The organism is Kitasatospora sp. NPDC001175, assembly GCF_053598215.1.
Map to the genome: position 1 here is coordinate 57,407 of NZ_JBSFJU010000021.1, position 56,240 is coordinate 113,646.

At 71.5% G+C, this 56,240-nt stretch carries 53 protein-coding genes and 2 pseudogenes (2 of these 55 running past the window's edge); 29 read left to right on the plus strand and 26 right to left on the minus strand.

All coding sequences use genetic code 11. The annotated features are described in order from the left end of the window. From ACWDAK_RS17535 to ACWDAK_RS17550, 4 genes and pseudogenes are all read right to left on the minus strand, one after another. Positions 1-146, minus strand: a pseudogene (locus ACWDAK_RS17535) (helix-turn-helix transcriptional regulator); its annotated part reaches 121 nt to the left of the window's first position; the annotation flags it as partial. 118 nt (positions 147-264) lie between these two features. Next, a complete protein-coding gene (locus ACWDAK_RS17540) occupies positions 265-741 on the minus strand; it encodes a hypothetical protein (RefSeq protein WP_344639985.1) in 477 nt (158 codons plus the stop codon). A gap of 173 nt (positions 742-914) precedes the next feature. Further along, positions 915-1,274: a VOC family protein gene (locus tag ACWDAK_RS17545; protein WP_344639984.1), complete on the minus strand. Its 360-nt coding sequence runs from the start codon at positions 1,272-1,274 to the stop codon at positions 915-917. 889 nt (positions 1,275-2,163) lie between these two features. Beyond that, on the minus strand, positions 2,164-2,595 hold the full coding sequence (locus ACWDAK_RS17550) for an RDD family protein (protein ID WP_344639983.1): 432 nt from the start codon (positions 2,593-2,595) through the stop codon (positions 2,164-2,166). Between the two features lie 584 nt (positions 2,596-3,179). Between ACWDAK_RS17550 and ACWDAK_RS17555 the strand changes: the two genes are divergently transcribed. The 3 genes from ACWDAK_RS17555 to ACWDAK_RS17565 all read left to right on the plus strand — a co-directional run bounded on the left by ACWDAK_RS17555 (position 3,180) and on the right by ACWDAK_RS17565 (position 6,000). Further along, positions 3,180-3,440, plus strand: a complete 261-nt coding sequence (locus ACWDAK_RS17555) for a hypothetical protein (protein WP_344639982.1) — start codon at positions 3,180-3,182, stop codon at positions 3,438-3,440. Continuing rightward, a complete protein-coding gene (locus ACWDAK_RS17560) occupies positions 3,437-4,936 on the plus strand; it encodes a WXG100 family type VII secretion target (RefSeq protein ID WP_427393878.1) in 1,500 nt (499 codons plus the stop codon). Before ACWDAK_RS17555 ends, ACWDAK_RS17560 begins: the two co-directional genes overlap by 4 nt. A gap of 428 nt (positions 4,937-5,364) precedes the next feature. Next, positions 5,365-6,000, plus strand: a complete 636-nt coding sequence (locus ACWDAK_RS17565; protein WP_344639980.1) for a DUF4360 domain-containing protein — start codon at positions 5,365-5,367, stop codon at positions 5,998-6,000. Between the two features lie 379 nt (positions 6,001-6,379). On the opposite strand, the gene ACWDAK_RS17570 is transcribed toward ACWDAK_RS17565, so the two are convergent. Continuing rightward, positions 6,380-7,135 (minus strand): DUF4118 domain-containing protein, encoded by a 756-nt coding sequence (locus ACWDAK_RS17570; RefSeq protein ID WP_427393877.1) that lies wholly within the window; start codon positions 7,133-7,135, stop codon positions 6,380-6,382. Positions 7,136-7,479: 344 nt separating this feature from the next. Between ACWDAK_RS17570 and ACWDAK_RS17575 the strand changes: the two genes are divergently transcribed. Genes ACWDAK_RS17575 through kdpC form a run of 4 tightly spaced genes read left to right on the plus strand, consistent with a single transcriptional unit; the run spans position 7,480 to position 11,980 of the window. Further along, positions 7,480-7,569, plus strand: coding sequence for a potassium-transporting ATPase subunit F (locus ACWDAK_RS17575; RefSeq protein WP_344639978.1), 90 nt, complete (start codon positions 7,480-7,482; stop codon positions 7,567-7,569). Position 7,570: 1 nt separating this feature from the next. After that, positions 7,571-9,232: a potassium-transporting ATPase subunit KdpA gene (gene kdpA, locus ACWDAK_RS17580; RefSeq protein ID WP_344639977.1), complete on the plus strand. Its 1,662-nt coding sequence runs from the start codon at positions 7,571-7,573 to the stop codon at positions 9,230-9,232. After that, complete coding sequence (gene kdpB, locus ACWDAK_RS17585) at positions 9,232-11,325, plus strand: potassium-transporting ATPase subunit KdpB (protein WP_427393876.1); 2,094 nt, start codon at positions 9,232-9,234, stop codon at positions 11,323-11,325. Before kdpA ends, kdpB begins: the two co-directional genes overlap by 1 nt. A 19-nt stretch (positions 11,326-11,344) precedes the next feature. Then, the gene (kdpC, locus tag ACWDAK_RS17590) at positions 11,345-11,980 is read left to right on the plus strand and encodes a potassium-transporting ATPase subunit KdpC (RefSeq protein WP_427393875.1); all 636 of its coding nucleotides are present in this window, start codon (positions 11,345-11,347) and stop codon (positions 11,978-11,980) included. A gap of 27 nt (positions 11,981-12,007) precedes the next feature. Here the strand turns inward: kdpC and ACWDAK_RS17595 are convergent, their stop codons facing one another. Then, positions 12,008-12,397: an SCO5389 family protein gene (locus tag ACWDAK_RS17595; RefSeq protein ID WP_427393874.1), complete on the minus strand. Its 390-nt coding sequence runs from the start codon at positions 12,395-12,397 to the stop codon at positions 12,008-12,010. A 293-nt stretch (positions 12,398-12,690) separates the two neighbouring features. Here ACWDAK_RS17595 and ACWDAK_RS17600 point away from each other — a divergent pair, with 293 nt between their 5' ends. The 3 genes from ACWDAK_RS17600 (at position 12,691) to ACWDAK_RS17610 (ending at position 17,108) form a co-directional block, all read left to right on the plus strand. Then, positions 12,691-15,012, plus strand: coding sequence for a HelD family protein (locus ACWDAK_RS17600; RefSeq protein WP_427393873.1), 2,322 nt, complete (start codon positions 12,691-12,693; stop codon positions 15,010-15,012). An 11-nt stretch (positions 15,013-15,023) separates the two neighbouring features. Then, positions 15,024-16,454 carry an adenylosuccinate lyase gene (purB, locus tag ACWDAK_RS17605; protein ID WP_427393872.1) on the plus strand — a complete coding sequence of 477 codons (1,431 nt, stop codon included), beginning with the start codon at positions 15,024-15,026 and terminating at the stop codon, positions 16,452-16,454. Between the two features lie 114 nt (positions 16,455-16,568). Further along, a complete protein-coding gene (locus tag ACWDAK_RS17610) occupies positions 16,569-17,108 on the plus strand; it encodes a hypothetical protein (protein ID WP_344639971.1) in 540 nt (179 codons plus the stop codon). A 70-nt stretch (positions 17,109-17,178) separates the two neighbouring features. Here the strand turns inward: ACWDAK_RS17610 and ACWDAK_RS17615 are convergent, their stop codons facing one another. From ACWDAK_RS17615 to ACWDAK_RS17625, 3 genes are all read right to left on the minus strand, one after another. Next, a complete protein-coding gene (locus ACWDAK_RS17615) occupies positions 17,179-18,666 on the minus strand; it encodes an MFS transporter (protein ID WP_344639970.1) in 1,488 nt (495 codons plus the stop codon). Positions 18,667-18,753: 87 nt separating this feature from the next. Further along, a complete protein-coding gene (locus ACWDAK_RS17620) occupies positions 18,754-19,218 on the minus strand; it encodes a helix-turn-helix domain-containing protein (RefSeq protein WP_344639969.1) in 465 nt (154 codons plus the stop codon). Positions 19,219-19,414: 196 nt separating this feature from the next. Further along, a complete protein-coding gene (locus tag ACWDAK_RS17625; RefSeq protein ID WP_427393871.1) occupies positions 19,415-20,209 on the minus strand; it encodes a tyrosine-protein phosphatase in 795 nt (264 codons plus the stop codon). 429 nt (positions 20,210-20,638) lie between these two features. Here ACWDAK_RS17625 and ACWDAK_RS17630 point away from each other — a divergent pair, with 429 nt between their 5' ends. Next, entirely contained in the window at positions 20,639-21,205 is a 567-nt protein-coding gene (locus ACWDAK_RS17630; protein WP_344639967.1) for a DJ-1/PfpI family protein, read from the plus strand. A gap of 250 nt (positions 21,206-21,455) precedes the next feature. After that, the gene (locus ACWDAK_RS17635; RefSeq protein ID WP_344639966.1) at positions 21,456-22,121 is read left to right on the plus strand and encodes an SDR family oxidoreductase; all 666 of its coding nucleotides are present in this window, start codon (positions 21,456-21,458) and stop codon (positions 22,119-22,121) included. Positions 22,122-22,136: 15 nt separating this feature from the next. Here the strand turns inward: ACWDAK_RS17635 and ACWDAK_RS17640 are convergent, their stop codons facing one another. From ACWDAK_RS17640 to ACWDAK_RS17650, 3 genes are all read right to left on the minus strand, one after another. Continuing rightward, on the minus strand, positions 22,137-23,591 hold the full coding sequence (locus ACWDAK_RS17640; RefSeq protein ID WP_344639965.1) for an MFS transporter: 1,455 nt from the start codon (positions 23,589-23,591) through the stop codon (positions 22,137-22,139). Between the two features lie 165 nt (positions 23,592-23,756). Continuing rightward, positions 23,757-24,272, minus strand: coding sequence for a DinB family protein (locus ACWDAK_RS17645; RefSeq protein WP_344639964.1), 516 nt, complete (start codon positions 24,270-24,272; stop codon positions 23,757-23,759). Between the two features lie 71 nt (positions 24,273-24,343). Continuing rightward, a complete protein-coding gene (locus ACWDAK_RS17650; RefSeq protein ID WP_425557821.1) occupies positions 24,344-25,543 on the minus strand; it encodes an AI-2E family transporter in 1,200 nt (399 codons plus the stop codon). 1,316 nt (positions 25,544-26,859) lie between these two features. On the opposite strand from ACWDAK_RS17650, the gene qcrB reads away from it, so the two are divergent. Continuing rightward, the gene (gene qcrB, locus ACWDAK_RS17655; protein ID WP_427393870.1) at positions 26,860-28,545 is read left to right on the plus strand and encodes a cytochrome bc1 complex cytochrome b subunit; all 1,686 of its coding nucleotides are present in this window, start codon (positions 26,860-26,862) and stop codon (positions 28,543-28,545) included. Positions 28,546-28,612: 67 nt separating this feature from the next. Here qcrB and ACWDAK_RS17660 read toward each other — a convergent pair whose 3' ends face one another. Further along, on the minus strand, positions 28,613-29,182 hold the full coding sequence (locus ACWDAK_RS17660) for a ferritin-like domain-containing protein (RefSeq protein ID WP_344639962.1): 570 nt from the start codon (positions 29,180-29,182) through the stop codon (positions 28,613-28,615). Positions 29,183-29,426: 244 nt separating this feature from the next. Between ACWDAK_RS17660 and ACWDAK_RS17665 the strand changes: the two genes are divergently transcribed. Then, the gene (locus tag ACWDAK_RS17665) at positions 29,427-29,993 is read left to right on the plus strand and encodes a type 1 glutamine amidotransferase domain-containing protein (protein WP_427393869.1); all 567 of its coding nucleotides are present in this window, start codon (positions 29,427-29,429) and stop codon (positions 29,991-29,993) included. 66 nt (positions 29,994-30,059) lie between these two features. Here ACWDAK_RS17665 and ACWDAK_RS17670 read toward each other — a convergent pair whose 3' ends face one another. Beyond that, positions 30,060-30,497, minus strand: a complete 438-nt coding sequence (locus ACWDAK_RS17670; protein ID WP_427393868.1) for a MarR family winged helix-turn-helix transcriptional regulator — start codon at positions 30,495-30,497, stop codon at positions 30,060-30,062. Positions 30,498-30,555: 58 nt separating this feature from the next. Between ACWDAK_RS17670 and ACWDAK_RS17675 the strand changes: the two genes are divergently transcribed. Further along, positions 30,556-30,960, plus strand: coding sequence for a VOC family protein (locus ACWDAK_RS17675; protein WP_344639959.1), 405 nt, complete (start codon positions 30,556-30,558; stop codon positions 30,958-30,960). A gap of 38 nt (positions 30,961-30,998) precedes the next feature. Further along, a pseudogene (locus ACWDAK_RS17680) lies at positions 30,999-31,289 on the plus strand (aminoglycoside phosphotransferase family protein); the annotation flags it as partial. A gap of 159 nt (positions 31,290-31,448) precedes the next feature. On the opposite strand, the gene ACWDAK_RS17685 reads toward ACWDAK_RS17680, so the two are convergent. After that, positions 31,449-32,348, minus strand: a complete 900-nt coding sequence (locus ACWDAK_RS17685) for an alpha/beta fold hydrolase (protein ID WP_427393867.1) — start codon at positions 32,346-32,348, stop codon at positions 31,449-31,451. Between the two features lie 185 nt (positions 32,349-32,533). Here ACWDAK_RS17685 and ACWDAK_RS17690 point away from each other — a divergent pair, with 185 nt between their 5' ends. Continuing rightward, complete coding sequence (locus ACWDAK_RS17690; RefSeq protein ID WP_344639956.1) at positions 32,534-33,262, plus strand: 4'-phosphopantetheinyl transferase family protein; 729 nt, start codon at positions 32,534-32,536, stop codon at positions 33,260-33,262. Between the two features lie 72 nt (positions 33,263-33,334). Further along, entirely contained in the window at positions 33,335-33,847 is a 513-nt protein-coding gene (locus ACWDAK_RS17695; RefSeq protein ID WP_344640022.1) for a GNAT family N-acetyltransferase, read from the plus strand. A gap of 82 nt (positions 33,848-33,929) precedes the next feature. On the opposite strand, the gene ACWDAK_RS17700 is transcribed toward ACWDAK_RS17695, so the two are convergent. Both ACWDAK_RS17700 and ACWDAK_RS17705 read right to left on the minus strand, forming a co-directional pair. After that, on the minus strand, positions 33,930-34,109 hold the full coding sequence (locus tag ACWDAK_RS17700; RefSeq protein WP_449806479.1) for a helix-turn-helix domain-containing protein: 180 nt from the start codon (positions 34,107-34,109) through the stop codon (positions 33,930-33,932). A 12-nt stretch (positions 34,110-34,121) separates the two neighbouring features. Beyond that, positions 34,122-35,288 carry a DUF418 domain-containing protein gene (locus ACWDAK_RS17705; protein ID WP_344639955.1) on the minus strand — a complete coding sequence of 389 codons (1,167 nt, stop codon included), beginning with the start codon at positions 35,286-35,288 and terminating at the stop codon, positions 34,122-34,124. A 221-nt stretch (positions 35,289-35,509) separates the two neighbouring features. On the opposite strand from ACWDAK_RS17705, the gene ACWDAK_RS17710 reads away from it, so the two are divergent. Then, positions 35,510-37,531 carry an oxidoreductase gene (locus ACWDAK_RS17710; RefSeq protein ID WP_427393866.1) on the plus strand — a complete coding sequence of 674 codons (2,022 nt, stop codon included), beginning with the start codon at positions 35,510-35,512 and terminating at the stop codon, positions 37,529-37,531. 223 nt (positions 37,532-37,754) lie between these two features. Further along, positions 37,755-38,336, plus strand: a complete 582-nt coding sequence (locus ACWDAK_RS17715; protein ID WP_344639953.1) for a PadR family transcriptional regulator — start codon at positions 37,755-37,757, stop codon at positions 38,334-38,336. A gap of 19 nt (positions 38,337-38,355) precedes the next feature. On the opposite strand, the gene ACWDAK_RS17720 is transcribed toward ACWDAK_RS17715, so the two are convergent. After that, complete coding sequence (locus ACWDAK_RS17720) at positions 38,356-39,534, minus strand: alpha/beta hydrolase (RefSeq protein WP_427393865.1); 1,179 nt, start codon at positions 39,532-39,534, stop codon at positions 38,356-38,358. A 159-nt stretch (positions 39,535-39,693) separates the two neighbouring features. On the opposite strand from ACWDAK_RS17720, the gene ACWDAK_RS17725 reads away from it, so the two are divergent. After that, positions 39,694-40,917, plus strand: coding sequence for an RNA-guided endonuclease InsQ/TnpB family protein (locus ACWDAK_RS17725; RefSeq protein WP_344639951.1), 1,224 nt, complete (start codon positions 39,694-39,696; stop codon positions 40,915-40,917). Positions 40,918-41,136: 219 nt separating this feature from the next. On the opposite strand, the gene ACWDAK_RS17730 is transcribed toward ACWDAK_RS17725, so the two are convergent. Continuing rightward, positions 41,137-41,424 carry a hypothetical protein gene (locus tag ACWDAK_RS17730; protein WP_449806478.1) on the minus strand — a complete coding sequence of 96 codons (288 nt, stop codon included), beginning with the start codon at positions 41,422-41,424 and terminating at the stop codon, positions 41,137-41,139. A 621-nt stretch (positions 41,425-42,045) separates the two neighbouring features. On the opposite strand from ACWDAK_RS17730, the gene ACWDAK_RS17735 reads away from it, so the two are divergent. Then, positions 42,046-42,177 carry a hypothetical protein gene (locus tag ACWDAK_RS17735; protein ID WP_344639949.1) on the plus strand — a complete coding sequence of 44 codons (132 nt, stop codon included), beginning with the start codon at positions 42,046-42,048 and terminating at the stop codon, positions 42,175-42,177. Between the two features lie 148 nt (positions 42,178-42,325). Further along, positions 42,326-42,760, plus strand: coding sequence for a hypothetical protein (locus ACWDAK_RS17740; RefSeq protein ID WP_427393863.1), 435 nt, complete (start codon positions 42,326-42,328; stop codon positions 42,758-42,760). A 100-nt stretch (positions 42,761-42,860) separates the two neighbouring features. Here ACWDAK_RS17740 and ACWDAK_RS17745 read toward each other — a convergent pair whose 3' ends face one another. Continuing rightward, a complete protein-coding gene (locus tag ACWDAK_RS17745) occupies positions 42,861-43,133 on the minus strand; it encodes a hypothetical protein (protein ID WP_344639947.1) in 273 nt (90 codons plus the stop codon). A gap of 56 nt (positions 43,134-43,189) precedes the next feature. On the opposite strand from ACWDAK_RS17745, the gene ACWDAK_RS17750 reads away from it, so the two are divergent. After that, positions 43,190-43,366 carry a hypothetical protein gene (locus ACWDAK_RS17750; protein WP_344639946.1) on the plus strand — a complete coding sequence of 59 codons (177 nt, stop codon included), beginning with the start codon at positions 43,190-43,192 and terminating at the stop codon, positions 43,364-43,366. 221 nt (positions 43,367-43,587) lie between these two features. On the opposite strand, the gene ACWDAK_RS17755 is transcribed toward ACWDAK_RS17750, so the two are convergent. Further along, positions 43,588-43,737, minus strand: coding sequence for a hypothetical protein (locus ACWDAK_RS17755; protein WP_449806480.1), 150 nt, complete (start codon positions 43,735-43,737; stop codon positions 43,588-43,590). Positions 43,738-43,920: 183 nt separating this feature from the next. Continuing rightward, the gene (locus tag ACWDAK_RS17760; RefSeq protein ID WP_427393904.1) at positions 43,921-45,306 is read right to left on the minus strand and encodes a condensation domain-containing protein; all 1,386 of its coding nucleotides are present in this window, start codon (positions 45,304-45,306) and stop codon (positions 43,921-43,923) included. A 240-nt stretch (positions 45,307-45,546) separates the two neighbouring features. Between ACWDAK_RS17760 and ACWDAK_RS17765 the strand changes: the two genes are divergently transcribed. The 4 genes from ACWDAK_RS17765 (at position 45,547) to efeU (ending at position 49,707) form a co-directional block, all read left to right on the plus strand. Beyond that, positions 45,547-45,834, plus strand: a complete 288-nt coding sequence (locus ACWDAK_RS17765; protein ID WP_427393862.1) for a hypothetical protein — start codon at positions 45,547-45,549, stop codon at positions 45,832-45,834. A 532-nt stretch (positions 45,835-46,366) separates the two neighbouring features. Then, positions 46,367-47,506 carry an iron uptake system protein EfeO gene (efeO, locus tag ACWDAK_RS17770; protein ID WP_344641068.1) on the plus strand — a complete coding sequence of 380 codons (1,140 nt, stop codon included), beginning with the start codon at positions 46,367-46,369 and terminating at the stop codon, positions 47,504-47,506. Positions 47,507-47,559: 53 nt separating this feature from the next. Beyond that, positions 47,560-48,828 carry an iron uptake transporter deferrochelatase/peroxidase subunit gene (efeB, locus tag ACWDAK_RS17775; protein ID WP_427393861.1) on the plus strand — a complete coding sequence of 423 codons (1,269 nt, stop codon included), beginning with the start codon at positions 47,560-47,562 and terminating at the stop codon, positions 48,826-48,828. Positions 48,829-48,861: 33 nt separating this feature from the next. Continuing rightward, complete coding sequence (gene efeU, locus ACWDAK_RS17780) at positions 48,862-49,707, plus strand: iron uptake transporter permease EfeU (RefSeq protein ID WP_344641070.1); 846 nt, start codon at positions 48,862-48,864, stop codon at positions 49,705-49,707. A gap of 97 nt (positions 49,708-49,804) precedes the next feature. Here efeU and ACWDAK_RS17785 read toward each other — a convergent pair whose 3' ends face one another. Next, complete coding sequence (locus ACWDAK_RS17785; protein ID WP_344641071.1) at positions 49,805-50,356, minus strand: GNAT family N-acetyltransferase; 552 nt, start codon at positions 50,354-50,356, stop codon at positions 49,805-49,807. Between the two features lie 140 nt (positions 50,357-50,496). Between ACWDAK_RS17785 and ACWDAK_RS17790 the strand changes: the two genes are divergently transcribed. Continuing rightward, positions 50,497-51,006 (plus strand): F0F1 ATP synthase subunit B family protein, encoded by a 510-nt coding sequence (locus tag ACWDAK_RS17790; protein WP_344641072.1) that lies wholly within the window; start codon positions 50,497-50,499, stop codon positions 51,004-51,006. Positions 51,007-51,258: 252 nt separating this feature from the next. On the opposite strand, the gene ACWDAK_RS17795 is transcribed toward ACWDAK_RS17790, so the two are convergent. The 3 genes from ACWDAK_RS17795 to ACWDAK_RS17805 form a co-directional block, all read right to left on the minus strand. Further along, positions 51,259-51,495, minus strand: coding sequence for a DUF6296 family protein (locus ACWDAK_RS17795; RefSeq protein ID WP_344641073.1), 237 nt, complete (start codon positions 51,493-51,495; stop codon positions 51,259-51,261). 62 nt (positions 51,496-51,557) lie between these two features. Beyond that, positions 51,558-52,439: a DUF7158 domain-containing protein gene (locus tag ACWDAK_RS17800; protein ID WP_344641074.1), complete on the minus strand. Its 882-nt coding sequence runs from the start codon at positions 52,437-52,439 to the stop codon at positions 51,558-51,560. Continuing rightward, positions 52,436-56,240, minus strand: partial view of a glycoside hydrolase family 38 N-terminal domain-containing protein gene (locus tag ACWDAK_RS17805; protein WP_427393860.1) — the 3' portion only. The gene runs 404 nt beyond the window's last position; only the last 3,805 of its 4,209 coding nucleotides appear in the window; its start codon lies off the right edge, out of view; its stop codon occupies positions 52,436-52,438. The genes ACWDAK_RS17800 and ACWDAK_RS17805 overlap by 4 nt, the downstream gene beginning before the upstream one ends.

The window sequence follows — 56,240 nt, forward strand, 5'->3', positions numbered from 1 at the left end:
GCCAGCATCCGCAGCGCGTGGTAGAGCCGTGACTGGGTCCGCCACTGAGGGAAGGTCATGCCGAGCTCGGAGCGGAACAGGCGGCTGAGGGTGCGGGTGTCCGCCGGGTCGTCATGGAGGATCTCGCAGACGGCCGCCAGCCGGGGCAGACCGCCGTTCGGGTCCCGCCCGGCCACGACGGCTGACGACCGGCAGGGCGTACCGCGCGACGGGTTCGTGGGCCGGGCGGCGTCGTCGGGAGTGTGCGGTCCGGCGGCCGGTGTCTCAACGGAGGACCAACTGGGCGGCGCCGTGCTGGACCAGGCCGTCCGCCCGGGCCTCGCGAAGGTTGGCGGTGAACGCCTCCGCGAGGTCGACGGGCCCGAGGTCCCGCGCATCCTCGGGCCAGGTACCGGGCGGGACGAGGATGACCAGCACACCGGCCCGCCCCACGGCGGCCGATACCCACTCGGGCGAGACCGGGGCGGGCGGCGCCGGCTCCCACACCCGGTGACCGCCGACCAGGCTGAGCTCGGTCAGCAGGCCGTCACGGACGTGGATCTCAGCGGTGGTCAGTGGCGGCTCACCGACGGCCATGGTGAAGCCGCTGGCCATCGCGTCCTCCAGCAACTGCGGGTACTGCGCCGGACCGATCTCCACGATCGCCTCGGCGGACGGCGGCGTTCCCGGCGTGGACTCGCGGACGACGAACGCCCACAGCACCGGCGTCGGTCCCCTTCGTTCGCCCCCTGGACTGGTCATGCTCTGTGCAACGATCCGTCACCCCAGTTGTACCGGTGCGGAGCCAGCCATCACCCGATCACCGGAGACCGGGCGGTTCAGACGCTCTCCTGACAATCGGTAGAACGCCTCCGGCCGCCTGCGGACATCGCTCCAGCGGCTGCCGCGACCCCTGAACGGGGCCGCCCGCCCGCTCAGCCTGCCTGCCCGGTCTCGACGCAGAACTCGTTGCCCTCAGGGTCGGCGAGGACGACCCAGCCGGTGCCGTCCGGCCTGCGGCGGTCGTCCACCAGCGATGCGCCGAGGGCGAGCAGGCGCTCCACCTCCTCGTCGCGCGTGCGGTCCTGCGGCTGGAGGTCGAGGTGGACGCGGTTCTTGACGGTCTTCGCCTCGGGCACGGTGATGAAGAGCAGCCCCGCGCCCTCGATCAGTGCCATCGGGTCGCCCGGCTTGTCGTCGCCGTGCAGGGGCTGGTCGAGGACCTCGGACCAGAACTCGGCGAGGCGGTAGGCATCGAGGCTGTCAATCGTCATGTGGCGTATCCCGGAGGTCATGCCGCGGATTCTGGCCTGCGCCGGCCGGCCGGGGCAACGGGGATTTACCGGAGCCTGCCGTGCTACCAGGCCCGCGCTGAAGTATCCCCGCCGAGGGGCCCGTTCATGGCCTGCTGCCCTGCTTGCGGCCCGGGGGTGATCCGCCGCCCGCCGCAGGCCAGGTCTCCGGATGAGCCAGTCTGCTGAGCAGGGCGAGCGCCTCCGCACGGGCCACCGGCGCGAGGAGCTCTCGGTTGACTACCTATCAGCGGACACCCGGTTGGATACCGGGTGGGGCGGAGTGCGGGTGCCGCTGGGCAGTCCGGCGTTGCACCAGACCGCGGCTCCCCACCTGCGGCCGGGAGAGTCGCTGCTCGGCGTGTTCTGCGTTTCGCTGGACCCGCTGCCGCCGCTCCACTTCGACTGGCAGCTGACCATCGTGGATCGCGCTCAACGTCGAGAACAAGGAGACAGAGGAGCGGCTGCCGGCGCTGCTGGGCTGACAGAGCGGGAACGGTTCGAGGGGGCACCGTGCCAAGTACAGTGCCCCCTCGGGCTGTTGTCACGCCGAGGCAGGATCGGACGAAGGCCTGCGCGATGCGGGAGTGGTCGATCCAGTACGGGCCGGAATCACTGTCCAGGGCCTTTCCCGGGAGTCGTCGGCCGACCACTGCAGCTGCCCTTCAGTGCACATGGTCCTTCACGGACCGAACCGCCTGGGAAGAGATGCGACAGCACACTGCTCGCACCCGGTGCGGGGCTCCGTTGATCACTTGCCGGAAATCCGGCCACCTGGCCAACGCCCGCCACTGGCCCACAGGAGTGGCATCAGCCGAACCAATCCTCGCCCGTCAGATCACCGCGACCAGTCATGCCGAGCTGATGAGTCAGATGGTTGGAGAACCGTGGCCTAACCCAGCCACTCCCGCAGGTCCTTGCGACGGACGATCCGGATGCCGCCAGCCTCGCCGGGGCAGATGAAGGGGTCGGCCCAGTCGCGGGAGCTCGGTGAGACGTCCTCGTTCGTCCACATGTTGAGGATGAAGATCACCCAGCCCACTAGGCCCCCTTGGAGCCAGCGCACGGTCAACCGCCAGAGGGTCGGTCGGCGGTCGGTGAGGAGGTCGATCATCCGGTTGGCCAACAGGAACTTCCCGATGCTGCAGTTGGTCAGCCTGCTCAGCAGGACCTGGTTGGCAAAGGAGGTGAACGGGATGGCCAGGACGGCGATCCCCAGCTTGGCACCGGAGCTCAGGTGGGCGTGGAACGCCGCCCGGGCCAGCAGGAAGCCGACGACGATCGCGAACACGAAGTCGAGGAACCCGCCGATGCCCCGGAACACGCTTTCCGCCTCTTCCGGGAGCGTCGGGCTCTCCGGAGTCGGAGTCGGAGCCGGCTGTGGCTGGGCGTACGGATTCTGCTGCCCGTACGGGGTCTGCTGCCCGCGTGGATCGAATACCTGTCCCTGCGGATAGCCCTGTGGCATGCCCGTGCCCCGCTGTTCCGGGTGAAGATGCGGAGCCGCGTCCTGTGGAAGTGCTGACGGGTGGGGAGCCTTCTTCTTGTCGGGGTCAGATGCGAACCAGGCGAGGAAGACCAAGGCCGCGATGCAGCCAACGACGATGAGAATGAGGCCAATCAATAGGATCTCCTTGATCATGTGGTGGTTGGCGCGCATCCGGCTGCGGGGCGAGGGTTCGAACTCGTGCGCAGGGAAACCTATCGCAGGGCGGCCAGCGTTCGGTCGGGGTAGGCATCCGTGACGCTTCCCCACACAGTCGCCACATCTTGAAGCCGTCTCCTGTCCGGTTCGTCCGACGGCGCGTCAGTAGGATGAGCGGCTCAACATCGGGTCAGGGAAGGGCATATGCCATGGGGGATGCAGGGTTTCAGGTGCAACCTGAAGCGATCAGCAGGTATGCGTCAGTGGTCGGTGATCAGGACGGGCAGCTCTCGCAGGTCCAGTCGAGGGTCTCAGGCATCACCATCTCGGGCGACGCCTTCGGGAAGCTGCCGAACGCCCATCACCTGTTGCAGGAGTACAACGACCACGTGGACGCCAACCGGAAGAACCTCGCCGACCTCATCGAGGCCCTGAACCAGACCTCCGAGGCGCTCAACGGCACTGCGCAGAACTACCTCCAGCACGAGCAGGAGCTCGGTGCGGGCCTCGGGGGTGGCCAGTGAGCATCAAGGACACGGCGGTTGAGTGGACGCGTGACAAGGCGAAGCAGCAGGAGAGGAAGCAGGAGCAGAAGTTCCTGGACGGCCAGCTCGACAAGGTGACCGGGTTGGGCGACGGCTCTGACAAGTCCAAGTCGAACGGCGACGGCCCGAGTCCCATCATGGCGCCGCGGGGGCCCGTCCTGGGGCCGCCGAGCGATGCCTACGGCTGGACCCGGGCCACGTGCCAGAGCATGCCTGCGCTCACCCCGGCCCAGATGCCCGACCGGAGCGGCCTGAGCGGCTGGCTTGACCACAATGTCAAGGCGGCCCTCGATCACTGCGGCATCATGCACGGCCTGGAGAAGGTCACCGGCAACCTCCAGGCGCTCAACGAAGCCGCGGAGGAATGGCACGCCCAGGCGGTCGCGGTCCAGAACGTGGCCGACCAGCTGCGGGCCGAGTGCAGTTCCCTGCCGCAGCAGTGGCAGGGAGCCGCCTCCGATGCCTTCGGGCGACACATGGGTGAGGTGGTTGAGTCCCTCGACGGCACCGCAGCGGGCCTGTACCAGACCGCGCAGATCATCAACCAGGCCGCTCAGATGTGCGCCCTGGCCGAGAGCATGGTCATCCAGATCATCAGCGAGGCGATCGAGGCGCTGATCGCCTCGCTCGCCATGGAGGTCGTGGTCAGCGTCCTGACGCTGGGTATCGGCGCCATCGCCAGTGCCATGATCGACGCAGCCGAGATCTCGGTCTTCATCGCCCGTGTCGCCAAGGTGTCCACCGAGCTGGCCAAGAATCTCGAGGAGCTGGTGAAGGCCCTCAAGGAGATGAGGTCCGCGATGAAGGCGGTCAAGAGTCTCAAGGATGCGCGGGAAGCCTACAAGTCGATCCAGAACGTCCGTAAGGTGGTCAAGGGCATTCGTGAGATGGAGGACGGCGGCGACAACCTGCTGAAGATAGCCAGGGACGCCAAGGAGGCCAGGTCGCTCGACGGCGTGGGCGAGAAGGTCGCGAAGTACGGAGCACGTGAGGCCGCGCACTACGTCGACTCCAAGGTGACGGACTGGGCCCAGGGCGAGTTCAAGCAGCATGTTCTCGGCGACAGCAAGGACGACCCGGTGTCCACCATCAATCCGCACGACCTCAAGTGGGGTGCCGACGAGGACCACGGCACCGGGCGCAAGGGGAGCCATGGCGCTGTCGTGAACAGCCTCCTGAGTACCGGCAAGGTCATCGGTGGGATGGCGAAGCCGGGCCTCGGCGTGGTGACGGGCGACATGAAGGACGAGACGAGCGGGCACCTCATCGAGGGCGCCTTGGAGGGCGAGGCCGGTCAGTACGTGCAGCACAACCCGCACTACTTCGGCAGCGGACTCGTGCACGACGTGGCCAACACCCCCGTCATCGGGGACAAGCTGCGGGAGAACGAGTACGTGAAGGGCGTGGCGGAGGGCGAGAACGACCCCGCGCCCTACCGCGTCAACAAGTCCCGCATCGAGGAAGCCTTCGGGTAAGCCTCGCGATCGCTACTGCGGTCACGGCCGAGGGGGCGCCGTGAGGACCGCGGTGTCCCCTCGGCCGTGACACGATCGCCTTGTCCCTCGCCGGGTTGTGGCTGGGCGTCCCCCGCGGCTGAGGTGCTGCGCTCGCTCTGCCAACTCCCGGCCGCTGCTCACCGGCTGGTGTAAACGACGAGTTTTTCCGGTTCGAGCTGTCCGTCGTCGTCGGCGGTCTCCGCGCGGAGCTGCTGAACGGGTGATCTTCCGACATAACTTCCGTCGCTGCCAAGCTCTCTGACTGAGCATCAGTAAATTGCTGTCGCGCCTCTGTACGCGGGGGTGCAGCTGTGGTGACATGGACGCGCCAAGTCTCCTCCCGAATCACCACCGCTCACAACACTGACGCATCCCACGGGATCCGTGGGCGATCGGAAGGGAAAGTCATGCTGTCACGCATGCTGGCCGTCGGCGGCGTCGCCGTGTCGCTGCTCGGCTCCTCGGGCTTCACATGGGGAATGACTCCGCCGCCGGACAAGATCGTCATCGACGTGGCGACCGTCAACGGCTCCGGCTGCCCGGCCGGTACCGCCGCCGTCGCGGTCTCGCCGGACAACACGGCCTTCACCGTGACGTACAGCGACTACCTCGCCCAGGTGGGCGTCGGCGCCAAGCCGACCGACTTCCGGAAGAACTGCCAGCTCGACCTCAACGTCCACGTCCCCCAGGGCTTCACCTACGCGATCGCCTCCGCCGACTACCGCGGCTACGCCCACCTGGAGCCGGGGGCCACCGGCGTCCAGCAGGCGAACTACTACTTCCAGGGACAGCCGCAGACCACCTCGAAGAGCCACCGGTTCAACGGCGGGTACGACAACAACTGGCAGGCCACCGACGCGGTCGACGTCGCCGCCCTCGTCTTCGCGCCCTGCGGTGAGGAGCGCAACTTCAACATCAACACCGAACTGCGGGTGAGTGCCGGCACCTCCGACCCGACGAGGACGACCAGCTTCATGACCATGGACTCCACCGACGGCAACATCAACACCACCTACCACCTGGCCTGGAAGCAGTGCCCCTGAGTTCCCCCCGGAACGCCTGGCGCGCCCTCCCCTCCGCACCCGGAGGGGAGGGCGCCGCCGCGTCCGGCGGCACGGACTCCGTGCGGCTGCCGTCACTGCGCTCCGGACCACAGCGCGGACCGCGGCTCGGCTGATAAGCACACCACATGGAGGAACTGGTGCGACTCAGCGAGATCGAGCAGACCGCGCCCGGCGGCGGGCAGTTGCTGGGAGCGGCCCACAAGCCGGCCCCGTGAGGCCCGGCGCCGCCGCGCCAGGCCATTGACGGGCGCACGCCCGCTCGGCCTGCGCCCTGCTCCGGACCGCGCGCCGAGAGCGTGCTGGGCGGCGCCGACGGGCCGTGAGCCCCCGCCACTTCGCGAGGCGCGACTGCCGGGGTTCAGGCGGTGTGCGCCGGGGGCCGCAGCGAGTCGAGGACTGCGCCGGCCTGGTCGGCCAGGGTCACCGCGACGAGACGGGCCTGGCGCGAGGGCACGGCGCCGGGCGTCGGTTCGAGCATGAAGCGGCCGACGTACTGGCCGTTGCCGAACAGTCGCAGCTCCACGTCCTGGTCGGGCAGGCCGAGACGGTCCGCGTCCCAGGGCCTGCGGCCGATGACGACGGAGCCGTCGTGCTCCAGGCGCGGCGGGTGGCCGAGCAGGGAGCCGTACTCGAACCGGCAGCCGCGCAACCGGAGCAGCTCGACCAGCTGGTCCTGGACGTGGTCGACCACGGTGATGGCCGAGTTGGCCGAGCGGGCGAGTACGGCGGTGGCGTGGATCCGGGCCAGGTAGTCGGCGTCGGTGATCGCGACGACCTGCAACCGGCTGGCGTGGAACGCCAGTTGGGAGACCGCCAGGCCGACGAGCAGCAGCAGGACGGCGGTGGTGAGGTCGGACGACTTGCTGATCGCGAAGCGCTCGTACGGCGGGGTGAAGAAGAAGTCGAACCACACGGCGGCGGACACCGCGGCGAGAGCCCCGGCCAGCCGGCGGCCCAGCGCGGCCACCGCCACGACCACCACCACCAGCAGCAGCAGTGCGACATCGGTGTTCGCCAGGCGGTCGCGAAGCGGCAGCAGCACCGCGCACAGGGCGGCCGGGCCGAGGACCGCCGCGACCAGCGAGAGCGTATCCCTGGTGAGATGCCGGAGCATGACGCACCTCCTGGCTTCCGGTGTAGCAGCCCGATGGCCCGGCGCAAGCGCTGAGCCCAACCGTTGACGCAGCCTTAGCGGTCGAGCGTGACCGCCCCGGCGCAGGCCCCTGACGGCCTAGGAAAGGTCACCATGTCGCGGCGCGCCGCCGGAGAATCGGCGTGACCGAGTGTGACCCCAGTAGTCGCGGAGCGTGGTCGACATGATGGACCTGGCCTATGTCGGTGTGACGGTGCTGTCGTTCGGCGTCCTTGCCCTGGTCGCCAGGGGGGTGGGGCGGCTGTGAACGGCCCGGCCGCCCGCAGCCGGCAGGCCGGTCCGGCCGGTCCGGAGCGGAGGAGGGGATGAGCGCGGACAACATCGTCGGGCTGGTCGTCTCGAGCGTCATCACGGTCTATCTGGTACTGGCGCTGATCCACCCGGAGAGGTTCTGAGGTGGCCCCCGGCCTCGCGGGCCTGCTGCAGGCGCTCGCCCTGGCGGCGGCGCTCGCGCTGTCGTACCGGCCCCTGGGCGACTACCTGGCGCACCTGCTGACCAGCCGGCGGCATCTGCGGATCGAACGGGGCCTGTACCGGCTGATCGGGGTCAACCCCGACTTCGACCAGACCTGGCGGGCATATCTGCGCGGAGTGCTCGCCTTCTCGGCCGTCTCGGTGCTCTTCCTCTACGCCTTCCTGCGGCTGCAGAACCACCTCTGGCTGTCGCTGGGCTTCCCCGGTGTGCCCGCGGCGACGGCGTGGAACACCGCGGTCTCCTTCGTCACCAACACCAACTGGCAGTCGTACTCGGGTGAGTCGACCATGGGCCACCTGGTGCAGATGGCCGGCCTGGCGGTGCAGAACTTCCTCTCCGCCGCCGTGGGCATCTCGGTGGCGGCGGCGCTGGTCCGGGGCTTCGGCCGCAGCCGGACCGACCGGGTGGGCAACTTCTGGGTGGACGTGGTCCGGGTGACGGTACGGCTGCTGCTGCCGGTGTCGGTGGTCTTCGCGATCGTCCTGGTGGCGGCCGGAGTGATCGAGAACCTGCACGCTCCCATGACCGTCACCACCCTGAACGGCGGCTCGCAGGCCGTCACCGGCGGCCCGGTCGCCTCGCAGGAGGTGATCAAGGAACTCGGTACCAACGGCGGCGGCTTCTACAACGCCAACTCCGCGCACCCGTTCGAGAATCCGAACCCGCTGACCAACTGGCTCGAGGTCTACCTGCTGCTGGTGATCGCCTTCGCGCTGCCCCGGAGCTTCGGCACGATGGTCGGCGACCGGCGCCAGGGCCATGCGATCGCCGCCGTGATGGCGCTGATCTGGATCGGCTCCGCCGGCCTGCTGACGCTGTTCGAGTGGCAGCACCACGGCAGCGCCCTGCGCGCGGCCGGTGCGGCGATGGAGGGCAAGGAGGTGCGGTTCGGCATCGCCGGCTCCACCCTCTTCGCCGCCTCGACCACGCTCACCTCGACCGGCGCGACCGGCTCCACACACGACTCGTACTCACCGCTGGGCGGCGGCGTGCTGCTGCTGGACATGATGCTCGGTGAGATCGCGCCCGGCGGCGCGGGGTCGGGCCTCTACGGCATGCTGATCCTGGCCGTCGTGACGGTGTTCGTGGCCGGGCTGATGGTCGGCCGCACGCCCGAGTACCTGGGCAAGAAGCTGGGCGGCCGGGAGATCAAGTTCGCCTCCCTCTACATCCTGACCACCCCGGCGATCGTGCTGGTCGGCACCGGTACGGCGATCGCCCTCAGGGCGGGGCGGGCCGGCATCCTGAACACCGGCCCGCACGGCTTCTCCGAGGTGCTCTACGCCTTCACCTCGGTGGCCAACAACAACGGCTCCGCCTTCGCCGGCCTCACCGCCACCAGCACCTGGTGGAACACCGCGCTGGGCCTCGCCATGCTGTTCGGCCGGCTGCTGCCGATGGTCTTCGTACTGGCGCTCGCCGGATCCCTGGCCGGACAGAGCCCGGTGCCGGTGACCGCCGGGACGCTGCCCACCCACCGGCCGCTGTTCGTGGGGATGCTCCTCGGCGTGGTCCTGATCGTCGTCGGGCTCACCTACTTCCCGGCCCTGGCCCTGGGACCGCTGGCGGAAGGGCTGCGCTGATGCCGCCGCCCACGCAACAGGCGCACCGGGTCTCGGCCGGGGTGCTGGACCCGAAGCAACTGCTGCTCTCCCTCCCCGACGCGCTGCGCAAGCTCGACCCCCGGGTGATGGTCCGCCACCCGGTCATGTTCGTGGTGGAGATCGGCGCGCTGCTCACCGTCTACTCGGCGGTCCGGCACCCCGGTGTGTTCGCTTGGGTGATCACCGCCTGGCTCTGGCTCACGGTGCTCTTCGCCAATCTGGCGGAGGCCGTGGCGGAGGGCCGGGGCAAGGCCCAGGCACAGACCCTGCGCCGGGCCAGGACCGAGGCCGTCGCCAGGCGGATCACCACGGCGTGGCACCCCGGCCTGGCCCGGCCGCCGGAGGAGACCGTGCGTGCGGCTCAGCTGCGGCTCGGTGACCACGTGATCGTGGAGGCGGGGCAACTCATCCCGGGTGACGGCGACGTGGTCGAGGGCGCGGCCTCGGTGGACGAGTCGGCGATCACCGGTGAGTCCGCCCCGGTCATCCGCGAGTCCGGCGGGGACCGCTCCGCCGTCACCGGCGGCACAACGGTGCTCTCCGACCGGATCATCGTGAGGATCACCTCCAGGCCGGGGGAGACCTTCATCGACCGGATGATCGCGCTGGTCGAGGGCGCCGCCCGGCAGAAGACACCCAACGAGATCGCCCTCGACATCCTGCTGGCCTCGCTGACCGTCATCTTCCTGCTCGCCGTCGTCACCCTGCAGCCGATGGCCACCTTCGCGGGCGACGAGCAGCCGATCGTGGTCCTGGTCGCGCTACTGGTGGCGTTGATCCCGACCACCATCGGCGCGCTGCTCTCCGCGATCGGCATCGCCGGCATGGACCGGCTGGTGCAGCGCAACGTGCTGGCCATGTCCGGCCGGGCGGTGGAGGCGGCCGGCGACGTCTCGACGCTGCTGCTGGACAAGACCGGCACCATCACCTTCGGCAACCGGCAGGCGGCGGAGTTCACCCCGGTCGGCGGTACCGACCTGCGCCGACTGGCCGACGCCGCACAGCTGTCCAGCCTCGCCGACGAGACCCCCGAGGGGCGCTCCATCGTCGTGCTGGCGAAGGAGCGGTACGGGTTGCGCGCCCGTACCCAGGCGGAGACCGGGCACGCCGAGTGGATCGGGTTCTCCGCGCAGACCCGGATGAGCGGTGCGGACCTGCAGGAGGACGGCGGTACCCGGCGGATCCGCAAAGGGGCGTTCGGCGCGGTCGTCCGCTGGGTGGAGGAGCACGGCGGCAGCCCCGGCGACGAGCTCGGTCCGCTCGTCGACGGCATCTCGGGGGCGGGCGGCACCCCGCTGGTGGTGGCCGTCCAGGACGGCGGCGAGCCGGCCCGGGTCCTGGGGGTCATCCACCTCAAGGACGTGGTCAAGCACGGCATCCGGGACCGCTTCGACGACCTGCGCCGGATGGGCATCCGGACCGTCATGATCACGGGGGACAACCCGCTGACCGCCAGGGCGATCGCGAAGGAGGCCGGGGTGGACGACTTCCTGGCCGAGGCCACCCCCGAGGACAAGATGGCCCTGATCCGGCAGGAGCAGGGCGCGGGGAAGCTGGTCGCGATGACCGGGGACGGCACCAACGACGCCCCGGCCCTGGCCCAGGCCGACGTCGGAGTGGCGATGAACACCGGGACCTCGGCGGCCAAGGAGGCCGGGAACATGGTGGACCTGGACTCCAACCCGACCAAACTGATCGAGATCGTCGAGATCGGCAAGCAACTGCTGATCACCCGAGGGGCGTTGACCACCTTCTCGATCGCCAACGACGTGGCCAAGTACTTCGCGATCATCCCGGCGATGTTCGCCGGCGTGTACCCGGGCCTGAGGCACCTGAATGTCATGGCGCTGCACAGCCCGACCTCGGCGATCACCTCGGCGGTCATCTTCAACGCGTTGATCATCGTGGCGCTGATCCCGCTCGCCCTGCGCGGCGTGCGCTACCGCCCCTCCTCGGCCTCCGCACTGCTGCGGCGCAACCTCGGCGTCTACGGCGTGGGCGGTGTGGTCCTGCCGTTCATCGGGATCAAGCTGATCGACCTCCTGGTGCAGTTCGTGCCCGGGCTGAGCTGACGACGGAAGGAGAGCCCACGTGCCGACGCCACTGCTGGTGCAGATCCGGCTGTACCTGGCCGCCCTGCGGCTGCTGCTCGTCCTCACCGTGATCTGCGGGCTGGCCTACCCGCTGCTGATCACCGGCTTCTCCCAGCTGGCCCTTGACGGGCAGGCCAACGGCTCGCGGCTGGAGCGGGATGGGCAGGTGGTCGGCTCTCGCCTGCTGGGCCAGACCTTCGACCTGCCCAAACGCAACCCCGCCGATCCCAAGGAGCCGGCCAGGCCAGATCCCAGGTGGTTCCAGCCACGGCCCTCGGCGGCGGGCAGCGGGTACGACCCGATCGCGTCGGGCGCCTCCAACCTCGGTCCCGACGACGTCGGCCTGACCACGACCGTCAGGGACCGCCGCGCGGCCGTCGCCGCCTTCGACGGCGTGACGCCCGAACAGGTCCCCCCGGACGCGGTCACGGCCAGCGGCTCCGGGCTCGACCCGCAGATCTCCCCGGCCTACGCCCACCAGCAGGTCAACCGGGTCGCAGCGGCCCGCGGTCTGGAGCCGGCGGTGGTCCGGCGGCTGGTCGAGGAGCACGTCCAGGGACGCGTCCTGGGTTTCCTGGGCCAGCCCCGGGTGAACGTTCTCGCCCTCAACCTCGCGCTCTCACGGCTCGGTTGAGCAGCGGACGGGTGCACCGAGGCGGGATCAGCAGCTGCGCAGCTCCGGTGTCTGGTTGAGGAGCTGGGCGCGCAGCGAGGTGAATTCCCGGTAGGCGTCGCCCTGTTCGGTGCCGGGGCGGAAGGCGGCCACGCGGTGGCAGTTCATGAAGGCGAGCCGCACGCCGAAGTGCCGCTCCAGGCTGCCGCGGATGGCGTTGCTGGCCAGGGCGCGCAGCAGCTGGGCGCGCTCCTGGTCGGTCGGAGTGGTGTTGTCGTCGGCGAACTCGGCGGTGGAGGAGCCGAGTTCGGTGCTTAGCCCGGCGACCACCCGATAGGCGTAGGGGAGCGAGGTGCGGACGGTCTCGATGAAGTCGGCCTCGTCGACCGTGCCGTTCTCGGCCTGGGCGAGGAGGGCGGGGGAGACGTCAAGTGACATGGCGGGATCCCTTCGGAGAAGCTTAACGAAGATGAAAACCATTAGCGATAGCCGCCGATGCTTTGTCAAGTTCCCTGCGAAGTGGGGTGGGGGCTCCTCGGGGTGCGCTCCGGCATCCGCGGCGAAGGTGCACCGAACAGGTGTCGCATCCAGCGGGGTTTGGCGTCCCGGAGTGGCGAGGAGATGCGGGGGTCATGGCATGCGGAACTGGAAAGCCGCTATGCTCGAAGGTCTGCGGGAGTAGAAATTCCTGCAGAAAACCCGGCAGTGACATTCTATCAACGGAGGCCAGCTTGTCAAGCGAGGAGATCGCCCGGGAGCAGGAGCACCTCTCGAGGGTCTACCGGCGGTTCGACGCCCTGCGGGAGCAGACGTCCAGCGGGCTGGCCGAGTTACTGCGGGCGTCCACCGCCGGAACCGCGCAGGCGCGGATCGAGCGTGACACCGCCCACGTGCGGCAGGCCGAGCGTCTCATCCAGCTGAACGCCGCCGAGCAGGGGCTCTGCTTCGGCCGGCTCGACGTGGAGGACGGCGAGTACCGGCACATCGGCAGACTCGGCATCCTCGACGACCGCCACGAGCCGCTGCTGATCGACTGGCGCGCGCCGGCCGCCCGGCCGTTCTACCTGGCGACCGCGGTCTCACCCTGCGGCGTCAGGCGCCGCCGCCACCTGCGGACGGACGGCCGGACAGTGGTCGCACTCCACGACGAGGTGCTCGACCCGGACCTGGCCGAGCACGCCCCGGACGGCCAAGTCACCGGCGAGGCCGCGCTGCTGGCCGCACTGAACGCCGGCCGGACCGGCCGGATGACCGACATCGTCGAGACCATCCAGGCCGAGCAGGACCGCATCATCCGCTCCGACCACCAGGGCATCCTGGTCGTCCAGGGCGGACCCGGCACCGGAAAGACCGCGGTCGCCCTGCACCGGGCGGCCTACCTGCTGTACGCGCACCGCGAGCGGCTGGCGCGGCGGGTCGTGCTGGTCATCGGCCCGAACGCCGCCTTCCTCCGCTACATCGGCCAGGTGCTGCCCTCCCTCGGAGAGACGAGCGTGCTGCTGTCCACCGTCGGCGAGCTCTATCCGGGCGTGGTCCCGGAGCGGACCGAGTCGCCCCGGAGCGCGGAGATCAAGGGGCGGTCGACGATGGCCGAGATGGTGGCGGCCGCCGTACGGGACCGGCAGTGGGTCCCCGAGGAGGTGCTGGAGATCGACCACGAGAACGAGGTGCTGCGGCTGGACCGGCAGACCTGCGTCCGGGTCCGGGAGCGGGCCCGCGAAACGGGTCTGCCGCACAACCTCGCCCGCCCGCTGGTGGTCCGGGAGATCGTCGATGTCCTCGCCCGCCAGTGGGCCGACCGCATCGGGGCCGATCTGCTCGGCGGCCCCAACCTGCTCGACGAGCAGGACGTCGAGGAGATCCGCCGGGAACTGCGGGAGAGCCCAGCGGTACGGGCCGCACTGGACGAGCTGTGGCCGGTGCTGACCCCGCAGCAGCTGCTCGCCGACCTGTTCAGCTCCGCGGAGCGCATCGCCTCCGCGGCGCCGGGACTCAGCGCGCAGGAACAGCGCCTGCTCCTGCGCCGGGCAGCGGGCGGCTGGGCGCCGTCCGACGCGCCGCTGCTGGACGAAGCCGCCGAACTGCTCGGCGAGGACGGCCGCGCGGCCCGGGCGCTCACCGAGCGGGAGCGGCGCGAACGCCTCGATTACGCGCAGGGAGTGCTCGACATCGCCATCGGCTCCCGCTCGACCGACCTGGAGGAAGGCCTGGCGGAGGAGTCGCTGTCGGTCCACGACCTACTGGACGCCGGGCGGCTGGCCGAGCGGCACGAGGAGGCGGACCACCGGACGGCGGTGGAACGCGCGGCAGCCGACCGGACCTGGACGTTCGGGCACGTCATCGTCGACGAGGCGCAGGAGTTGTCCGAGATGGCCTGGCGGCTGCTCATGCGCCGCTGCCCCACCCGCTCGATGACACTGGTCGGCGATGTCGCGCAGACCGGGGACCCGGCCGGTACCACCTCCTGGCAGCGGGTGCTCGACCCGTATGCCGCCGGGCGCTGGCGACTTGAACGGCTGTCGCTCAACTACCGCGTGCCGGCCGAGATCATGGCGGTTGCCGCGGACGTACCGGTCGGCCTGGACGCGGCCTTCCAGGTGCCGCGGTCGGTCCGGGCCACCGGCGTCCACCCGCGGTGCTGGGAGGTCCGGTCGGCCGAACTGCCGTGGCGGCTGGGCGAGATCACGGCCAGGGAGGCCGCCGGGCTGGAAGGGCGGCGGCTGGCGGTGATCGTGCCCGAGGCGAGGCTGGTCGAGCTGGGCGACGCGGTGACCGCAGCCGTTCCGACCGCCCGGATCGGCGAGGACCCCCAGGCGCCGAGCCCGGTCGTGGTGCTCAGCCCGAAGCAGTCGAAGGGCCTGGAGTTCGACGCCGTCCTGGTGGTCGAGCCGGCCGGGATCGCCGACGGGTCGCCGCGGGGGCTCGGCGATCTGTACGTCGCGCTGACCCGGGCCACCCAACGGCTGGACGTCGTGCACAGCGGTGTGCTGCCCGCGGTGCTCGGACGCCTGGCCGACGGCCGCCCTGCCGATCCGGCTGACCTCGACTGTTAGGCTAGCGAAGCGTGAGCGCGAAGCCCCAGATTCCCAATGTCCTGGCCTCTCGGTACGCCTCGGCGACCCTGGCCCAGCTGTGGTCCCCCGAGCACAAGGTGGTCCTTGAGCGCCACCTGTGGCTCGCCGTCCTGAAGGCCCAGCAGGACCTGGGCATCGAGGTGCCGGCCGAGGCCGTCGCCGACTACGAGCGGGTGGTCGACCAGGTGGACCTCGGCTCCATCGCCGCCCGCGAGCGGGTCACCCGGCACGACGTGAAGGCCCGGATCGAGGAGTTCTGCGAGCTCGCCGGGCACGAGCAGATCCACAAGGGCATGACCTCCCGGGACCTCACCGAGAACGTCGAGCAGCTGCAGATCCGGCAGTCCCTGGAGCACGTCCGGGACCGTACGGTCGCCGTCCTGGTCCGCCTCGGCAGCCTGGCCGCGCAGCACGCGGAGCTGGTCATGGCCGGCCGTTCGCACAACGTCGCCGCGCAGGCCACCACCCTCGGCAAGCGCTTCGCGACCGTCGCGGACGAGCTGCTGGTCGCCTTCCAGCGCCTGGAGGAGCTGATCGCCCGCTACCCGCTGCGCGGGATCAAGGGCCCGGTCGGCACGGCCCAGGACATGCTGGACCTGCTCGGCGGCGATGCCGAGAAGCTCGCCGATCTGGAGCGCAGGGTGGCCGGCCACCTCGGCTTCGAGAACGTGCTCACCAGCGTCGGCCAGGTCTACCCGCGCTCGCTGGACTTCGAGGTGGTCACCGCCCTGGTCCAGCTCGCCGCGGCGCCCTCCAGCCTGGCCAAGACCATCCGCCTGATGGCCGGCCATGAGCTGGTCACCGAGGGCTTCAAGGCCGGCCAGGTCGGCTCCTCGGCGATGCCGCACAAGATGAACACCCGCTCCTGCGAGCGCGTCAACGGCCTGGCCGTGATCCTGCGCGGCTACGCGTCGATGACCGCCGAGCTGGGCGGCGACCAGTGGAACGAGGGCGACGTCTCCTGCTCGGTGGTCCGCCGGGTCGCGCTGCCGGACGCCTTCTTCGCCTTCGACGGCCTGCTGGAGACCTTCCTGACCGTGCTCGACGAGTTCGGCGCCTTCCCGGCCGTCGTCGAGGCCGAGCTGGACCGCTACCTGCCGTTCCTGGCCACCACCAAGGTGCTGATGGGCGCGGTGCGGGCCGGCGTCGGCCGGGAGACCGCGCACGAGGTCATCAAGGAGCACGCGGTGGCCTCCGCGCTGGCGATGCGCGAGGGCGCCCGCGAGAACGCGCTGCTGGACCGGCTCGCCACCGACGGCCGGATCCCGCTGGACCGCGCCGAACTGGACGCGCTGCTCGCCGACCGGCTCTCCTTCACCGGTGCGGCCGGTGCGCAGGTCGCCGAGGTGGTCCGCCGGGTGGAGGCCGTCGCGGCCGCCCACCCCGCCGCGGCGAAGTACGCGCCCGGCGACATTCTGTGACGGGTCCGCTCGCGGATCCGAGGTGAAAGGGCCCCGCTCCGGCGGGGCCCTTTCGCGTGTCGTCGGGATAAGGACGCCTACGATGCACGTGAACCGGACAGAGGGAGATGTTTCATGCGGGCGCAGCGAGCGGGCTTGTGGCAGGGGCGGACCAGGACGGCGCGCATAGTACGCGCGGGTGCGCTGCTGGCGGTGACCGCGCTCGTCACCACCGGCTGCTCCGAAGGGGACCACAAGCCGGTCCCCGCGCGCGAGGTGCACGAGTCCTCGGCCCCCGGACAGCTGAGCATCAAGACCGGGAGCACGGAGGACATGCCCGCGATCACGATCACCGGAGCCACCGTCCACCCGGGTGCGAACGGGGAGGGTGAGCTGGCGATGGTGGTGCGTGACGACAGCACCATCGCCGAGCACCTGGTGATGGTCTCGTCCACCGCGATGGGCCGCGCGGTGCTCAAGCAGCCGGGTGGCGCCGGGACCGTGCCGCCGGTGGGGGTGGCGCTGTCGCCGGGCAAGCCCGCCGCCTTCGGGACGGCGGACGGGTACCACGTGGTGCTGCAGAACCTGAACATTCCGAGCGGTGCGAAGGAGCTGCCGGTGTCGGTGCTCTTCGCCCGGCTGGGCCTGGTGCAGATGAAGGCGGTCGTGGGCTGACGCGGGCCGGGGCCGTCGGCATGCCGATCGCGCACTCGTGACCCCGGGCCCGCTCCGGCGGGGCGGCCGCTCAGGGCGACTCCGGTTCGTGGCCGGGATCGATCGGGGGATGGGTCGGGGCGCAGTACCACTCGCAGTCCGGCTCGGCCCGCGGGCGGTCCGGGGCGAGGGCGTCGCCGCGGACCGTGGTCAGGGCCAGCAGACCGCCCGCGGTGAGCAGGGCGGCGCAGATCAGCATCGCGGTACGGAACCCGGCGTCCACCTCGCTCGGCACCCGGTAGGCATCGCCGCTCAGACCGGAGAGCGCGGGCAGGGCGGCGACCGCGAGCAGGCCGGCGGCCCGGGCGGCGGCGTTGTTCACCCCGCTGGCGATGCCGGCCCGGCGTACCTCGACGGCCGCCAGGACGGTCGCCGTCAGCGGTGCCACCAGGGTGGTCATCCCCAGGCCCAGCAGCACCACGGCGGGCAGCACGTCGGCCCAGTACGAGGCACCCGGGCCGATCCGCAGCATCAGTAGGACGCCGCCCGCGCAGAGCAGCGGCCCGACGAAGAGCGGGATCCTGGGCCCGATCCGGCGGCCCAGCTTCCCGGCTTGGCCGGAGAACGCCAGCATCAGCAGGGTGGTCGGCAGCAGGGCGAGTCCCGCCATCAGCGGTTCGAACCCGGCCACCGTCTGCAGCTGGACCATCAGCAGCAGGAAGATCCCGCTGAACGCCCCGTACACGCAGAGCGTCACCAGGTTGACCGCCGTGAACAGGCGGGAGGAGAACAGCTCCAGCGGCAGCATCGGCTGCGGGTTGCGCCGCTCCGCCCGCACGAAGAGCACGCCGAGCAGGAGGCCGACCGCGCCGGCGATGCCGGACAGGCCGCGGCCGCCCTCGGTCAGCGCGTACGTCACCCCACCGAGGGCGAACGCGGCGAGCACCGCGCCCCGGACGTCGAAGCGGCCGGTGGCGGACTCGTCCCGGCTCTCGGGGACATGACGGAGCGTCACCCAGATGACGACCGCGGCCAGCGGTACGTTCAGCAGGAAGATCCAGCGCCAGCCGGGCCCGCCCACCAGCCAGCCGCCGAGGAACGGCCCGACGGCGGCCGACACCCCGCCGAGCCCCGACCAGACGCCGACGGCCCCCGAGCGGTCGTCGGGACGGAAGGACGCCTGCAGCATCGCGAGCGAGCCGGGGGTCAGCAGAGCGCCGCCGATGCCCTGCAGGGCGCGGGCGATGATCAGCAGCTCGATGCCGGGCGCGGCCGCGCAGGCGGCGGAGGCCGCGGCGAACCAGCAGACGCCGATCAGGAAGACCCTGCGCCGGCCGTAGCGGTCACCGAGCGAGCCGCCCAGCAGGATCAGGCCGGCCAGGGTGAGAAGGTAGGCGTTGACCGTCCACTGGAGGGCCGCCAACGAGGCACCGAGGTCGGCGCCGATCCGGGGGAGCGCGACGTTCACCACCGTGCCGTCGAGCAGCGCCATACCGGAACCGAGGGCCGTTGCGAGAACTACCCACCGGCCCTGTGCGGTGCCCAGGCGCAGGGTGCCGGCGGTGTCATCCGTGGTCACGTCCCGATCCTCCGCCAGTACGGGGGCCGGCGCACCCCCGCGTGGCGCGGTTTTCCCGGAATTCCGCCGGTCACGGTGCGGCCGTACCTATCCGACGGCTGGTCCCCGCCGGGCGCCGTCGCCCAGCAATTCCATGACCGTGCCGATCACTTGCCCGTGCGCGGCCTCGTTCACCCCGAGCGGGCTCCAACCCGCCAGCCGGGCCGCGTCGAGCAGTTGCTCCAGCGGCTGCGGTGGGACGCGGTCGGTGCTCCGCCGTCTGCGCTGGGCCCGCCGCTCGTGCTCCACGGCCGGCCAGAGGACGCTCAGTTCGCCTCCGGTTTCCAGGACTTGGTCGGTTCGCTCGGCCATCCCGGCCGGCGGCCAGCGGCGGGTGGTCTCGACCCGGCTGATGTGCGAGTCGTGGTAGCCGAGCCGGCGGCCGAGCTCCGCCTGGCTCAGCCCGCGCAGGCGGCGCCAGTGCCGCAGCCGGTCGCCGAACCTGGCGTGCGCGGAGGCCGCCGACTGCCGCTCGTACAGAGGGAGTCCGGGCGTGTGCGGGCTGGGGGACACGGGACCTCCAGTGGGGTGGACGGACCGTCAGGAGCCTCGCAGCGGGTTGTCATGGACAGATATCCCCGGAATGTCCAGCCGGTCAAACCGCCCTGCCCGCAAGGGGGTTCGGGGTGGGGGCAACCGTGCGCCGTCCGTACCCCGGGGGCGGTCGTGGGCCAAGGGTACGGACGGCGGTGCCAAAGAGGCGGTCCGATCAGGCGGTGAGCCGGGCGCGCAGCGCGTCGACGGTCTCGTCCTTGAGGCCCAGGCCGGCCCGGACGTAGCTCTCGACGTCGCCCCACACGTCGGTCATGGTCCCGATCGCCGCCTCCAGGTAGGACGGGTGGACGCCGATCACGGCGTCGGCGATCTCCGGGTCGCCGCCGGCGCTGGTGAAGGCCGCGACCTGCGGGGCGAAGGCCGCGCGCACCGCCGGTCCGGCGGCCAGGTACTCGGCCAGCACGGTCCGCCGGTCCGCGCCGAGCAGCAGCAGGATCAGGCTGGCGCCCCAGCCGGTACGGTCCTTGCCCGCCGTGCAGTGGAAGAGCACCGGACCGCCCTCGGGCCGGGCGAGCGCGGTCAGCAACTGCTTGTACGCGGCACGGGCGGAGGCGCTGGTGACGAAGCCGCGGTAGTCCTTCTCCAGCGCCTGCCGGGCCCGGCCGCCGCCGAGGGTGCGGTTGGCCGTGGCGGGGTCGGCCATGGCGGCGCCGAGCCGGTTGGCGGCGCCCGCGCCGGAGGTGTCCGCCATCACGTCCGCGACCAGCAGGTTCGCCCCGGCCGGGACCCGGTCGGGGCGGGAGGCGCGTTCGAAGGCCGTCCGGAGGTCCACCACGGTACGGATGCCGAGCGCCGCGACCGCGGGATCGCCCCGCGGGTCCAGCCGGTCCAGCTGGCCGGAGCGGAAGGCGGTTCGGGGGCGCACCCGGCCGCCGTTGGGCAGGGATATACCGCCGAGGTCCCTGAGGTTGGTGACGGTTGCGGACTCGACGACCTGGGAGTTCGGCATGGCAACCTCCTGTGCGCGATGGTCTCGCTGCACGCGATGGATCCGATGGGAGCGATGTGGGTGCCGGGCGGTGTCCGGGGCGCCCGGCGTTCGTGCCGGCGTGACGCGGGATGCCGGACACCCCGGGGTGCCGGTCGGCACGGTTCCCGGGCGACGTGGCGCCGGACCGGGCCGGGTCCCTCTGCAGGGCACTGACCAGCCTCGTCAGCACCGTAGGCCGACCATGGCGCGGACGCGCGCGGAGTACGTCCGGTCGGTCTGATCCGGTACCTCCGGCAGGTGGGTGGGGGAGCACCCGGGCGCACTGGGGCAGCCCGGGGGCGCACGCCCGGTGCGGAGCCGGTGGCGGATTGCCCGGACCGCCCGTCGGACGGCAGGGTGTGCATGGCCCCACAGCAGGTGGGCGGACGGAGGGGAATCCAACCCGTTATGGCACCCAAGATCCTGATCATCACCGGCGACGCGGCGGAGTCGCTGGAGGTCCTCTACCCGTACCAGCGGCTGCTGGAGGAGGGCTACGAAGTCCACATCGCGGCGCCGGCGCGCAAGAAGCTGCAGTTCGTGGTGCACGACTTCGTCGAGGGCTTCGACACCTACACCGAGAAGCCCGGCTACACCTGGGACGCCGACACCGCCTTCGCGGAGGTGGATCCGGCGCAGTACGCCGCCCTGGTGCTGCCCGGCGGCCGGGCCCCCGAGTACCTGCGCAACGACGCCGAGGTCAAGCGGATCGTGGCCCACTTCTTCGAGGCCGACAAGCCGGTCGCCCAGATCTGCCACGGGCCGCTGATCACCCTGGCCGCCGGCTCGCTGGCAGGCCGCCGCAGCGCGGCCTACCCCGCGTTGGAGCCGGACGTGAAGGCGGGCGGCGCCGACTACCGGGACGGTGACGCGGTGGTGGACGGCGTCCTGGTCTCGGCCCGGGCCTGGCCGGACCACCCGGGCTGGATGCGCGCCTTCGTCGAGGTCCTCCGCGAGAAGGCACCGGTCGACTGACGGGCGGTTCCGGTCGGGCAGCGCCCGTCGATGGCCTGCTGTGACGTCAACTCGCCCCACAGGGCTCGGGTTACCGCTGACGGTGGCTGCCCCGAGCGGCGGCCGGGGGCCGCGCGGCCGGCACGCCAGGGAGGAGTGCGGCCCCGCGCCGGGCGCCGCCTTGCCGGGCGCTCGGTGCGAAGCGGCGCTCCGCGAAAGGCATCGGTGTCGGTCAGCGGCGCGTCCTGGGTGCGGCGGTACCGTCGCCGCTATGCATGTCGTCATCGCCGGTGGACACGGCCAGATCGCCCGTCGCCTGGAACGCCTGCTCGCGGAGCGCGGCGACACCGTGACCGGGCTGATCCGCAAGCCCGAACAGGTCCACGACCTGGAGTCGCTGGGCGCACGGGCAGTCGTCTGCGACCTGGAATGGACCCCGGCGGCCGATCTCGCCAAACACCTGCACGGCGCCGACGCGGTGCTCTTCGCCGCAGGCGCGGGCCCGGCCAGCGGCAGCGCGCGAAAGGAGACCGTCGACCGGGCCGCCGCCGTCCTGCTCGCCGACGCCGCGGGCCTCGCCGGGGTCGGCCGCTACCTGATGATCAGCACCATGGGCCTGGACCGCGCCGACGACCCGGGTACCGAACCGGAGTTCGCCGCCTACCTCCGGGCCAAGGCCCTCGCTGAGGATGAACTGCGCCACCGCGACCTGGCCTGGACGATCCTGCGGCCAGGCCGCCTGACGGACGAGCAGGGCAGCGGGCTGGTCCACCTGGCCGCACCACCGCTGCCCAGCGGCTCCGTACCGCGCGACGACGTCGCCCAGGTGCTGCTCGCCCTCCTGGACACCCCGTCCTCGGCCGGGCGCACCCTCGAACTCACCTCGGGCCGCGAGTCGGTGGCCGAGGCCCTCCGAACGGTGCTCTCCACCGGCTGACCGCGACCGCCGGACTCATGCCGACCCGATGCGCGTGCCCGAACGCCGGGTCGTCCCGGTTCGAGGGGAGGGGACGGAGCCGTCCGGGGGTGGGGTGCGACGGCCGGTGAGGAGGGTCAGGATGAGCGCGAGGGTGACCAGGGCGGTGCAGGCCAGGACGGCGTGCCAGTACGCGGCTCGGGGGTCGGCGCCCGTACCGGCCGAGCCGTGCAGGTAGATGCCGGAGACCGCGGAGACCGCGACGGCGCCCGCGATCCGCTGCGACATCTGCAGGATCCCGCCCGCGACTCCCGCCGCCCGGGCCGGAGCGTGCCGCAGCACCGCGGCCTGGTTGGGTGAGACGGAGAGCCCGGAGGCCGCGCCCGAGCAGAGCTGACCCGCCGCCAGCAGGAGCGGCAGCCAGCCCGTCGGCGCGTACCGCCCGGCCAGGCCGCTCAGCAGCAGCGAGAGGACGGCGAGCGCGAGACCGAGCGCCACCACGTGCCGTCCGATCCGCTGCACCACCCGCCAGGCGACCGCCGAGGCACCGGCCATCGCCAGGGCCGAGGGCAGGGTGACGGCAGCCGCGGCGAGCGGCGAGAGGCCGAGTCCGTCCTGCAGGAACATCACCAGCACCAGTGAGGCGGCCAGCGAGGAGCCGAACTGGCCCATGGCCACCACCGTTCCCAGTGCGTACGGCGTCGAGCGGGCCAACGCCGGGTGCAGCAGCGGGCGGTGGCCCGCCGCTGCGTACCGGCGCTGCCAGAGAAGGAAGACCCCGGTGAGCGCGGCGGCCGCCAGTGCCCACAGCGACTTGCCGGTGGCGTCGGACGGTTGGATGAACGGCAGCATCACCGCCAGCGTCATCGCGCCCACCAGCAGCAGGCCGACCGGGTCCAGGTCGGTCCGGCCCGCCCGGCGACGGGGCGGCGGCAGGTGGCGCACCGCCAGGATCAGGGTGGCCAGACCGGAAGGCGTACTGACCAGGAACGCCAGCCGCCAGCCCCAGTCGGGGCCGGCCACGGCGATCAGGGCACCGCCGAGCGGTGGTCCGAGCGCGATGCCCACCGCGCAGACCACCTGGTAGAGGCCGAGTGCCCGGGTGCGTTCCGGACCGGTGAAGACGTCCTGGATGGTCCCGATCATCTGCGAGTTGACCAGGCCGGCCCCGGCACCCTGCAACAGCCTCAGCGGTACCAGCAGTTCGGGTATCGGCACGGTGCTCGCCAGCAGCCCGGCCGCGAAGAACACCGCGATGCCCGCGACGAAGAACGGCTTGCGGCCGCGCTCGTCACCGAGCCGGCCGCCGGGTATCAGCGCGAGCCCGAAGGCCAGTGAGTACCCGGCGACCAGCCACTGCACCTGAGTGGCACCGGCGTGCAGCGAGCTCCGCAGCGCCGGTACCGCGATGTTGAGAACCGAGTTGTCCAGCATGGTGGTGAGGCCACCGGCCAGACAGACCGTCAGCACCTTCCTGCTGGCCGCGTTCAAGGCCGTACCGCCAGGACCGGACACCGTGCCGACTCGGCGGACCGGGCCGTGGGACGGTTTTGGGTGGTCTCGGGTTGTCTCATGTCCGGAGGATATTCCTCGATCCGGCAGGCGGAACCGGGCCGGATCGGTGATGGTGCGTCACTGCGTTCGGTGGAGCGGGCGTCAGCCGCCGGTGACACCGTCCGTCCGCTCCCGCAGCAGATCGGCGTGCCCGAGGTGGCGCGCGTACTCGGTGATCATGTGTAGGTAGATCAGGCGCAGCGAGAGGACCTCGCCGTCGTGCGTACAGGTGTCGTCCAGCTTCGCGCCCGCGACGACGGCGTCCGCCAGACGGCACTCCTCGACCAGCCGGGCGTAGTCCTCGGCGGCGCGGGCCGGGTCCAGCTCGGCGAAGTCGGCGGCCTTGGAGTCGGCGGTGTCGTGCAGCCGCTCCACCTGTTCACCCGCGAACCGCTCCCGGAACCAGATCCGTTCGACCTTGGCCATGTGCCGCAGCAGTCCGAGCAGGGAGAGGTTCGACGGGGGTACGGTGCGGCCGGCGAGCTGCTCGCCCGTCAGGCCGGCGCACTTGTGCAGCAGGGTGGTGCGCTGCCAGGCGAGATAGCCCTCGAGCATCTCGCGTTCGCCGGCGACCAGAGAGCCCGCGACACGGGTGACTTCAGGAACTGTCCAGGTCATCCGATGATGATCCCGCTCTCCGGGGCCGCCTCGCGACCCCTTTTCGGCGGAGATCCGACGTGCGGGGAAGCTCAGGTACGGCCGCGGAGTTCGCTGACCACCGCCCAGGCGACCGAAACCAGCGGGACCGCCACAACGGCACCGATCACGCCCGCGAGTACCGCCCCGGCCGTCACCGACAGCGCGATCGCCACCGGGTGGATCCGGACCGCCCAGCTCATCACCAGCGGGTGCAGCAGGTGCCCCTCGATCTGGCCGATCACCACGATCAGGCCGAGAACGATCAGCGCGGTGACCGGCCCCCGGGTCGCGAGGGCCACCACCGCGGCGATCGCCATCGCGATCGGGGACCCGACCAGCGGAACCAGGGTGGCGAAGAACTCCAGCAGCGTCAGCGGCAGGGCCAACGGCACCCGGAGCGCCCACAGCGCCAGCCCGACCAGGACGGCGTTGCTGGCCGCCACGATGACGATGCCCCGGGTGTAGCCGGCGAACGTCCCCCAGGCCACCCGACCGGCCCGCGAGCAGGTCGTGCGGCTGCCGGCGGGCAGCTGGCGCAGGCACCAGCCCCACATCCGGTCACCCGAGTAGACGAAGAAGACCGAGAGGAACAGCGCCAGCGCGGCGATCGTGGCCGCCTCCACCAGCCGGCTGGCCCCGGTGACCGCCGTGGTGATCAGCATGGACCGGTGCCTGGAGAGAAAGTCGGCGATCTTCCCCTGCAGACCGGCGACCGTCGTGGGGTCGATGTTCAGCGGCGGCCCCTCCAGCCACTGCTCGATCCGCCCGATCCCGCCGTGGAACTCCCTCCCGAGCTGTGCCGACTGACTCGCCACCACCTCCCCGACCAGGGTGAACAGACCGGCCAGCAGCAGGACGGCGCCCAGCAGGGCGATCAGCACCGCGAGCGACCGGGGCACCGCCCGGTCCAGTAGATCGGCCACCGGCCGAAGTACGGAGGTCACCACCAGAGCCAAGAAGATCGCGACGGCCGGCAGCTGGAGCCGCTCCAGTACGGTGAACGCGGCGTAGCCCGCCACCCCGAGGACCAGCAGCCGCCACGCGTACCCGGCCGCCCGGCGCAGTCCGGGGGAGACCACCCCTTCGCCCCGGACGTGCGGGGCCGGGGCGTGCGGGCGCACCGGTCGGGTGACGGGCCGCCGGACCGGGCCGCCCTGCCGCGCGCGGCGGCGCGGCCGGGCGGTCCCCGCGTCCGTGTCCCGGCGGCGGTCCGGCGGTGGACCGGACGGGCGCCCGTCGTCCGGGGTCACCGTGCGGCGCCCGGGTGCGAACGGCCATCGTCGGGGCCGTGCTCCGGCCCGGTCCGCAGAGCGCTCGCGCCGGCGCCCCGTGCCGGGGGACGGCCGCGGGCCAGGTCCGTCCGGCGGGGCGTATGCCTCCCCGGCGTTCCGGGCGCCGGGGAAAGCCGGCTCACCACCTGTCCCGCTGACACGGGCGAGTCGGCTTCGCCGCCGCCGTGAACGGCGGAGCACTGCCGACGATCCCGGTAGCGCGCGACCACCGCCGCACGGGTCACCTGCGCGACGGAGGGGGACGCCTGACGGTTCGTACCGGGTGACGCCGGGACGCCCGGTGCGGCCGAGGTGTTCCTCCTGCCCGCCGTCCGTGGCGCGGCGGCGCAGCCCGCCAGCAGCGAGCCGGTCGCGGCGGCCAGCAGCCGTCGGCGAGAGATGGGCATCCGGACCTCCCAGTCCCGAACGAGTCCCCCGGAACGAGCTACCGTTCGGCGCCGCGCGGCCGGGGCCTCGCCTCGGCCCGGAACCGGGGGGCTCCGGGGGCACCGGCTCTCCGAGCCCCACCGCGGCACGCTCGACCACCGCGGCCCCGTCCGGAGGGACATCACGGGTGCCGGCATCGGTGAGCAGGTACTCCTCCTCGACACCGACGGCCTGCCGGGTGACCGCCCTGAGGTGTGTGGTGGTCCGGACGCGGCGTTCATCGCCGTGGCCCCGGCCGTTCGGGGAACCGGACCGCGATCCGGCGCGGGAGTTGAGTCACTGTCCGCTCGGTCTCGGTCGGCTGCTCGGTCACGGGACCACGCTAGGCAGGTCGCGCGGCATCCGCACCCGCGCTCCCAGGGGGTCTTGCACCGGTCGGCGGACAGCCTACGGGGCCGTTGCCCCACCGCGTCCGCACCGGTCGGCCGGCGGCGGCCGGGGTACCCCCAACGGCCTAGCGACACGTCCGGGCGGACCGGATGGACGTGCAAGCCGGTCGGCCGCCCGGCAGCATGGTCCAGCAGTGCCGTGCCCGAAGCCGGTCCGGGAGATCCGTCGCCGTGACGGCCCGACTCTGCGGTGGAGGCCCGGTCCGCCTCGGTGGGCGGGCGGGCAGCGCGGTTCGCAACGAGAATCCGAAGTCGAGGGCACCGTCGACGACCCCGCACCCGCCCCGTCCGGTGGTCACCGGCCGTCCTCCACCACGATCCGGCCGCCGAGCCAGTCGGTTCACTCTCGTCGGCCTTGCGCATCTGACCGCCCAACACCGAGAGAGCCCCGATGATCCCTCCGCCAGCCCCGCGCCCCGCCCCCCGCCCCCCGGCCACGGCCGCCCGGGGGTGCAGCGCATGAGCGCCGAAACCAGCCCCCCGCCTGGCAGGAAGGCGGGCGCGCCCTCGGGCACGAGTACGAGTGCGGACGCGCCGGGTTCCAGGGCCAATCCCGACAACAAGTGGGAGGCGGCAGCCGACTGGACCGACGGCCGGCTCGGCATCTACTCCCTCGCCAAGGCCAATCTGCGCAAGATCTTTCCGGATCACTGGTCGTTCATGCTGGGCGAGATCGCGCTCTACACCTTCGTCATCATCATCCTGACGGGGGTGTGGCTGACGCTCTTCTTCGTCCCGAGCATGGGCGAGACCGTCTACCACGGGAAGTACCTGCCGCTGAACGGCATCCGGATGTCGGAGGCGTACTCCTCGACCCTGGACATCAGCTTCGACATCCGCGGCGGCCTGCTGATCCGCCAGATCCACCACTGGGCGGCGATCCTCTTCGTCGCGTCGATGTACGTCCACATGATGCGGGTCTTCTTCACCGGGGCCTTCCGCAAGCCGCGCGAGCTCAACTGGCTGTTCGGCGCGGGTCTGCTGATCCTCGGGATGTTCGACGGCTTCATGGGCTACTCGCTGCCGGACGACCTGCTCTCCGGTACCGGTCTGCGGTTCATGGAGGGCGCGATCCTGGCGGTGCCGATCATCGGTACGTACCTGATGTTCTTCCTCTACGGCGGGCAGTTCCCGGGGACCGCGATCATCCCCCGGCTGTTCACCGTCCACGTCCTGCTGATCCCGGGCATCATGCTGGGGCTGCTGGTGGCCCATCTGATCCTGGTCTTCTACCACAAGCACACCCAGTGGGCGGGTCCCGGACGCACCGAGAAGAACGTGGTCGGCATGCCGCTGATGCCGGTCTACATGGCCAAGGCCGGCGGGTTCTTCTTCCTGGTGTTCGGCATCGTCTCGGCGATCTCCGCGATCGCCACGGTCAACCCCATCTGGCGGTACGGCCCGTACCGGCCCGACCAGGTGTCCACCGACGCCCAGCCCGACTGGTACATGGGCTACTCCGAGGGGCTGATCCGGCTGATGCCGGGATGGGAGATCCGATTCCTGGGGCACACGCTGAACCTGGGCGTGTTCATCCCGCTGGTGGTCTTCCCGCTGGTGCTGCTGTCCATCTGGCTGTACCCGTTCTTCGAGAACTGGGTGATCGGTGACAAGCGCGAGCACCACATCCTGGACAAGCCGCGCAACGCGCCGGTGCGGACCGCGTTCGGCGCCGCCTGGATGGGCCTGTACGTGGTGCTGCTGGTCGGCGGTGGCAACGACCTGTTCGCCACGCACTTCCACATGTCGCTCAACGCGATCTCCTGGGCCTGCCGGATCGGCTTCTTCGTGGTCCCGGTGGTGATCTTCTACATCACCAAGCGCTGGTGCCTGGGCCTGCAGCGCCGTGACCGGGAGAAGGTCCTGCACGGCCGGGAGAGCGGCATCATCGTGCGGAAGCCGCACGGCGAGTTCATCGAGGTGCACGAGCCGCTGACGCCCGAACAGCGGTACACGTACACCGCGTACGAGCAGTACGCCCCGATCGAGCTGCCTCCCGAGGTGGACGAGAACGGGGTCGCCCGCAAGCCGAGCCGGACGGACCGGCTGCGGGCCAGGTTGTCGAAGTACTACTTCGGCTCGTACGGCCAGATCGCCAGGCCGAGCGCCGAGGAGTACCGCAAGGTGACCAGCGGCCATCACTGACCGCCGAGTTCGCGTGAGGGTCCGTCGTCCGTGACGGGCCCTCACGCGTCGGGTCAGCGGCCCGGGGTCACCGCGGGGCGGAGCGGGGCGCCGGGGCGGTCGGGGGCGCCGGGGTTTCGAGCAGGGCCGCGAGGTCGGCCGCGGTCTGCTGCTCATCGGCGAGGACCGACTCGATCAGCCGGCGGCTGGCCGGGTCGTGGTCGCCGAGCCAGCCGGCGATCTGGCGATAGGTGGGGACGACGACGCGGGCGGCCAGCAGGTTCTGCTCCAGCATGGCGCGCAGCGCGGCGTCGTCCGCGGTGGAGTAGTCCGTCTGGGCGCGCTGGGCGAGGGTCGCCGGGTCGAAGTTGGGCTGCCCGCCGAGCTGGACGATCCGGTCGGCCAGCGCGACCGCGTGGCGCATCTTCCGGTCGGCCTGGGCCTCGAAGAGCGCGCCGGCGGGGGCGGTACCCTGCGCCAGGATCGCCTGCCGGGTGCAGCGGAGCCAGCCGACCACCTCCGCGGCCACCACGTTGTTGAGGACGCTGATCACCCGTTCGATGTCCGGCCCGTACGCGCTCCGTACCGGTCCGGCGTCGATGGTCCGTTGGGCCTCTCGGCGGATCCGGTCCACGTCCAGGGCCAGGCTGGCGGTCATGGGCGTCCTTCCTTCGCGGGGTCGGGCGGCGGTGTTTCGGGCGGGTGCCGGTGCGGGCCGGGGGGTCGGGCCGGGGCCGCCGAGGTCATGGCAGAAGGTATGTCCGGGTGTCCGCCGTCGAAACCGGACGGCGCCGGATGAGCGGGCCCCGTCGGCGGAGCGGCTGCCGCCGGGCTCGTCCGTGCGCACGCTTGATACGGAAGTCCCCTCGGCAGTGAGGGGGCTCGGAGAGGAGCGAGTCGCCATGGTCACGCTGCAGGGACTCACCGTCGCCTTCCTGGTCGCCCGGCAGGGGGCGGAGCAGCGCGAGCTGACCGGGCCGTGGCAGGCCGTCCTGGAGGCCGGCGGCACGCCCAGGCTGATCTCGACCGGGCCGGGGCGGATCCAGGCCTTCAGACACCTCGACAAGGCGGACACCTTCGCGGTGGACGTCACGGTCGCGGAGACCACCGCCGAGCCCTACGCCGGACTGGTGCTGCCCGGTGGTGTGGCCAACCCGGACTTCCTGCGCCTGGACCGGGCGGCCGTGGACCTGGTGCGGGACTTCTTCGTCCGGGGGAAGCCGGTCGCGGCGATCTGCCACGCCCCGTGGCTGCTGGTGGAGGCCGACGTGGTCCGCGGCCGTACGCTCACCTCCTGGCCGAGTCTGCGGACGGACCTGATCAACGCGGGGGCCACCTGGGTCGACGAGGAGGTGCGGATCTGCGCCGATGGCCCGAACACCCTGATCACCAGCCGCAGGCCGGCCGACCTGCCGCTGTTCGAGGACGCCCTGGTGACCGTGCTCGCCCGGGAGCGCCGGGGTCGCTGACGGTTGCGGCGAGGTGGCGGAGCGGTCAGCCGTTGGGTGCCTGGTCGAGTCGCTGCGCGGCCGGGCTCAGCCGCCCTGGTGGACGCGGGTCAGCAGGGCGTGCAGCTGGGCGCGCTCCGGCTCGGTGAGCGGGGCCAGGACGGCGTCCTGGACGGCGTTGGCCTCGGCGGTGAGGGCGGCCAGCGCGCTCCGTCCGGCGGGGGTGAGCGTGACCGAGACGCGTCGGCGATCGGTCTGGTCGCGGTTGCGTTCGACCTGTCCGGCCGTGGCCAGCTCATCGACGATCTTGACCATGTCGCTCGGGTCGATGCCGAGCCGGGCGGCGAGGTCGCGCTGCGCGTGCGGGCCGAAGTCGGCGAGGGCGGCGAGTACCGCCATGTGCCACAGGCGCTGCCCGTGCTCGGCCAGCCGTTCGGCGAGCCGGGTGCGGGCGGTCTTGCCGACCTTGGAGAGCAGGTAGGTGGTCAGCGCGGTCAGGCTCGGCGGGGTCTCGGTTTCGCTCACGGACATATTGTAGGCTCACCCCAATGATGGGTCTTCACCTACTAATTTGGAGGCGGGGATGGATGCCCTTCACACGCGCCTGCTGGTGCACCGCTACGCGGACTGCTTCCGCTTCTATGACGCCGTGCTGCCGGCGCTGATCGGCGCCCGGCGGACGGGTGGCACCGAGGCCGGCCCGTACGCCAGTTGGGACGTCGAGGATGAGGGGGTGCTGCGGATCTTCGACCGGGGGGCGATGGCCGAGGTCGTCGGTGCCGCGGGGCTGCCCGCCGAGGCGGCGGCCCAGGACCGGGCGATGCTGGTCAGCCGGGTCGCCGACGTGGACGCCGGGTTCGAACTCTGCCTGCGGCACGGCGGGTTGGCGGTGGCTGCGCCCGCCGACCGGCCCGAGTGGGGGCCGGGCATGCGGACCGCGCACCTGCGCGATCCGGACGGCAGTCTGCTCGAACTCCAGTCGTACTGAGAGGATTTGGGCGTAGGCGCTGCCGGGCAGGAGGGTCGATGGTGGATCGGGACGGCGAGCAGTTGACCGGCGGGACGGTCAACGCCGGTGCGGTGTTCCGGCGGGGCGAGGTGGTCGAGCGGCCCGCGCCGAGGCATGCCGAAGCGCTGCACCGGTACCTCGGGGAGCTGGCGGCGCACGGGTTCGACGGTGCGCCGACCCCGGTGGGGCCGCCCGTCGCCGGGCGGGAACGGCTCACCTTCCTTCCCGGGGAGGTCGCCGTGCCGCCGTATCCGCGCTGGGCGCTGACGGAGGAGGCGCTGTGTTCGGTCGGGGCCCTGCTGCGTCGCCCGGCGAGTCGCCGCGAGTGATCCCGGTTATCTGGATCTGCTTGCCGGGCACGGCGGTTGGGGACGCTGGGACCGGTTGCAGGCCTGGCAGGCGGCGCGGCGGGAGGTGCTGGTGGCGGCCCTGCTCGCGTAGCGGTGGGCGCTACCGGGCCGACGGGTTCAGGGCCCCAGGCGGTCGAGGAAGTCGGCGATCAGCGGGGCGATCTCGGGCAGGTTCTCCTCCAGCGCGAAGTGGCCGGTGTCGAACAGGTGGAGCTCGGCGTCCGGAAGGTCGCGGAGGTAGGCGCGGGCGCCGGGCTCGGGGAAGAACGGGTCGTTGCGGCCCCAGAGGATCAGGACCGGTGGGGTGTGGGTGCGCAGCCACTGCTGCCACTCGGGATAGCGGGCGACGTTGGAGTGGTAGTCGAAGGCCAGGTCCAGCTGGGGGCGGGTGCGGCCCGGCAGGTCGAGGAAGTGCTGGTCGAGCGTCCAGCCGTCCGGTGCGACCAGGCGGGGGTCGGTGGTCCCGCCCTCGTACTGGCCCCGGGTGGCCGGGAGGGTGAGCAGCTCGCGGATGGTCTGCTCGGCTCCCGGGGCCTGAGGGCGCAGTGCGATGAACGACCTGGCCGCCTCGGAGAGCCCCTCCTCGTACGCGTTCGCGTTCTGGACGACCAGCCCGGCGATCCGCTCGGGGTGGCGGGTGGCCAGTCGGAAGCCCACGGGTGCGCCGAAGTCGAAGGCGTAGAGCACGAATCGGGTGAGGCCGAGCTCCTGGAGGAAGCGCTCGGTGATGTCGGCGAGGTGGTCGAAGGTGTAGCTGAAGGTGCCGCCGTCGGTGGTCGGGGCGGGCGCGTCGCTGTGGCCGAAGCCCGGGTAGTCGGGGGCGATCAGGCGGTAGTGGGAGCCGAGGGCGTCGATCAGGCGGCGGTACTGGTGCGAGGCCGAGGGGAAGCCGTGCAGCAGCAGCATGGTCGGTGCGTCGTCGCGAGCTCCGGTGGGAACCGACTCGCGGTAGAAGATGCGCACGCCGTCGACGTCGAGATGGCGGTGGAGTATGCGGGGAACGGTCGGGACTGCCATGACGGCCTCCTGGTGGCGGGTTGTCGGGGATGTTCTATCCAGGTCGCCACTAATGAGTCAATAGCTATATACGCATTAGCATGTAGGAGATGTGGCGGGTACGGATTGATCCGTGCCTGCGCCGCCTCATAGGTTGTCCTTCGGCCCTCGGCAGCGTGCCGGGGTGGACAACGAGAGGCGGCGGGATGCAGCACGGCACGGACACGGACCGCAGGGGAGGCGGCCCGCTGGCTGTGGTCGCCGCCAGCGTCGAGGTGCTCGGACACCCCCGGGCCGACGAGCGCCTGCTCACCGACGGCGAGCGCGAGCGCGCGGCGCGGTTCCGGCAGGAGGCCACCCGCCGGGACTTCGTGGCGGCGCACATCCTGGTCCGGCTGTGCGCCGCACGGCTGATCGGCGCCACCGCCACGGAGGTGACGCTGGCCCAGTCCTGCCCCGGGTGCGGGAAGGCCGACCACGGCAAGCCGTACCTGCCGGACCACCCCGGAGTCCACGTCAGCATCTCGCACACCAAGGGCGTGGTCGCGGCGGCCGCCGGCTATCGGGAGGTGGGGGTCGACGTGGAGCTGGCGGAGCGGACCGGGACGCACCCCGACGTGCTGGAACGGGTGCTCACCGAGGGCGAGTTGCGGCTGGTCGAGAAGCACACGGACCCGCAGCGGGCGTTCCTGCGCCAGTGGGTGCGCAAGGAGGCGCTGATCAAGATCGGCCGGCTCACCCTGGACACCATGGGCGCGGTCGACCTCTCCGCCCTGCCGCTCGCCGCCGTCGACGGGGTGCCGCTGCGCAGCCGCTTCGAGGAACTGCACCTGCTCGACTGGGACGACGAGAAGTACCAGGCCACGGCGGCGGTGGTGAGCCCGGATGAACCTCGGGCGGTCGACCTGGCGGAACTCGCGGACCTGGTCGGCTGACGGCGCGGTAGCGTTGGCGGGAGGCGCTGATCTTTGGGGAGGGTGGCCGTGGCTGACTTCGTGATCACTCCGATGACCGCCGCACATGCCGATGAGGTACTGGCGATCTACCGGTCCGGGATCGAGGAGGGGAATTCCACCTTCGAGACGGCGGCGCCCGGCTGGGAGGAGTTCGACGCGGCCAAGCTGCCGGAGCACCGGGCGGTGGCGGTCGACGCCGAGGGCCGGGTGCTCGGATGGGTCGCGGCCTCGGCCGTGTCCGGGCGCGCCGCGTATGCCGGTGTGGTCGAGCACTCGGTGTACGTGCACCCCGGGGCGCGCGGCCGGGGCGTGGCCATGGCACTGCTGCGGGAGCTGATCGAGTCGACCGAGCGGGCCGGGATCTGGACGATCCAGTCGGGTGTGTTCCCGGAGAACACGGTCAGTCTGGCGCTGCACCGCCGGGCCGGCTTCCGGGCGATCGGCGTCCGGGAGCGGGTCGGCTGCCATCACGGCGTGTGGCGGGACGTGGTGCTGATCGAGCGGCGCAGCGCGGTTGCCGGCCAGGGGCCGTCGCTGCGCTCCCTGAACTCGCCGAGCCCCTGAACCCGCCGAGCCCCCGAACTCCCTGAGCAGCGCCGGACGGTGAAGCCGGCGGTGGTACGGCGGGCGCGGCCCGGACGGAGGCTCAGGGCGGGCCGCCGCCCCGGAGGTGGAGGGCGCGGAAGGCGACCTCGTTGGCGAAACGGTCGTCCGGGTCGGCGAGTTGGTCGCCGAAGGCGCGCTCGACCAGGCGCATCCGGTAGCGGACGGCCTGCGGGTGGACACCGAGGATCTCGGCTACTCCCGCACTCCTCCACCCTCGGATCCGCCCGGGGCCTCAGCGGACGAAGCGGGCCAGCAGCGTGGCCCGGTGGAGGGCCGCCTCGAGTGGGCCGCGGCGGAAGCGACGGGTCCACATCCAGGCGAGTGCCAGGGCCAGCGCACTGAAGGCGGCCAGCAGCACAGCGGGTGAGTCGGGAAGGTCGTCCCCGCCCAGCGCCTCGATCAGCACGATGTGCCCGACGTACACGGAGAGCGAGAGCGCGCCCACGGCGGCGACCGGCGCGACCGGCAGCCGGGTGCCGACCGAGGGGCGCCGGGCCAGCAGCGTGGTGCAGGCGACCACGATGCTCACCGCGACGCCGAGCGAGCCCAGGATCTCGAAGGTGGTGCCGCTGTGCGGCGCCGCGGTGAGCAGTCCGGCGGGGTCGGCGGTGTTCACGGTGCCCTCCTCGGCGCCGTGCCACCAGTCCACGTCCGTGGCGACCAGCCGACAGGCCAGCCAGGCGCCGCCGTAGCCGAGGCCGATCAGCGCCGCTCCCGTGGCGGCCAGTCGGGAGCGCAGCCGGGCGGAGGTCAGATCCAGCCGCCCGAGGGCCATGCCCCCGAGGACGAACGGCATCCAGGTCAGTGCGGGGTAGTTGCCGGTGAGCAGCAGGGCCACCAGCCCTTCACCGCCGCTGAGGTGGGCGATCGGGTCGAGTGCGGTGAGCGGCTCGCTCCAGTCCCGGGTGTCGAGGCCGGCGCGGAGCACGAACGACAGCTGCGGGCCGAGCAGGGCCCAGCCCAGCGCGGCGGTGGCCAGCGGGCCGGCCGGCAGCCGGCTCAGCGGCAGGGCCAGCAGGAAGTAGAGGCCGTAGTAGGCGAGGATGACGTCGACCGGGGCGTGCATCGCCGTCATCGCGCTGCCGACGGCCAGCAGGATCAGGGCCCGGAGCGCGATCCTGGCCGCGGCCTGCCGACCGGCCCGCCCGACCCGGGGGCTGCGCCCGGCGATCAGTGTCAGCGACACGCCTGCCAGCAGCGCGAAGAGAGCCGAGGCGCGCCCGTGGGCGAACTGGGCGGCCAGGCCGATCGGTCCGTCCTCCCCCTGCACCGGTCCGACGTGGGCGGCGAACATGCCGAGCACCGCCAGGCCGCGCGCCAGGTCGAGGCCGGCCATGCGTCCCGTGGAGGCCGAACGCGTCGGCTCGGCGGCGATGTTGGTGACTGCATCAGCGGACATGACCCCAGTCTTGGGCCTCCGCCGGCCGGTACGTACACCCACAGGAGGGAAATCGTCCCGCCGGTCAGCGGGGGAGTGCGCGAGGGCGCGAGGGGCGTGCGGCAGCGCGGACGCGCGCCCTGCCGGTCCGCGCGGTCGGCGACCACGAATGTGCAACTAGTTGCATATATGCGCCCGCCCGCCCTACCGTGAGGCGACGACTTCGCGCGAGGAGGCGCTGGATGACCGCGTACCCCCACCTGCTGAGCCCGCTCGACCTGGGGTTCACCACGCTGCCCAACCGGGTGCTGATGGGTTCGATGCACGTCGGCCTGGAGGAGGCACCCGGCGGCTTCGAGCGGATGGGCGAGTTCTACGCCGCCCGGGTCCGCGGCGGCGTCGGGCTGATCGTCACCGGCGGGATAGCCCCGAACGAGGAGGGCCGTCCCTGGAGCGGCGGCGCCAAGCTGACCTGTGACCAGGAGGTGGCGCAGCACACCGTCGTCACCGATGCCGTACACCGCGAGGGCGGCCGGATCGCCATGCAGATCCTGCACTTCGGCCGCTACGCCCACCACCCCGACCTGGTCGCACCCAGCGCGCTGCAGGCGCCGATCAGCCCGTTCACGCCGCGCGCGCTCACCGACGACGAGGTCGAGCGGACCGTCGAGGACTTCGTCCGCACCGCCGAACTCGCCCGCCGGGCCGGGTACGACGGCGTCGAGATCATGGGCTCCGAGGGTTACCTGATCAACGAGTTCATCGCGGCTGCCACCAACCGGCGCGAGGACCGCTGGGGCGGCTCGTACGAGAACCGGATGCGCTTCCCGGTCGAGATCGTCCGCCGGGTCCGCGAGCGGCTCGGTCCCGACTTCATCGTCATCTACCGGCTCTCCATGCTCGACCTGGTGCCCGGCGGCTCCAGCCTGGACGAGGTGATCACCCTCGCCAAGGCGATCGAGGCGGCGGGCGCGACCATCATCAACACCGGTATCGGTTGGCACGAGGCACGCATCCCCACCATCGCCACCTCCGTGCCGCGCGGCGCGTTCGCCTGGGTCACCAAGAGGGTGATGGGCGCGGTCCGGATTCCGCTGGTGACCAGCAACCGCATCAACACCCCGGAGATCGCCGAGCAGTTGCTCGCGGAGGGCCATGCCGACATGGTCGCGCTGGCCCGGCCGCTGCTCGCCGACCCGGACTTCGTCGCCAAGACCGAACGCGGCCGGGCCGAGACCATCAACACCTGCATCGGCTGCAACCAGGCCTGCCTGGACCACACCTTCAGCGGGAAGATCACCTCCTGCCTGGTCAACCCCCGTGCCTGCCACGAGACCGAGCTGGTGCTCGGCCCGACCCGCCACCGCAAGCGGGTCGCCGTGGTCGGCGCCGGTCCGGCCGGCCTCGCGCTCGCGGTCGCCGCCGCCGAGCGCGGTCATGCCGTGACCCTGTACGAGGCGGCCGGTGAGATCGGCGGGCAGCTCAACATCGCCCGCCAGGTGCCCGGCAAGGAGGAGTTCGACGAGACCCTGCGCTACTTCCGCCACCGCCTGGCGGCCGAGCAGGTCGAACTGCGGCTCGGCAGCGCGGTGACCGCCGACGCGCTTGCCGCCGGGGGCTACGACGAGGTCGTGCTCGCCACCGGAGTCACCCCGCGGACCCCCGAGATCCCCGGTATCGACCACCCCAGCGTGCTGAGCTACCTGGACGTGCTGCGAGACAAGGCCGAGGTCGGCGAGCGGGTGGCGATCCTCGGGGCCGGCGGGATCGGATTCGACGTCGCGGCCTTCCTGACCGACCCCGGGGACGCCGCGGCACTCGAGGGCGCGGTGTTCCACCGGCGGTGGGGCATCGACACCGAGTACCAGGCTCCCGGCGGCCTCGGCCGGCCGGAGCGGGCCGCCGCCCCGCGCAGCGTCCACCTGCTCCAGCGCAAGACCAGCAAGGTCGGCGCCGGGCTGGGGAAGACCACCGGCTGGATCCACCGCACCGAACTCCGTCACCGCGGCGTCACCATGCTCTCTGGTGTGAGCTACCGGCGGATCGACGACGTCGGACTGCACATCACCGTGGACGGCCGCGAGGAGAGCATCCCCGTCGACACGGTGGTGGTCTGCACCGGGCAGGAGCCGCGACGCGAGCTGTACGACGCACTGGTCGCGCTCGGCGTCCGGCCGCACCTGATCGGGGGTGCGGACGTGGCCGCGGAACTCGACGCCAAGCGCGCCATCGACCAGGGCACCCGGCTCGCGGCCGCGCTCTGACCTCTGCGGTCGGGCCCACGTCGGTGGGGCCCTCCTGCGGTGCGATCGGGTGTCCGTGCCATCGGGTGCCGACCGGCGCGTGCGGCTCGGCCGCCCGGCCCGGCGAGGTCCGTGCGCCGGGCCGGGCGGCCGCGCTCCGAACGGCGCTCCGTGCTCCGGCCCGCGGCGCATCCGTAGGATGCCCTGTGATACCCGTTGGCACCTGCCGGAGGCTCCCCCGACCATGTCGCTGCCGCACGCCATCCTCACCGCCTTGCTGGAGAAGCCGTCCTCGGGGCTGGAGCTGACGCGCCGGTTCGACAAGTCGATCGGCTTCTTCTGGCCGGCCACCCACCAGCAGATCTACCGTGAGCTGGGCAGGCTGGAGGAGGCGGGGCTGATCCGCGAACTGCCCCAGCAGCAGCCGGCCCGCGGCGGACGCAAGGAGTACGAGGTCCTGCCCGAGGGTCGGGACGCTCTGGTGGCCTGGGTCGGTGAGAGCCAGGACCCCAGGCCGGTCCGGGACGCGCTGGTGCTGCGGCTGCGCGCGGCGGCGGTGGTCGGTACGGCGGGAGCCGGCAGCGGGCTCGGTGACGAACTCCTCCGGCACCGTGAGCTGCACCGGCGCCAGCTCGCCGAGTACCGGGAGATCGCGCAGCGCGACTTCGCCTCGGTGGCGGACGAAAGAGCCCGCCTGCAGCACCTGGTGCTGCAGGCGGGCATCGGCCTGGAGACGTTCTGGCTCGACTGGCTCGACCAGGCCCTCGCCCAACTCGCCGAGGGCGACCTCGACGAGGAACTGGACGGCGACCTGGGGGAGACCTGAGCGGCGGTCCGTACGACGCTCAGTGCTGGGGCGGGATGATCCCGGTCAGCCACTTGAAGGTGGGGACCACGAGCGGCTTCCAGGTCGCGCTCAGGTGCGGCCCGTGGGTTTCGAACGGTGTCACCGAGGTCGGGGACTTCGCCGCCTTCTGCAGTGCCAGTGCGTCCTCCAGGCCGTCGCCCTTGTTACCGGTCTCGTAGAGGGCCACGTTCGGCGGGGTGGCCGCGTGGGTGAGCAGGTACAGCGGGTTGGAGACCTCCCGTAGGTGCGGGTCCTTCGCGGTCAGCGAATCGGACTCCTCCTTCGGGTCGTTGTAGCCGGACATGCTGATCGCGGCCCGGTAGCGGTTGGGGTGCGCCAGCGCGAGCCTGGTGGCGCAGTGCGCCCCCGCCGAGTAGCCGGCCAGTGCCCAGCGATCGGGGGAGGCGTCCACCCGGAAGTTGTCCAGCACCATCTGCGGGACGTCCCGTGACAGCCAGGTCTCCGCGTTGACCTTGCCCGGAACGTCCGCACAGCCGGTGTCGGTGTTCTTGCCGAGCAGCGTGACCCGGGGCGAGACCAGGATGAAGGGTGCCACCTGACCGGACTTCATCAGCGGCGCCAACTGCTTGGAGACGTCCATGGTGCCGAACCAGGTGCTGGAGGAGCCGGGGAACCCGGCCAGCAACTCGACCACGGGGAAGGCCTTGTCCTTGTACGCTGGGTCGTCGTACTCCGGCGGCGTCCACACCAGGACCTCACCGTCCACTCCGGAGAGCTGGCCCTTGAGGTCGGTCTCCTTGACGTCCTTGGGGACCGCGTTGTCGTCCACCCCGTGGAAGGACTGGATCACCTTCTGCCGGTTCTTGTCGGCACCGGCGTCGGCCGCGATGCCGTTGTCCTCGGGCGGCACCGGAACCGCCCGGACATGGCTGCTGGTGCCCAGCAGATCGCCCCAACTGTCGTAGATCAGGTTCGAGTTGTTGACCATCACGAACACCATCAGCACGGCAGTGGACTGGCAGAACAGGATCGTCGCCAGATAGCCGACGAACTGCAGCGGCCCGCGCTTGGCCTGCGGTGCCCGGCCCCGGTTGCCGCGCCGGCTCCCCTGACCGCCGCCGCCTCCCCGCCTTGCCCACTGCACCACGGCCAGCACGATGGAGGCTAGGAAGAGGACGATCGTGAGGATGTAGAAGGGAGTACCGGTCAGTTTCATCTGATCTCCTTCGTGGATACCCCCAAGCTTCAGCTGGGGGAGGAAACGAATGCTCCCGCGTAGTGGGACAGGGAAAGCCAGACCGCCGCCTGGGCGGTATGGCGTCTCGGTAGGTGAATCACCCGCACCAGGCCGCAAGTTCGCGGCACCTTGTGATCCGTGCAGGCCGTTCACGTGAAGCGGGCGTACAAGTTCCGCTTCTATCCGACCGATGCGCAGGCAGCTGAGCTGTCGCGCACGTTCGGGTGCGTGCGCAAGGTCTACAACCTGGCGTTGCGTGCCCGTACCGAGGCGTGGTCGCTGCGGGGCGAGCGGATCAACTACAACGCCACATCGGCGATGCTGACGGCGTGGAAGAAGACCGAGGAACTGGCGTTCCTCAACGAGGTCTCCTCCGTCCCGCTCCAGCAGACCCTGCGACATCTGCAAGGTGCCTTCACCAATTTCTTCGCGAAGCGAGCCAGGCACCCCCGCTTCAAGTCGAAGAAGAAGTCCCGCGACTGCGCCGAGTACACCGCGTCCGCGTTCCGCTTCCGTGATGGGAAGCTGACGCTGGCGAAGATGACGGAGCCACTGGAGATCCGATGGTCCCGGCCTCTCCCAGAGGGGCAGGCCCCGTCCACGGTGACCGTCTCCCGGGACAGTGCGGGACGCTGGTTCGTCTCGATGCTGTGCGAGGACCCGGCCGTCAAGCCTCTCCCGGCCGTGGATGCGGCGGTGGGCATCGACGCGGGTATCATCTCGCTGGTGACGCTCTCCACCGGGGAGAAGATCGCCAATCCCCGATCGGAACGCGAGGACGGGGAATGTCTGGCCAGGGCTCAGCGGGCGCTGTCCCGCAAGGCCAGGGGGTCTGCCAACCGGGAGAAGGCCCGCGGGAAAGTCGCTCGGATCCACGCGCGGATCGCCGACCGGCGCAGGGACTTCCTGCACAAACTCACGACTCGACTCGTCCACGAAAACCAAGTGGTCGTGATCGAGGACTTGTCCGTCCGCAACCTGCTGGGGAACCGCAGGCTGTCCCGCGCCATCTCGGACGCTTCGTGGAGCGAGCTGCGGACCATGCTGGAGTACAAGTGCGCCTGGTACGGCCGCGACCTGGTGACCGTCGACCGGTGGTTCCCCAGCTCCAAGCTGTGTTCGGCGTGCGGAACCGTCCGCGAGAAGATGCCTCTCAATGTCCGTGAATGGCGCTGCGGCTGCGGAGCGGTTCACGACCGGGACGTGAACGCGGCCCGTAACCTCCTGGCCGCCGGACTGGTGGTTGCAGCCTGCGGAGACGGTGTAAGACCTCAACGGAACACTCCGAGCGGGCGATCGTCGGTGAAGCAGGAAGTGGTCCCACCGCAGCGCAAACGCACAGCGGCCCAGCCGCGAGGCTGAGGGGAATCCCCCTCGTTCACGAGGGGGAGGAAGTCAAGGCGCTCTCGTATCCAGCTCCTGTGCCGACCGGGTCACTTGCCCGGCTCGTACTGCGTTCGAAGAGTTCACCGGAAGTCGGTGTCCGGTCGCCCGGGGCGCGCAACCGGGTGGCTGCCCGGCGGCTTCGGCGGCGGCGTGTCGTCGGTGCCTGGCGGGTGGCCGTTGCTCGGCCCGATGCCGTCAGCCGGTCTGCCGCTGCTGTCCCGCCCGCTGCGCTAACCCGGGTGCGGCGGCGAGGGAGCTCGGGCGTGCGGTGTTCGGCTGCGCGGTGCTTGGACGCCAGGTGCTCGGGTGCGCCGTGCCGAAGTGCTCCGGCCGGGCCGTTCGGGTGGCCGTGAGCGTCTCCACCGCCCCGGCGTGGCGGTCTTGGGCGGCGAGTGCCGTACCGAGAACCAACTCAGCCTCCAGGGTGCGGTGGTGGGAGGGAACGAGCGGCGATCCGCAGAGCCCGGCGCTCTCCCGGAGCACGCCCTCGGCCTTTGCGGGTCTGCCGAGGCCGATCAACGTGGTGCCGACAGGGGCCCCTGCTGCCGGATAGTAGCCGTCCCGCCTCGGCGGGGACTGCTCAACATCATCCTGTCCGGCGACCAGGCCCATCTCCACTGCCCCCGTACTCGCGCAGCAAGCCCATGCCGCTGATCCGCACCGCTGATGAGAACTGCCGAAGAATGCCGGAGCACGGCGCCGACGGGCCCGGACTCCGCCGGCCCGGAACCGATCGGCGGGACACCCTCCCACACCCGAACCGCACGCTCAAGATTGGGTCCGCCACTCGCCCGACCGCCGTCAAGTACTGCCCAAGCACTCGCCAAGTGCCGTTCAGCTGCCGCGCGATGGGCCGAACGAACCGGGAGCCCGCCGGCCTGCCGTCCGCCTGGCCGGCCCGGCCCGACGTAGTGCGGAGATCACGTGACTCCCCCATCCGCGGCGCCTGCGCGCCGCCGGTTGCCGACGAGTGGACCGGGAGCCTCGCGGCACCCCGGGTGCGGTGCTGCCGGCCAAGCTAGGCGACGCCACTGCGAGGAGGCGATCTCCCGGCTGCGGACGGCGGTTGAGACCGGGCACATGGAATCCGCCTTCAACCTTGCCTTGTTATACGTCGGCCAGGACGATCCGCTGCTGGCCGGGCACTGGTTCACGATCGTCGCCGAGTCCGGTACCGCGAAGAGCGTGGAGGCCGAGCAGGAGCTGGCGCGAGTCGAGCGGGAGTTCGGCGGGTAGCGGCCGGCCGGCGGGGTTCGTGGAGGACGTGGGCAAAGATGCCAACGATTCGCGAAATAGGGTGAATCGGCCGGACGGCGGCGGCGCCGGGCCGTGGTGACGGTGTAGGACGTTCACCAACGAGTTCGTCCACCGCTGGGAGCAACCCGTGCACACCGCGAAATTTCTGGCCGCTCCGCTGGCTCTGGGGCTGGCGCTGACCGCGACGACGGTGTCCGTCGCCGCGACGGCGTCGGCCGCCGCCCACCCGTCCCACGCCCGGTTCGCCCGCGCCGTCATGCTCACCAATGCGGACGACGGCCGCACCGTGACGGTGGCGCGCAACGACGTGATCAAGGTCAGGCTGACCCACCTCCGGGATCAGGGGCAGACCTGGGTGTGGAGCGCACCGAAGGCCGGCGATCCCAAGGTCCTCCGACCGCACGACGCCGGCACCTCGCCGAACGGAGACGCGTCGGCCGGATTCCAGGCGATCAGCCGCGGCACGAGTGGCATCACCGCCTTCAGGCACTGCGTTCCCGACCCCGGACACGTCTGCCCACGGGTCGTCATCCCCTGGCGGGTCACGCTCACCGTGAAGTGACGTAGTGCCCTGCCGCCGCAACTGCCGGCGCTCACGGGCAGGTCCTGGCGTCCTCCCGCCGCCCCGGCGCCGGCTTGCCGCGACCGGCCGGTGCGGGACCTCACAGAGATTGCAGTGCGGCTTCGCAGCTCCGGCAACGGCGGGTCCGCTGGGACGGCGGGTACCAAGTGGCTCCCGGTTCGTCGGGGCTGTACGGCTCCCGCTCCAGGTCGCTCGTCGCGATGCCGCAGAAGGTGAGCGGGCCCGGGTCGTCGGGTGCGTCCGGATCAGCCGGTGCGGCGTGGACCCAGCGGATCCGGGCACCCACGTCGACTTCCCCGCTGTCGAGGACCTCGGTCGAGGGCTCCTCGACTGTCCGCAGCGCAGGTGTCAAATCGAGGTCACCACCCCGAACTTGAGCTGCTCGCCAGCTCGGTATGATCCCGGGGCATGACGACCGCATCTCTACCGATCGGCAGACTCGGCCCGTACCCCGAGCGGCTGCGGCAGCAGTTCGAGGGCGTGGTCTGCCAGTTCCTTCCGCAGGGCGCCGCGCCTCGATCCAGGCTGGCTTCGCTGGCACTGGCACGGGAGCGAGTACGGCCACCGCTGATCATCGGTCTGTGAAGAGTAACGATCTCGCGGTGGCCGCAGGTCGCAGCGTAGTGCCTGCCCGATGGCAGGTGATGTTCGACCAGCTGATGGGCCGTGTCGCGGGCCGGTTCACGCGAGTGCGGCTTCACCAGGACGAGCACACGAAGGACCCGGCCCGGCAAGGTGCTTGCCGGGCCGGGTCCGAGTTCAGGCGGCGGTGCGCCGTTCGAGGCGGGTCCTCCGCGAGGAGACGGTCAGTACCAGAGCTGGTTGTCCTGCCCGGCGCGGGTGGCCAGGGCCACGCGGGAGTATTCGAGGGCCTGATGGGCAGGGTGGCGGGCCGGTTCGCCCGGGTGGAACCGCGTCGCCGGGCGCGCGCGTTCGTGCTGGGTCTGCTCGCGCACCACCCACTACCAGCGACAAGCCGCCCAACAACCATGAAGATCACGATCTACAGCCGGAGTACTAGGAAACCTCTTCACCGGGACCACCGACCGCTTTCCAGGTCGTCCTGGATCAGCAGGGGCCCCGGTCGAAGTCCTGGCGAACCCCCGGCAGCTGACCTCACCTCAAGATCCCCGACAGAGTCAGGCGCAGCGTGCGAGACGGATGCCGCCCAGCCCCGCGCTGAAGGCGTTCAACAGGCGATCGGCAGTGGTGTCCGCAGAGAATACCGAGTCGAGGGCGAGGGTGATGCTGAGCGATCCGGCTCCGCCGAGAACTTTCAGTTCCACTCCTCGTGATATGTATTGGAAATCCGCCGGATAACTTCCGGGACGTGCCACGACGCCCTGGGCTACCTTTTCCCCCGGGTTCTGATCCCGATTGGAATAGCCTGCCGAGACGGTCCAGCCGCGGCTCGTATCGGTTTCCCGGAAGGAAGCCTGGAGCGCAGCGAGTGCGGCGTGGTCCATCTGCCGGTTCGCTGCGACGGCCATGACCTCCTCCCGCACCTGCCGAGCCATCTCGAGAAGGCTCCCGGTCCGGGGCAGCGCGACAGGGAGGGAGACGGTGAACATTCCCGACGTGTCGAAATCGCCGGGGGACCGGGCATCGACGGGCAACCAGATGTGCAGACGGTCATCCGTGGCCACCTCGGTGAGGACCGCGTGCGCGAGCGCGGCGATGGTCAGCTGGAACTCGGTGCAGCCGTAAGTCTTCGACCGCTCGCGCAGCATCGCTCGCTCCGCTCCGCTGACTGTGGCCTGCGCCATCACGCACCGCGGTTGGTCGATCGTATCCGGCCGTTCGGTCGGCGGCTCGCCGGACGGGCAGTTCTCGGCGATGTGCTGCTGCCAGAAGCCGGCCGTCCGCGGCGATCCGCCGGCCGCGTGCTGCTCGGCTGCCCGGACGAAGCTCGGCCGCTGCGGCACGGACGGGAAGTCCGGATGCGCGGTGTCGTGCTCGAAATTCTGCCAGAGGTCCCGGAGGACCAGTGCCATGCCCCTGCCGTCGAGGGCGACCTGGGAGAACGAGGCGAGAAACGCGTGAACCGTGGGCGAGTGGCGCAGCAGGCGGAACCTGAACAGGTATTCCGTGGTGAGATCCCACGGTTCCGCGAGGTCCTTGCCGTGGACGAGCCGGGCGTACCGGCTGAACTGCTCTTCCGAGCTGCTGCGGACCTGCTGGCAAGAGAGCAGCAAGACGTTGTCCGGCTGATGGCGCACCAGCTGAGTCGGGGTGCCGAGTCGTACGTCGTCGCACAGGCCGATGCGCAGGGCGTCGTGCTGGCCGACCGTTCGCGCAATGGCTTCGGCGAAACGCGCGACATCGAGCTCTCCCTCGATCCGGTACGTGGCCGAGATCGAGCTGGACATTTCCGGCCGGGCCCGTTCCTGGGCGTAGTACGAGGACTGCCCCGAGGTCAGCGGATACCTCGCCGTGGGCGCGGCCGTCGATGCCTGAATTTCTCCCCCTGTTGACACTCGATTTCGGATCGACAGCCCACCGGCGGCTTTTGAATCCGAAACCATCGAACAGCGTGCCTGCGTCCCTGCCAAGGAGATGCAATGCGGCCCGGCTCCTCGGGAATTCCGACTTCATCTTCCGGAAGTCGGAATTCATGAGAATTTCAGTGCGCGGGTCGGGCGGGCGGGCTGCAGATCCGGCGACGTAGCCTTACCGTCGGGTACTTGATCTTGATGAACCACTCCGGGGTGGAAGCCGGCCGTGCTGCCGTGCCTGTCCCCGGTGTTCGGGTAGGGGGAGTCGCTGTGTCGATCGAGTTCGTTCGCCGTCTGGATGGCCTGGTCTATCGCTTCCACCGAGATGGCATGTTCAACGGCAGGCCGTCGTTCAAGCGGGTGGACCTGGAGCTGTGGTGTCGGTGGCTGCCGGAGCGGGGCTGGTGCACCCTCGGCGAGGACAGGGTTGCCAACTCCTGGCCCTTGTTGGGCCAGACGGGTCAGGAGATGTTCCCGCCACTCGGCCCCTGGCGCAGCTGGAAAGCTGGCAAGTCGTACCTCTACGATCTGCGCCGCAATGACGAGTCAGGTTGTTGAACGTCGTCGTACCGAAGTCAGCCTCCATGGCGCCGCCACTCCGCGTGGTGTTGTTGCTGAAGAGTGCTGCTGTTGAGGGCGACCGCGCCGTGATCGCGTCGTGCCCCGTGAGCAGTGCGGCCCGGCTGTCCGAGTCCGGCCGCTCGGCGTCCCCGGCGGCGGGGCGCAGTCCGGGGCCGGTCCGCCGGCGGTTCGCCGCGGCTCAGTGAGGTGATCAGGCGCCCCGTCCGAGCAGCTCGGTGACCACGGACCGTCCGAGGGACTCCGTACCGCCGATCACCGGAACCCGCGTCGCTTCCATCGCTACCTGGTGCCACAGGGCGAAAACCCTTGGTAGGTAGATGCGTTGACGGATGGTCAGAATCAGCGGCAAAGCGTGGTTTGCGGGTGGGGGAGTGGCCATGTGGACGTTAAAGAAATGGTTAATCTAAGGTATGCCTTAGCTAACCGGGCTGGCCCGGGATTTCGGTCTCGAATCCCGTAGGCCCGGTTTTGCCATGCCCGCACCGCCCCCGTCAACCGTGGAGCCCCCATGTCTGCCCGCCGTTCCACCGCCGCCACGCTGCTCACCCTCGCCGTGGCCACCGCCGTCCTGACCGGGTGCACGGAGCGGAAGAGCGACGCGGACTCGGCCGACGCGGTCCGGGTGAACGCCTCCGACGATGCCTGTGAGCTCTCGAAGACCTCGTTCCCGGGCGGCCACGTGCAGCTGGCGGTCCACAACAAGGGCTCCAAGACCACCGAGGTCTACGTCTATGCCCCGGGCGACCGGATCGTCACCGAGCGCGAGAACATCGGCCCCGGCACCAAGGTGACCATCAACGCCGAGATCAAGGCCGGCGCGTACGAGGTGGCCTGCAAGCCGGGCATGGTCGGGGACGGCATCCGGCAGAAGATCACCGTCACCGGTGACGGCGCGCCGGTCAAGAGCGACCCGCGCCTGGATGCCGCCGTCGCCGCGTACCGCAAGTACGCGCAGGAGCAGGCCGACCAGACCATCCCGGTGGTCGAGCAGTTCGCCGCCGCGGTCAAGGCGGGTGAACTGGACCAGGCCAAGTCGCTGTTCGCCCCGTCCCGGGTCGGCTGGGAGCGCACCGAGCCGGTCGCCGAGAGCTTCGGCGACATCGACCCGAAGACCGACGCCCGCGAGGACGGCCTGGAGCAGGGCCAGCAGTGGACCGGCTGGCACCGGCTGGAGAAGTCCCTCTGGGCGGACAACCGGATCGGTGACGACGAGAAGAAGCTGGCCGACCAGCTGGTCGCCGATCTGAAGGACTGGCAGAAGCGGGTCGGCAGCGCCGAGATCACCCCGACCAGCATGGCCAACGGCGCCAAGGAACTCCTGGACGAGGTCGCCACGAACAAGGTCACCGGCGAGGAGGACCGTTACAGCCACACCGACCTCTCGGACTTCGCCGGCAACGTCGAGGGAGCGAAGAAGGCGTACGAACTCCTGAAGCCGGTCGCCGCCGAGAAGGACGCGGAGCTGGCCAAGACGCTGGACGGCGAGTTCGCCGCGATCGAGGCGCTGCTGGCCAAGTACGGCCAGGCCGACGGCAGTTACGCCTCGTACGACCAGGTCGGCGAGCCGGAGCGGAAGGCCTTCTCCGACGCGGTGAACGCGTTGGCCGAGCCGCTGTCCAAGCTGGCCGCCGCGGTCGTCGTCAAGTAGCCCCCAGCCCCTCCTCAAGCACCAGCACCAGCACCGGAAGGACCCCGAACGCCGTGGACGAGCGGAAGCAGGCCGAGCAGAGCAGCAACGCCCCCAGCAGGCGGTCCGTCATCGGCTGGGCGGGTGCCGGGGTCGTGCTGGGCGCGGCGGTCACCGGCTCGGTGGCGGCGGCGGTGCGCGGTGAGCACAGAGCGGTCCAGCTGGTCGACTCCACCGCGGACATCCCGTTCTACGGTGACCACCAGGCCGGGATCGCCACCCCCGTCCAGGACCGGCTGCACTTCGCCGCCTTCGACGTCACCACCACCAGCCGCGACGCGCTGGTGCGGATGCTCAAGGAGTGGACCAAGGCGGCCGCCGCGATGACCGGCGGCCGCGAGGTGGGCACGGGCACCGCCGGCGCGCTGCCCGAGGCCCCGCCGGCCGACACGGGCGAGGCGCTCGGCCTGCCCGCCTCCCGGCTGACCCTGACCATCGGCTTCGGGCCGGGCCTGTTCGAGAAGGACGGGGTGGACCGCTTCGGACTGAAGGCCAGGCGGCCCGACGCCCTGGTGGAGCTGCCCAGGTTCCCCGGCGACAACCTCGACCCGGCCCGCAGCGGCGGCGATCTGTGCATCCAGGCCTGTGCCGACGACCCGCAGGTGGCCGTCCACGCCATCCGCAACCTGGCCCGGATCGCCATGGGCACGGCGAGCATCCGCTGGTCGCAGCTCGGCTTCGGCAAGACCTCCTCCACCACCCCCGAGGCGCAGACCCCGCGCAACATGATGGGGTTCAAGGACGGCACCCACAACATCGCGGGCACCGACCGGGCGGCGCTGGACAAGCACGTCTGGGCCGCCCCCGGGGACGGCCCGGACTGGATGACCGGCGGCTCCTACCTGGTCGCCCGCCGGATCCGGATGCACATCGAGACCTGGGACCGCGCCTCACTGGGGGACCAGGAGGACACCTTCGGCCGCACCAAGGCCGAGGGCGCCCCGTACGGCGGGCAGCACGAGCGGGACACCCCGGACCTGGCCGCGATGCCGGAGAAGTCGCACGTCCGGCTCGCCCACCCGGACAGCAACGACGGCCTGATGATCCTGCGCCGCGGCTTCTCGTTCACCGACGGCACGGACGGCCTCGGCCGCCTGGACGCCGGTCTGTTCTTCCTCGCCTACCAACGCGACACCCGGAAGGCCTTCGTGCCGCTCCAGCAGAAGCTGGCCTCCCGTGACGCGCTCAACGAGTACATCCAGCACGTCGGCTCCGCCCACTTCGCCTGCCCGCCCGGGATCCGCAAGCCGGGCGAGTGGTGGGGGCAGGCCCTGTTCGGCTGACGACTTCCAAACCACCGACCCCAGGAGCCTCCCGTGTTCGGCAACTACCTGATCGGCCTGCGCGAGGGCCTCGAAGCCAGCCTCGTGGTCTGCATCCTGATCGCCTATCTGGTGAAGACCGGCCGCCGCGACCGGCTCGCCCCGGTCTGGGCGGGCATCGGCGCCGCCGTACTGCTCAGCCTGGCCTTCGGCGCCGTCCTCCAGTACGGCTCCACCCAGCTGACCTTCGAGGCGCAGGAGGCGCTCGGCGGATCGCTCTCGATCATCGCGGTCGGCCTGGTCACCTGGATGGTGTTCTGGATGCGGCGCACCGCCCGGCACCTGAAGGCCGAACTGCACGGCAAGCTGGACGCCGCGCTGGCCATGGGCGCCTTCGCGCTGGTGACCACCGCCTTCCTCGCGGTCGGCCGCGAGGGCCTGGAGACGGCCCTGTTCATCTGGACCGCCGTGCAGGCCACCAGCGACGGGGTCCGGCCGCTGGTCGGTGCGCTGCTCGGGCTGGCCACCTCGGTGGTGCTCGGCTGGCTGTTCTACCGGGGCGCACTGAAGATCAACCTCGCCAGGTTCTTCACCTGGACCGGTGCGATGCTGGTCGTGGTCGCGGCCGGCGTCCTCGCCTACGGCGTCCACGACCTGCAGGAGGCGGGCTGGCTCCCCGGTCTGCACGAACTGCTCTTCGACATCAGCAGCACCATCCCCAAGGAGAGCTGGTACGGCACCCTGCTCAAGGGCGTGTTCAACTTCCAGCCGGACCCGACGGTGCTTCAGGTGGCGGTCTGGACGGTCTACCTGGTTCCGACGCTGCTGCTCTTCCTGCGCCGCGCCTCCGGGCCTGGCCGGGCGGCCGAGCCGGTCGCGACCGCGACCGGGGCCACCTGACGGTGGCCAAGGCCTGAGCACTGCCAAGGCGGCCTGGCCGCCCGTCACTTGAGAGCCCCCTGCCCGGCTTCCCCGCCGGGTAGGGGGTCTTGTCGTATCAGCCCCGCCGACCGGGTGTGGTGGGTACCCAGTAGCGCCGCACCCCGTCGCGCACGTCCTCCAGTCGGCCGCCGCAGGCCTCGATCACCTTGAGGGACGCCGAGTTGGTGCTGTCGCAGGTGACCAGCGCCGGATCGATGCCCATCCCGGCGGCGATCGGGAGCGCCGCGCGAAGCATCCCGGTGGCATGGCCCCGGCGGCGGGCGGAAGGCCGGACGTCGTAGCCGATGTGGCCGCCGAGCTCCAGCCAGTAGGGCGTGAGCCGGTGCCTGATGGCGATCCGGGCGAGGTAGGTGTCACCGTCCACGTACCAGAAGGTGCTGCACGGTACGTCGTACCGGAGCAGGCTGTCGGGGCCGCACGGGGTGCGGAACCGTTCGACGAACTCGGCGAAGACCTCGGGGTCCTCCCAGCGGTCGCCGTACTCGCGCAGGCACACTCCGGCGGTGGACCCGTCGTCCGGTCCGCCGTGGCCGAGGGCGCGGAACTCCGCCATGGCGACGAGGAAGGAGGCCTGGAACCGGGCATCGGGAGCGATGAGGTGCGGCACCGGATCAGTGTGGCGACTCAACCGCCCTGCCGCACACGGTTTTCGGGCGCGGTGGTCGAGATCCGTTCGGGCCGGTCCGTGACTCGTCGTCAGCTGACCCTGCCTGAAGGGGCGGAAGACTCCGTGCCTATCATGCGCTCATGGGACCTTTGCGACCGGATACGGCTGAACTCGTCCTCGGCCTCGTGCTGTTCTTCCTGATCTTCGGCATTCTCGGCATGGCCGTGCTGCCGCGGATCGAGAAGACGCTGGTGGAGCGGGACGACGCGATCGACGGGGGGATGGAGCGCGCGGAGACCGCCCGCGCGGAGGCACAGCGCATCTACGAGGAGTACCAGGCGGAGCTCCAGGCGGCTCGTCACGAGGCGTCCCGGCTCCGCCAGGAAGCCGCGGAGGAGGGCGCCGCGCTGCTCGCGGCGATCCGCGCGGAGGGACAGCAGCAGCGCGACCGGATGGTGGCGGAGGCCAAGGTGCAGCTGGCCGCCGACCGGGTCATCGCCGAGGCCGAGCTGCGCGAGGACGTCATCGCCGTCGCCACCGAGCTGGCCGGCCGGCTCGTCGGCGAGCCGCTGGCCGACCTGCCGAGCACGCGTGCCGTCGCCGACGCGTTCTTCGCCGAGGCGGACGCCGAGGCCGCCGGGAAGTCCTGAGTACCGCGACCGAACGCGAACGACCGCCGGGCCGATGGGCCGGGCGGTCGTTCCGTGATCAGGGAAGGCTCTCGGAGTCGGGAAGCACCTCCGGCTGGGTGAGCGCCAGATTGCCGAAGCGGGCGGACTCGTCGACCGGGCGCGGCACCCAGCAGCCGGGGTCGACCATCCGGCCCGGGACGGCCCGGTGGCAGCATCGGCTTCCGCCGAGGCCGGGCGGACGGTGCCTGCGACGCGGGGGACGGCAGAGGCTCAGGGCATGGCCTCCGCGTGCACCGGGGTGCGCGGTGTCTGGTGACCACCACTTGCCAGCATGCGGACCTCGCCGCGATCGCTGATCTCGGCTCTGACGATTCCGGAGTCGTCGGCGTAGACGGGATGGCCGCCGGGGCCGTCCATGCCCGTGTCCTTGACGACAACCACGTCCTGCGGGCGATGGCTGCCCGGTTCGCCGGGGAACGTCAGCGCGTACCGTGGAACTCGACCCATGACCGGCCTCCTCAGCTGGCCCCACCGTCCATCGTACGGAGGGTGGGGCCGCCGGGTAGAGGTCAGTGCCGGTGGTGGTTGTCCGGCTGAGCCGGGTCGCCGGGGTGCTCCAGGCCCGGTACCAGTTGCAGCCGGTGCGCGCGGGCGTGGTCGAGCCAGCGGACGAAGGCGATCCGGCGGGCGGCTTCCAGCAGCTCCGGGGCCGGGTCGGACGGAGCGACCGGGGCGGCGCGCTCGGTGAGCAGGGTGGCCTTCCAGCCGTCCACGCTGACCGTGACCCCGGGGCCGGCCGTACGCAGCGCGGCGGCCAGTGCGAGCGGCAGTGTCAGCGGCCGGGCGTCGAACTCCCCGTCCGGTGTGGCGATCCGCCAGATCGGCCCGTTCCCGTCCGGCCCGGCCCCGTCGGGTCGCTCCCCGTCCGGCCGGTCCTCGACGGCGGAGCGGTATGCGGCGACCTCGGCGGGTGGGACCGTGACGTCGGCCGTCACCGCGCGGTACACGGCTCGTACGGCGGCGCTTCCCTCGAACGCGGCGGCGGCGATCGAGCCGAGCTCGACGGCGGCACGCTGGTTCAGCCGGACGGGTGGCGCCCCGCCGCGACCGCCGTCCTCGGCCTCGCCTTCCAGTCCGCGTGCCGCCGCCTCGACGGCACAGAGCTGCTCGGTGAGCACCACCTGGGCGACCCAGCGGGTCAGCTGCCGGTCCTCGGCGCTCCCGGGGACGGGCAGCGCGGAGGACCGGGGCCCGTTGCGCAGGGCGGTCAGCCGGCGGTCGAGCTCGGCCCGGGGCAGCGGCCGGCCGTCCAGCAGGCCGAGGATCCCGGGCGCCGAGTTCGCGTGCCCGTGGGCATGCCCTCGGTCCTGCCCGTGGTCGTCCGTCTGCTCGTGACCGTGCGGGTGCGGGTGCACGTGCAGCTCGTCGGGCCGGCGTGGTGCGGCGCTCACGGGGCGATCACCAACTCGACGGTCGGTGCGTACTGGCAGCGGCCGAACCACATCACCTTCGCCAGCGCCCAGTACGCCCCGGCCTCGGCGTCGCGGGGGACGGCCACCTCGAACGCGATCGTCCGCTCGGTATCGGCCGGAAGGGTGAATCCGCGCACCGGTTCGGTGATCGCCTGCCACGTCCCCCACGGGGAGACCAGCTGCAGCTCGCCCCGGATCTCCCCCCTGGTGCGGTTGGCGAGCACGATGCCCAACTCGGCCCGGCCGCCCGGCACAAGCCGCAGCGAGGTGGCGGTGACGTCCACCGCGAGGCCGGTGTCCCGGCCACCGGTGGCCTTGGTCCCCTGGGCCGCCGTCCAGTCCTCCGGGACCTCACCCGGCACCGGCAGCATCCCCGGCAGGTCACCGACCGCGATGGTGGCGACGTCCTCGACCGACTGCCCGGCGTGCTCCACCCGGGCCGCCGCGAAGTAGAGGCCGGGTGCGGCGTTGGCCGGCGGCCGGAGCGTCACCGCGAAGCGGAGGTGACCCGCGGCCTCCAGCCGGTACGGCCGGCTCCCGCAGCTCACCTCCCACCCGTCCGGCACCAGCAGGCTCACCGTGCCCTCGACCGCCGCGTCGCGCAGCTGGGAGGCGAGTACCACCGAGACCTCCACCGGATCGCCGTCCGTGCGCAGCAGCCCCGGCGAGAGGCCGACCGAGACCGGCAGGTACCCCATCGGGGCCGGGCCCCGGTTGTGCAGCCAGTACCGGGAGTGCACGGGCTGCGCCGCCTCGGCGACCGGCCCGAGCTCCGCTGCCCCGGCCGCGGGCCCGGTGCGCTCCGGCGCGCCGACCACGGTCGCGACCTCCGAGCCGTGCAGCGCCGGGGCAGCCGTGAGCGGTTCACCGGCCCGCTCCAGCAGGTCGGCCGTGCGCAGCCCGGTGAACCGCAGCGCGCCCTCCAGCCCTACGGTGCGGCCGAGGCCGGTGGACTCGACCAGGCGAAGCGTCACCCCGGCGGCCGGGTCGACGTCCGCGGCCGAGCCCCGGGCGATCGGGTTGCCGGTCGGCTTGAGGGCGCTGAGCAGCACCTCGCGCTCCGGGTGGATCCGCAGGTTGGCGAGCCGGGCCGGGAGCGGGCCCGGGTGCGCGGGGACGAGCCGGGGGTGCAGCGGGTGGTTGAACTCCTGGCCCTGCGCGGGAAGCGCCAGCGCCCGCCAGTCGCCCTCCCCGGACACCAGCGAGTAGCTGAAGTCGTGGGTCCAGTGCTGGAGTTGGAAGGAAGCTCCGCCGGGCAGGGTGCGCCGCGGCGGGTCGATCCAGACCCCGGACGGCCAGCCGGTGCAGCTGCGCATCAGTGAGAGGTGCAGGGCGCCGGTCGGGTCCACGGCGAAGCCGGGAAGGCCGAAGGTGAGCAGGGCGACGGTGTGGTCGGTGAGCAGTTCGCCCTCCGCCACCGCGCCCGGGCAGACGGCGAGGACACGGGCGTCGCCGAGGTCCTCGGCGAGTGCGGCGGGATCGGTCACCACCAGGGTGGGCAGCGCGCGCAGGTCGCGCAGGTCGGCGCCGGGCTGCCACATCTCGTGCAGGGGTTTGTCGGCCGGCACCCACACCCGCCCGTGCGCCTTGAGCGCGGCCGCGTACTCGGCGCCGGACCGTTCCAGCAACTCCCGTGCGGCGCCGTTGACTTCCGGGCCGCCCAGGACGATGCGAAAGTCCGGGAGGTTGGAGTCGACGTCCAGCCAGCCGTAGCGGGACCAGTCGGCGCTCGCGGTGGTCGCGGTGACGCCGGCCCGGGCCAGGGCGACGACCACTGCGCGGGCCGAGGCGGCGTCCTCCAGCGACGGGACCACCACCTCGGCGACGCCGAGCGCCCGTTCGCCGATCGGCGCGCCGGTCAGGTCCGAGAGCACGACGCGGGCGGTGGCGCTCAGCCCGAACCAGGTGTTGGCCGGGTTGTCCAGGGTCCACGGAGCCTCGGCCGAGTCGACGTCCGGTAGCGCGAACCCGCGGCCGACCACGGCGCCCGCCACCTCGCTGACCGGCAGCGTGCCCGGCAGGTCGACCGGGAAGCGCAGCCGCAGCAGCCGGTCGGCACCGGCGTAGTCCACCACCCGGGTCCGGCAGTCGACCCGCTCGATGCCGTGCCAGAGGGTGACCGTCTGCTCGTAGGTGATGCCGTCGACGGTGCCGCCGATCACCAGGCGCTCGCCCAGCGGGCCGGTCTCCCGGCGGACCCTCGCGGCGCCGGAGCCGGCGCTGACCACCGGGCCCTTGGGAACCAGGTGCCAGGGGCCCTCGCCGAAGTCCGGGTGCTGCGGGTACTCCTCGTACACCCGCAGCTCGTTGCCGATCCGCCCGTACTGGATCAACTCCCGTCCGTGGCGCAGGTCGTGGATGCTGGACAGGCCGCCGCCCCGGGCGGGGTCGGCGGTGACCCGGTAGCGCTCGCTGCGGATGGTCAGGCCTTGGGCGGGCTGCCAGGCGGCGTCCGGTGTGCCGTCCACCAGCCGCCAGGTCCGCCAGCCGAGGGCCGGGACGTCCTCGGCCAGGAAGCGCAGGACGCCCCGGTCCACCGCGCAGGGCACCTCGGCGCCGGTGTCGTCCAGCACCCGGCCGCCGGCGTCGCCCTCCGGTAGCCGGACCTCCACCGGTGCCGAGCGGTCGAACGAGAGGGTGTTGGCGACCACCACGGCCCCGCCCTCGCCGGTGGTGTCGATCCGGCCGGCCAGCGCGTCAAGTGCGGCGTCCCGGACGGTGGCGGCCAGGTCGTGCGCCTCCCGCCAGCCCGCGAGCAGGTCGATGTACACCTGGTCCGACTCGGAGCCGGTGATCGCGTCATGGTGGGCGCCGTAGGCGAGTTGGCGCCAGACCTTGTCGAGCGCGGCCTGCGGGTAGCGGCCCAGGCCCTGGAGGGCGGCCAGGGTGGCGAGCTTCTCGGCGTCCACGGCGGCCACCTCGCCCGCCCGTTGGGCCTGCTTGGTGTCGATGTAGGAGACGTCCTTGCCGGTGTAGACCGGGTTCATGTCCCGGGTCTGCGGGCTGGGCCGCCGTCCGGTGGCGGCGAGTTCGGCGCGGACGGCGGTGAGGAAGTCGCGCGGGGTGCCGCAACTGAAGCGCGGCCAGACGTACTTGGCCGCCCAGGAGCGGTGGATCTCGGTGACCCACTTGTTCGGCGGGGTGTAGTCGGTGCCGACGGGCAGCAGCAGGTTCCGCGTCGCGCCGACCGGCTTGAGCTTGCGGTACAGCTCGTAGACGGCCTGCTCGGCGCTGGCGAGGTCGGGGGAGGAGTCCATCCACCAGCCGGCCGAGTAGTGGTGCGGCATGAAGTGGGTGAGCACCCCGCGCCCCGAGGGCGAGATCCACTCGAACTCGCTCGGGAACTGCATCACCGTGGCGTCGTCCTTGGCCGTGCGGAAGTTCTTCTGGATCGGCCCCCACTGGTGGAACGGCCCGCGCGCCCAGGCGCTGCCGGTCAGCCCGGCCGCGTCCAGGTAGCCCGGGAACTGCGGGTCGTGGCCGAAGACGTCCAGTTGCCAGGCGGTCTGGGGATCGCCGCCGAGGATCTCGCGTTGGTAGCCGATGCCGTAGACGATGTTGCGGATGGTGGTCTCGGCGCCGGTCAGGTTGGTGTTCGGCTCGTTGTAGGTGCCGCCGACCAGTTCGACCTGGCCGCGCTCCAGCAGCCGCCGCAGATCGGCGCGGCGCTCCGGGTGCTGGTCGAAGTACGGCTTCAGGTAGTCGATCTCGGCGAGCACGAACTTGTACACCGGGTCGCGCAGCGCCAGGTCCAGGTGCGCGTCGACCAGCGCGAAGCCG

Coding starts and splice junctions, on each gene's coding strand:
- ACWDAK_RS17750 (WP_344639946.1), top strand. CDS start 43,190: ATGACGACCGCATCTCTACCGATCGGCAGACTCGGCCCGTACCCCGAG.
- ACWDAK_RS17570 (WP_427393877.1), bottom strand. CDS start 7,135: ATGCTCCGGCATCTCACCAGGGATACGCTCTCGCTGGTCGCGGCGGTC.
- ACWDAK_RS17790 (WP_344641072.1), top strand. CDS start 50,497: ATGGGACCTTTGCGACCGGATACGGCTGAACTCGTCCTCGGCCTCGTG.
- ACWDAK_RS17795 (WP_344641073.1), bottom strand. CDS start 51,495: ATGGGTCGAGTTCCACGGTACGCGCTGACGTTCCCCGGCGAACCGGGC.
- ACWDAK_RS17705 (WP_344639955.1), bottom strand. CDS start 35,288: ATGTCCGCTGATGCAGTCACCAACATCGCCGCCGAGCCGACGCGTTCG.
- ACWDAK_RS17625 (WP_427393871.1), bottom strand. CDS start 20,209: ATGCCGAACTCCCAGGTCGTCGAGTCCGCAACCGTCACCAACCTCAGG.
- ACWDAK_RS17540 (WP_344639985.1), bottom strand. CDS start 741: ATGACCAGTCCAGGGGGCGAACGAAGGGGACCGACGCCGGTGCTGTGG.
- ACWDAK_RS17575 (WP_344639978.1), top strand. CDS start 7,480: ATGAGCGCGGACAACATCGTCGGGCTGGTCGTCTCGAGCGTCATCACG.
- ACWDAK_RS17675 (WP_344639959.1), top strand. CDS start 30,556: ATGGATGCCCTTCACACGCGCCTGCTGGTGCACCGCTACGCGGACTGC.
- ACWDAK_RS17595 (WP_427393874.1), bottom strand. CDS start 12,397: ATGTCACTTGACGTCTCCCCCGCCCTCCTCGCCCAGGCCGAGAACGGC.
- qcrB (WP_427393870.1), top strand. CDS start 26,860: ATGAGCGCCGAAACCAGCCCCCCGCCTGGCAGGAAGGCGGGCGCGCCC.
- ACWDAK_RS17545 (WP_344639984.1), bottom strand. CDS start 1,274: ATGACCTCCGGGATACGCCACATGACGATTGACAGCCTCGATGCCTAC.
- ACWDAK_RS17695 (WP_344640022.1), top strand. CDS start 33,335: ATGACCGCCGCACATGCCGATGAGGTACTGGCGATCTACCGGTCCGGG.
- ACWDAK_RS17645 (WP_344639964.1), bottom strand. CDS start 24,272: ATGACCTGGACAGTTCCTGAAGTCACCCGTGTCGCGGGCTCTCTGGTC.
- ACWDAK_RS17760 (WP_427393904.1), bottom strand. CDS start 45,306: ATGGTTTCGGATTCAAAAGCCGCCGGTGGGCTGTCGATCCGAAATCGA.
- ACWDAK_RS17660 (WP_344639962.1), bottom strand. CDS start 29,182: ATGACCGCCAGCCTGGCCCTGGACGTGGACCGGATCCGCCGAGAGGCC.
- ACWDAK_RS17665 (WP_427393869.1), top strand. CDS start 29,427: ATGGTCACGCTGCAGGGACTCACCGTCGCCTTCCTGGTCGCCCGGCAG.
- ACWDAK_RS17710 (WP_427393866.1), top strand. CDS start 35,510: ATGACCGCGTACCCCCACCTGCTGAGCCCGCTCGACCTGGGGTTCACC.
- ACWDAK_RS17720 (WP_427393865.1), bottom strand. CDS start 39,534: ATGAAACTGACCGGTACTCCCTTCTACATCCTCACGATCGTCCTCTTC.
- ACWDAK_RS17565 (WP_344639980.1), top strand. CDS start 5,365: ATGCTGTCACGCATGCTGGCCGTCGGCGGCGTCGCCGTGTCGCTGCTC.
- efeO (WP_344641068.1), top strand. CDS start 46,367: ATGTCTGCCCGCCGTTCCACCGCCGCCACGCTGCTCACCCTCGCCGTG.
- ACWDAK_RS17635 (WP_344639966.1), top strand. CDS start 21,456: ATGCATGTCGTCATCGCCGGTGGACACGGCCAGATCGCCCGTCGCCTG.
- ACWDAK_RS17630 (WP_344639967.1), top strand. CDS start 20,639: ATGGCACCCAAGATCCTGATCATCACCGGCGACGCGGCGGAGTCGCTG.
- kdpB (WP_427393876.1), top strand. CDS start 9,232: ATGCCGCCGCCCACGCAACAGGCGCACCGGGTCTCGGCCGGGGTGCTG.
- ACWDAK_RS17715 (WP_344639953.1), top strand. CDS start 37,755: ATGTCGCTGCCGCACGCCATCCTCACCGCCTTGCTGGAGAAGCCGTCC.
- ACWDAK_RS17610 (WP_344639971.1), top strand. CDS start 16,569: ATGCGGGCGCAGCGAGCGGGCTTGTGGCAGGGGCGGACCAGGACGGCG.
- ACWDAK_RS17685 (WP_427393867.1), bottom strand. CDS start 32,348: ATGGCAGTCCCGACCGTTCCCCGCATACTCCACCGCCATCTCGACGTC.
- ACWDAK_RS17690 (WP_344639956.1), top strand. CDS start 32,534: ATGCAGCACGGCACGGACACGGACCGCAGGGGAGGCGGCCCGCTGGCT.